Raw genomic sequence first — 56,556 nt, 5'->3', positions numbered from 1 at the left:
CCGCGACCACCACCCCGCCGCCTCCGCCTCGCCGTCGGGCGTGAGGCGGAAGCGCTCGACCGGGACGTCCTCGGCCGGACCGGTCTCCCCCTGCGGGACCGGTACGACGAGGCCGTCACGGACGAGGCGCTGGACGGTCGTGTAGACCTGCCCGATGTTGAGCGGCCAGGTGCCGCCCGTGCGCCGCTCGAACTCCTGCTTGAGCTGGTAGCCGTGCATCGGCTGCTCGGCGAGCAGCGCGAGCAGGCTGTTCCGCACTGTCACGAACGCCCCCTGTCTGCGGGGGGCGCGTCGGCCTGATGCCGCGCATGCGCGCCCCTGAGCAGGAAGGTTACCGAGTAAGCACGCGCTGTCAACGGCCTCGCGGCGCGTCGCGGCGCGGCATCACCCGGACGGCGGCGCGCTGGTCACAGGCCGTCGGCGACGGCGGCGGTCACGCGCAGCCACGCCTCGCGGCTCTCCCGCGAGAGGGCGTCGTAGTCGATCGGCCCGCCCGCCACGAGCGCCGGGTCGTAGGGCACGTCCAGCACCGTGCGGGTCAACCGGCCGAAGTGCTCGTGCAACCGTGCGGCCAGGGCCTCGTCGCGCCGAGGGGCGGGTGAGGACAGCACCGTGACGGCCCGCTCGACGGCGTCCGCGTGCCCGGTCGCGCGCATCGCGTCGACGGCCCACGCCGCGGACTGCGACGTGTCCTCACGCACCGTCGAGACGATCACCACCTGGTCCGCGGCCTCGAGCGCCGCCTGCCAGTTCGACGCACGCATGTTGTTGCCCGTGTCGATCACCATCACGCGGTAGAACCGCGCGAGCGTGCGGTGCAGCGAACGGAACGCGTACGCGTCGATGGACGCGGCCGACGCGGCGTCCTCGTCCGAGGCCAGCACGTCGAACTGCGCGGAGCCCTGGGCCCGCACGTAGCTGTCGAGGTCACCGACGCGTGCGCGGTCCTCGTCGAAGCGGCCGAGGTCCTGGAGCAGGTCGACGGCGGTGCTGTGGTGGGGCGCGGGGTGCGAGCGCCAGCCGAGCGTGCCGCGCGTCTCGTTGTTGTCCCACGCGAGCGTGTAGCCGCCGCGGTGCATGCCGAAGGTCGCCGCGATGAGCAGCGTCGCCGTGGTCTTCTGCGCCCCGCCCTTGGGGTTGATCACGACGACGGTGCGCGGCCCGTCGAGGGTGCGCTGCACCGAGGCGACGTCGTCGCGGTGGCGCCGCTCGGCGGGGCCCGGTCGCGGCGACACCAGACCGCCCGTGAGCCTGCGCACGGTCGCCTGCCAGCCCATCTCCGCCGGGCCCGTCGCCGGCGCGGGACGTCCGGCGAGCAGGTCGTCGAGCGTGGGCAGGCCTTCCTCGTCCGCGTCGTCGCGCGGCTCCGCGTGCGGGACCTCGGTGACGGGTGGGACGGGCACCGCGGCGCCGTCGCCGATCCCGTGGTCCCAGCCCACGGGGACCGGGCCCTCGGGCTCGTCGTCCGTCTCCTCGCTGACCGGCGGGGTCGAGCCGGACGCGAGGTCTGCGGGCGCAGGCGTCGACGGCTCCTCCACGTCGTCCTCCTTCGGCTCCGGCGGTGCGGCGACGACGGGTGGCGGCGCGGGCGGGGGCGGCGGCCCTTGCGCGAGCTCGCTGAGCGGTGGCGCGGGCCAGCGCGAGGCGGCCGGAGGCACGTGACCCACGGGCGGGAAGGGGCCCTCCCACCGCACGTCGTCGGCGTCCGCGTCGTCCTCGGTGAGTACCCGCGGGATCTGGGCGGTCACGTCCACCGGGACACCTTCGAGCTCGTCCGGCCCGACGGCGTCGGCGTCGGGCGCCCCGGCCTCGGGGCCGACGGCGCCAGGAGGTGCGTCGGACGGGGCTGAGTCGGACGGGGCGGGCTGCTCCTCCGCCTCGCGGCGGCGGGCCTCCTCGAGCGCACGCAGCTCGCGGCGCGTCAGTGGACGTGCGTCGTCGGGCGCAGCACCCGGGGCCGTCGCGGCCCCGTCGCCCGGCTCGTCGCGCTCGTCCACGGCCACCCTCCTCCACCGCGGAGGCCGCGGTGCGCTCGACCACGCCCTCGCGACGTCGTCGGGACCGAACCTAGTGCGCCGTACGGGTGAACGCACGGTACGGCGCCGCAGGTCGCGGCCCGGATCAGCGGGAGGAGGCCGGCACGATCCGACCGGGCGCGCGTGCCGGGCGCCCGGCGGCGCGGCGCACGGCACGCCGGTGCAGCAGGGCCATGCGTCGCAGCTCGCGGTCGAGGCGGTCGACAGGACGTTCGGCGGCGAGCGCTGCCGCGGCGCCGTCGGGCGTCAGGGCCGCGTCCGACGCCGGCGTCCGGGCCGGCCCGCGTGCCTCGGTCGCCATGGTCACCGCCCGCCGCTCAGGTCGAGGTGCTGCTCGTCGAGCGCGAGGACCCGCCACGTGGACCCCGCGGCGTCCGCGAGCTCGTACGTGGGCAGCAGGGCCGCGGCGCCGTCGCTGCCGTGGTGCACCGCGAGCACCAGACGCGCGCCGACCAGCTCGACGGTGGTGACGGGCCACGGCACGGCGGCACCGGGTGCGAGCGGGGTGGGTGGCTCGCCCGACGGCCGCTCGGGCAGCACGAGCCCCGTGGGCGCGTCGGGCTCGATCGACGGCGCGACCGCGTCCGCCTCGGCGCCCCGTGCCGCCGCGTAGGGGATCGCCATGCCGCCGTCGGCACCGAACCGCGGGTCGCTCAGGCGCTCGACGGCCTCGGCCGGGCTCACGACGTCGTACTCGCCGAGCTCGGTGAGCGGGGCGAGGGGGCCGTAGAGCGACTGGAGGCCCCCGCCGGTCCAGGTGGCCGACCACTGCAGCCCGCTCGGCCGGCCGTCCACCTGGATCTCGGCGGTCACGTGCACCCAGACGCCGTCGGGCGACTCGGAGGTCACCGCGAGGTCCGCGGCCGTCAGACCGATCGCCGTCAGCAGCTCGACGGTGTCGGCCTCCGCCTGTGCGGGCGCGGGGGCGGGGCCCAGGTCGCGTTCGGCGCACGCGCCGTCGTCGGTGAGCTCGTCGGCGCCGCACGCCCACGGGTCGGTCGCGGGGTCGTAGAAGCTGGTGCTCGTGAGGCCGTCGGGCTGCACGTCGAGCACGGGCCCCTGCCCGGGCTCGCCGCCGGCGCGCCACACGCCGTCCTCGAGGCGCACGTCCTCGAGCCCGAGGGCCGTGGCCACCTGGGTCACGCGGTCCTCGGTGAAGGCCGCGGGCGCGTCGAGCGCCCAGGCCGTCGCGCTCGCGGTGGCGTTCCCGAGCGACGCGCCCGTGAAGACGGTGCGGCCGCCGGGTGCCCAGAGGGCCGCGTCGCCCGCGGCACCCGCGGTACCCGCGCGAGGACCTTCGATCATGCCCTCAGGGCCCGCGCCGCCCTCGGCCGCGCCCGACGCCGACTCCTCCGAGGCTCCGGCATCGGCCGCGTCGGCGACCGAGTAGTAGTCGGATCCGCCGCCCGCGGCACCGAGCGCGTAGCCGCCCCCGACGCCCACCACCAGGGCGGCCGCAGCGGCGACGGCGACGCGCGCGGGCCACTGCAGACGACGTGCGCGTGCCCGTGCGAGCTCGTCGGTCCCGCCCGAGGCTCCGGCACTGCCCGACGACGTCCCGTCGGGCGCGCTCTCTGCTGCGGCACCGCCAGGCGTGGCGCCGTCGGGCGCGGCGCGGCGGGCGTCGACGGCCGCGCGCAGTGCGGCGAGGTCCACCTCGGTGCCGGCGGCAGGGTCGGCCGCGCGCAGGCGTGCGAGGTCCGCGTCCGGCGGGACGGGAGAGCTGCTGCTCACGGCGACCTCCTGGGGCTGCGGTGGTTCACGTCACCGAGCCTGTGTCGTGGGCGGGGTCGCGCTTGCACCCGTGCCCGGACGACCCGCCGGGCCGTCGTCGGCCGCAGCGTCGTCGGCGTCGTCGTCCGCCCAGGCCGCACGCAACCGGGCCCGGGCGCGGGACAGGGCCGCGTCGGCGCCACCCCGGCTGATGCCGAGCACCTCGGCGAGCTGCTGCCCGTCGAGGCCCTCCCAGGCGTTGAGGAGCAGCACCTGCCGGTCGCGGGCCGAGAGCCGTGCGAGCGCGCGCCGCACCTCGTCGTCGGCCACGGCGAGGTCGGCCGGGTCGGTGTCGTCGGCGACGTCGGGCAGGTGCTCGACAGGCGTGGGCCGTCCCTTGCGCCGGTGGTTGGCGAGCACGAACCCCGCGGTCCGGTAGAGCCACGGCAGCTCGGCGCCGTCGGGCACGTCGTCGCGCCGGCGCCAGGCGGTGGCGAGCACGTCGGCCGCGAGGTCCTGCACGTCGGCGGCGGGGGCGCGGCGCGCGAAGTAGCGGTGCACGGCGGTCGCGTGCAGGCGGAACAGCTCGTCGAACCACGCGTCGTCACGCAAAGCTCGGCTCCCCCGCCTCGTTCGGCCACCTACCGGCACTGTGTCGTGCCCCGCCCGCTTCTTGCACGCGACGCGCGCAGACGTCGCCGGGTGATCTCGTGCGGGTGCGCCGGGCGCGTCGTCGTCCTAGCGTCGGAGGCGTCGCGACCATCCCCGCGACCCCGGACGAGAGGCACCGTGATGAGCGAGACCACCCCGCCCCCGGACGAGCCCGACGCCGTGACGGACGAGTCCGTCGACGAGGTGCGCGAGGCCGAGCAGGAGGAGCCGGGCGGCGAGGCCGACCCGTACCAGCTGCGCTCGATGCCAGCCGAGCCGAACCCGACGGACGACGACCCGGGCAGCTACCTCAACCCCTGAGCCCCGCTCGTCCGCCTGCGACGTGGATCACCACGCCGTACCCTCACTCACGGGTGCGGGCGGACGATGAGGAGAAGAGCACGGTCGGGATCCCCCACCCGGGCGTGCCTCGACGGGGGCACGGAAGGAGCCGCGCGTGGACCTCGGCGACGCTGCGGCGGAGCGGGGTGCGTTCCTCGACGAGACCCTCGACCTGCTGACCGAGTGGGTGGTGCGGTTCCGTGCCGACGACCTGACGGTGCTCTACTGCAACCGCGCCTGGGCCGGGCAGCACGGTCGCGCGGCTGCGGAGCTCGTGGGCCAGTCCCTGAGCGATCTGTTGCTCCCCGAGGAGATGGTGTGGGCGCGCCGCCAGGTCGAGCGCCTGGGACCGGCGACACCCCAGCTCTACGACCCGACGGCCCGCCCCTCCCTGCGGGTCCCCGACGTGTGGCTCGAGTGGACGGACCGGTACCTCGAGGGCCCCGACGGGCGTGGCCAGGTGCTGTCCGTGGGGCGGGACGTGAGCGAGCGGCACACGACGGAGCGGCTGCTGGCCCAGAGCGAGGCCCGGTTCCGGGCGCTCGCCGACCACTCGGCGGACCTCGTCTGGCACGTCCAGCGCGCCCCTCGGGCTGAGCTGACGTACCTCAGCCCGTCGGTCGAGACCCTCACGGGCTGGCCGGCCGAGCGGTTCCTGGGTCACCTGGGCCCCCTGCTCGCCCTGACCGACGAGGACGGTCGCGCCCTGCTGCGTGAAGCGCTCGACGGCGGCGAGGTACCGGACCGCTTCGACCTGCGCGTGCGCAGGCCCGACGGCGACTGGGTGGTGCTCGAGATGCGGCTCGCGCAGCTCGAGGACGGCCTGCAGGGCGTGGGCCGCGACGTCACGGAGATGCGCGCGCTCCAGGCGGAGATGGCCGAGCTCGCGCTGCACGACCCGCTCACGGGGCTCGCGAACCGCCGGATGCTCGAGGTGCTGCTGGGCGCGGCGCTCGCGCGGGTGCGCCGCTCGGGCGAGCCGCTGGTGGTCGCCTACCTGGACCTGGACCACTTCAAGCCGGTCAACGACACGCACGGGCACGCGTTCGGCGACCTGGTGCTGGTGGAGGTGGCGGAGCGGCTGCGGGCGAGCCTGCGCGACGCCGACGTCGTGGCGCGGCTGGGTGGCGACGAGTTCGTGGTGGCGCTCGAGACGCCGGCCGACGACGCCTCGACGGTCGCGTCACGCATCGAGGACGCGCTGGGCGAGCCGATGCTCGTCGAGGGCGTGCGGGTGACGTGCGGCGCGAGCGTGGGCTGGGTGCTGGCCGACGGCGACGAGGACGTCGCGGCCGTGGTCGCGCGGGCGGACGCGGCGATGTACCGGGTCAAGCGGCGCCGTCGGGCACAGCGCGGCAGCTGACGCCCGCCCCCCTCTCCCGGCCCGGGACGCACGAACGCCCCGGTCACGAGGACCGGGGCGTTCGGTGAGTCAGTCGGCGAGCGGTGCTCGCGGGCGACCGAGGATCAGAGAGGCGTGATGTTCGCGGCCTGCGGGCCCTTGGGGCCCTGGTTGACCTCGAACTCGACCTTCTGGTTCTCCTCGAGCGAGCGGTAGCCGCTCGAGTTGATCGCCGAGTAGTGGGCGAAGACGTCGGCGCCGCCGTCGTCGGGGGCGATGAAGCCGAAGCCCTTCTCGGCGTTGAACCACTTCACGGTGCCAGTAGCCATGGCGGTCTCCTTCAGGAGTCGGACGGCCCCGCTTGTCGGGACCGCAGTCAATCGCGGTGTTCGTCGTCCGCTTCCTGATAAGGAAAAGTGCGCCTGGCCAGCGGCCGGGGCGCACTCGAGACGTGCAAGCACAGCAACTTCGTTCGTCACACTACGGCACACGCGCGTCCGCACGCTAGCCCTCGGTGCGAACGAGGCTCGACGGCGGGCTAAGGTCACGCCGTGAAGCCGTTCCTGCTGCTGGCGACGCGGTCCGACGACGCCGCGGCGCAGGGCGAGTTCGACGCGATCCGCCGCTTCGCCGGGCTCGAGGAGCACGAGCTCCACCGCATCCGCCTCGAGGCCGGCCCCATGCCGGCCGTGGACCTCGACGACTACTCCGGGATCATCGTCGGCGGCAGCCCGTTCAACACGAGCGATCCGGACCACGAGAAGAGCGCGGTGCAGCACCGCGTGGAACGTGAGCTCGCGAGCCTGCTCGACGACGTCGTCGCGCGGGACTTCCCCTTCCTCGGCGCGTGCTACGGCGTCGGCACGCTGGGCGTGCGCACCGGTGGCGTCGTGGACCGCACCTACGGCGAACCCGTGGGCGCCGTCCCGATCACGCTGAGCGACGAGGGCCGCGCCGACCCGCTGTTCGACGGCCTGCCGTCGACCTTCGACGCGTTCGTGGGCCACAAGGAGGCGATCCGCACCCCGCCCGACGGCGCCGTCGTGCTCGCCTCCTCCCCCGCGTGCCCGGTCCAGGCGTTCCGGGTGGGCCGCAACCTCTACGCGACCCAGTTCCACCCCGAGCTCGACGTGCCCGGCATCGTCGCGCGCGTCGAGATCTACCGGCACGCGGGCTACTTCCCGCCGCACGAGCTGGGCCGCGTGATCGACGAGGTCAGCGGCGCGGTGGTGGACCAGCCGCCCCGCATCCTCGCCAACTTCGTCCGCATCTACGCGCGCTGACGGTGGACGCGGATCGCGTGCGGCTGCGACCGGCCGAGCCGGGCGACCGCGAGGACGTGTGGCACCTGCTCGGGCAGCTCGCGATCTCCCACGTCCCTGAACGTGCGGCGTTCGACCCGTCCTTCCACGCCCTGCTCGCGGACGGCTCGTCATTCGTACTGATCGCGGACGACGGTGGTACACCGGCGGGCTACCTCATCGCGTCGCTCCGCCCGACCCTCATCGCCAACGGTCCCGAGGTGTGGGTCGGTGAGCTGGTCGTCGACGAGTCGGCGCGCGGGCGCGGCATCGGAACGGCACTGATGCACGCTGCCGAGGAGTGTGGGCCGCGCGCCGAGGCGCCCGGCAGGTCACCCTCGCCACGAGCCGCGCGCAACCCTTCTACGAGACCCTCGGCTACCGGCCGAGGGCCAACTACCTGAAGAAGCCGCTCAAAGGCTGAGTACGGCAATGGTGTGCGATGCCCCAGGACCGCCCTACTCGAGCCCTCGTCTAGCGCGATGCACTCCCGTCGAGCCACTCCCAACTCGCGAGCATGCGGTCGGCTGTCGCTAGGACCGCGTCGCCGTCGTCCGGGTCGTGGAACCTGCCGATCGTGAAGGCCCAGCCTCCGTGGTCGAAGAGCCAGTCGGTCACCCGGACGACACCCACGACCACGGTGTACGCGACGGCGGACTCACCTGCGATCCGCGTGTCCTCGGGGATCTGGATGCAGGTCGCCCCGTGGTGCTGCCCGGTGACGTGCTGGACAGCTCGGGCGGCACGCGCCTGCAGGCCGAGGGCGTCGGATCTCCCCCAGCAGGTCCCGACCAGATGACCGCGAGCGGAGTACTTCAGCAGGAAGTCGCTCGTCGACTGCCCGGTGGAGGGCTCACGAAGGCCGCTCGATGGCGCGGTCGCACGGATTCGGTACCCCGGGCGCCCGTCCCTCCCGGTCGGCACGACGACCGTGTGGTCGAGCTCCGATCCGAGGGCCGGCAGGCCGCGCGCGACGGCGCTTCGGAGGTACCACCGGTTCTCGAGTCGCTGACCGAGAGAAGAGCGAAGGCCCATGGCGGGCCCATCGACACCTTCGCGCCCCACCTTGACGACGCGACCTTCCTGGACGCGAGATCGGGGACGCCCCGCGTCGCCATGTGGGACGAATCGCCCCCGTTCCGCAGCGCAGACACGTGCCACGCCCGGGCTCGGCGCCAGCTCAGCGGTAGAAGCCCTCGCGGAGGTTGATGCCGTGCTCGACCCATGCCTTGAGGGCGCTGAGCATGCTCGTCCAGCCCTCGCAGTTGCCGAATGCGGCGCGGGCGCCTTCGATGGTGGGCTGCCACGCGGTCTCGGTGATGGTCACGAGGGTGCGAGTGTCGTCGTCGATCGGCTCGAGCTCGAAGACGACGCGCGTGTACCCGCTCCCCGTGGCGGTGTGCTCGCTGTCCCACTCGATGACGATGCGGCGGGGCGGCTCAGCCTCGAGCACGGCGACTGGGAACGGACCTGGGAAGTCGGCGAACTCCCAGGTGACCTCGGTGCCGCCCTCGAGGCGACCCCGGGCCCCGCCGGTCGTGAAGTAGCGGGAGAGCTGCTCGGGATCGGCGATGGCCTCGTAGACCTGGGCGCAGGGGCGCGCGACGCGCCCGGAGACGGTGAAGGACAGCTCGGTGAGTGCTTCGCTGGTTGACATGTTGTATTCTTACAACATGTCAGAGGCAGGCGACAAGAGCACAGAGGACGACGACCTCGTCTTCAAGGCTCTCGCCTCCCCCGTGCGGCGGCGCATGCTGGACCAGCTCAAGGAGTCGACGCAGACCACGGGCTCGTTGTGCGCTGCCCTGCCGGACCTCGACCGCACCACCGTGCTCCAGCACCTGCGCGTGCTCGAGCGTGCGGGCCTGGTCACCGGCCGCAAGGTGGGCCGCGAGCGCCACCTCTCCCTCGCGCCCATGCCGATCCAGCGCATCTACGAGCGCTGGATCAGCGACTACATGCGCGCCGCGGTCGACCTGCTCGGTCGCCTCGACGCCACCTGATCACCCCCGAGACGCCCCACCCGGGGCAACGCGCCCTGCGCCAGACTTCCCCCGTGATCGTGACCGTCGGCGGTGAGCCCGTGGGCCTGGGCGCGCTGGTACGGCGCGGCCCGATGAACTTCGGCGACGACGTGCCCGGCTGGGCGGTGCTGCCGTACCGCCTGCACATACCCGTCGACCACCTGGTCGCGGCCTTCGAGCCGACCTACGAGCAGTTCGCGCGTGAAGCCCTCGACGACGCGCGCCGGTTTCCCGAGGACTGGCCCGAGCTCGCTCCCGCCATCGCCGCCGGCATGCCACCACTCGCCGCCCTGCCCTCCACGCTGCCGGCCTACCTGGCCGCGCGTCACGGGGTGGACTGGACCGCGTCTGAGCCGTCGGCGACGCGCTTCGTCGGACTCGACGTCAGGCCGTTCGGCTGGACATTGCTCGGGGCGTGAGCACCCTCCGCGACCCTGCCCAGCCCATACGGCCGGCGCCAACCACCATCGGTGCTCACGGATGCCGCCCGCAGCAAGTCCCAAGCGACCGATGCCTGCAAGACTGCGAGGCTGACCGTCTCGACCCGCCGGCTCTCGAGCGAGCGATCGCGACTACTTCCGACCCGAGAGGAGCGCGGAAGCCTCCTTCCCCAATGCCGGGTCGCCCCGCAGCCCCTCCAGTACCTGCCGCCCTCGATCGCCCCCTAGAGCGAGGATCGGACGAACGAAGTAGACGCGCGACGCTCCGCGTTCCTCCATCGACAAGAACGCGATCAAGTCGCCGATCTGAGCATCGGTGGCGCTCGCGGCCAGCGCTACGGCGGCGCCTTCCTGCTCACCCGCGCTCCTCGGCGCCAGGTAGAGCGCCTTCAGCCGGTCCCAAAGTGTGACCGTCGGCTTCACGGCCAGCGCCCGCCCCATGCTCTCCATGACGCGGTCCGGATAGCCACCTCGCTCAAGATGCCGCAACAGCACTGGGAGGGCGGCCGGGTAAGGCTCCGAGGTGTTCACCAGATCCCACACGGATTCGACGTCGATTCCGGCAGCCCGTAGGTCAGCGACGATCGGCTGTTCCGCCACCCGAAGCACCTCGGTTCGCTCTCGGAGCTCCGCTTCGAAGACAGCCCTCTTCTCCTGGTACCCCTCGTCCTTGCCTAGTTCGTCCATAAGCTCGGTGGCACTGATCGGCCCCGAACGCTTTCTGACTCTGCCCATGGGATCAACTCCAGACTGAATCGCCTCTCCCCGCCAGGATGACCGAAGCGCACGCCTATCGAGCAGGCAGGACGTCTTGGTCGCCCTCGAAGTGCGGGGTGATCCCTTGGGCGGTGAGCCAGTCGACGAGACGGGCGCGGCTTGCGGCGCTGTACTTGACGAAGCTCACGATGTGAAGGGTCGTCGAGCCTTGGGCGAGGTACAAGCGCTGGACGCCGTAGCTGTAGACCGGTAGTGCGGGCGGGTCGGCGACCAGTCGAACGGCGAGGTCCCCAGGCTCAAGCGTGACGCATTGCCGCGGGTGGCCCAGGAGACCCCAGGGACTGGCCAGCACGACCTGCCCGCCCGGGTCTCGCCGTCCGTAGAGGCTCGCGAGCAGGCCGAGACCGACTGCAATCTGGACCCCGGCGAAGGTCAGGAACGCAAGAGCGCACAGCGCTCCCACGACCACGAAGACCGCCTTGGCACTTGGGTCGGCATACGCGCGCGCCTGATCAGGATTCTGGAGAACCCACGGCACTGCGCCGAGGAACGTGACAAGGATGACGCCGACGAAGGCAGGGAAGAGGAGCGTCACAGCAGCCCCCGACCGGGCGCTCACGAGCCTGGAGTAGCGCACGCTTCTCCTTCTCAGCTTCTCGCTCTCAGCCTTCTCGGTCCAGCTTCTCGCCAGCCGCGCGGCGGTCGTCGCGCCGTTGATCATATGAGGCGCCCACTCCGAGCTCGGCTCCCTGGCTGCCTGCATCCGCAACGACCCGTGTCACGGAACCCGGGGCGCCGGGCACGACCTCAGCCCAGCAGGGCCTCGCGCACCAGCACGAGGGCCTGCTCGGCGCCGAGCCCCAGCTCACGCGCGCGTCGCGCGAAGGCCACCGCCGCGACCCGGCCCTCACGCTCGACGTCGGCGCCGCGCATCGCGACGAACGTGCCGTGCCGGCCGCGGGTCTCGACCACGCCGGCCTGCTCGAGCTCGCGGTAGGCGCGCGCGACGGTGTTGACCGCGAGCCCCAGGTCGTCCGCGAGGCGGCGCACCGTGGGCAGCCGGTGGCCGGGCTCGAGCTCGCCGCGCTCGCACAGAGCCTCGATCTGGGCGCGCACCTGCTCGAACGGAGGCACGTGCGACGCCGGGTCCACCTGGAGCAGCATCATCGGGCCACCTGCTCGACCGGCCGCGGCCACAGGCGCGTGCGGAAGTGCCGCTGCGGCGTCAGGGCCATGCTGATCGCCCCCATCAGGCACGCGCCGCCGAGGACGCCGAGGAACACCCCGGACGTGATGCCGACCATCGGGTTCGCGGGCCAACCACCCTCGCTCGCGTCGGCGATCACGCCGGTCAGCACGAGGGGCAGGTAGAGGCCGAGCACGAGGGGCACCGTCACCATGTCGCGCAGCGTGCGCGCACGCATCGCGTCGTCCCAGGCGAGCTCGAGCGTGGTCGAGGCCACCTGACGACGGTCGAGCAGGCGGCGGGCCAGCGCCTCGTCGAGCCCGATCGCGAGCCACGGCAGCACGGCGGTCGCGACGACGAGGGGCCAGGGCATCTCGGGAACCCCGAGCACCAGGTCCAGCACCACGAAGCCGGCCGCCACGAGGGTCGCGACGCCGGCCGCGGCCCAGGCGCCCCAACGCTCGTGGCGCGCGACGTAGTCACCGTGCCCCGGGCTCGACGCCCGAGCGATGCGCGGGCCCGCGGCCGCGGGACGGCGGCTCTCGTCCCACGCGACCACCCCGTACCCGACGGCGTGACCCAGCAGGTAGCCGACCGCGACGAGCAGCGGCGCGAACGCGGCCTCCAGCACGTCCGTGGTCGCGGCGAGCAGGCCCACGGTCCCCCACATGGTCACGAGGCCACCGACGCCGCCCATCACCTCGCGCCGCGAGAGCCGGGCGGCGACGGACCGCTCGACATCCGGGTCGAGGCCCAGGTCGACCGTACGCGCGACATGGTGCGCGGCCCGGGTGCGCCCGGCGGGACGGCTGTACCAGCCGATCACGCCGACGGCGAGGAGGCTGATCGCCGCCGAGGCGATGAGGACGAACGTCACGAGAAGCTCCCGACTCGAAGTTTGTGCCTTGCTTGTCTCAACGTAGCAGCACAGTCTTGCGACAAACAATCGGAGGCGGAATCCGGGCGACGACGTCGGGGTTGGTCTGGGAGTCTGCGCACGACCCCAGGAGCACGATGACCACCGCACCCGACCTCGCCCCACCCGCCGGCGGGGCGAGCACGTCGCCCTTCGTCGCGCGCTACCGCGCCACGACCCTCGGCATGGTCGCCCTCATCGCGCTCAGCGCGTTCGAGTCGCTCGCCGTGACCACCACCATGCCCACCGTGGTCAACGCGCTCGGCGGCATCTCGCTCTACGCGATGGCCTTCGCCGGCCCCATGGCCTCGAGCATCGTCGGCATGGTGGGCGCGGGCTCGTGGGCGGACCGCCGCGGCCCCGCGAGACCCCTGCTCACGGGCGTCGGCCTGTTCGTGCTGGGCCTGCTGGTCGCGGGGGCCGCGCCGCAGATGGGCGTGCTCGTCGCGGGCCGCGTGGTGCAGGGCCTCGGCAGCGGCATGCTCATCGTCGCCCTCTACGTGGTGGTCGCCCGCGTGTACCCGGTGCGGGTGCGGCCGCGCGTGTTCGCCGCGTTCGCCGCCGCGTGGGTGCTGCCGGCCGTCGTGGGCCCCGCGATCGCAGGCCTCGTCGCGCAGCACCTCGGCTGGCGCTGGGTGTTCCTGTCCGTCCCCGTGCTCACGCTCCCCGCGCTGCTCGCGGTGCGGCACGCGCTGCGCGGCGCGACCGGCCCGGCCGACGACGGCGTGCTGCGCGTCCCGGACCGCCCCCGCCTGGTACGCGCCGTCGGCGCGGGCACCGGTGCGCTGCTGCTGCACTGGGCCGGGCAGGAGACCGGGGTGACCGCGGCGGGCGCCGTCGTCGTAGGCCTCGGGCTGCTCGCCGTGAGCGTGCCCGGGCTGCTCCCCCGCGGGACCTTCCGCGCCGCGCGCGGGCTCCCCGCCGTGATCGTGGTGCGCGGCCTGATCGGCGCGGCCTTCTTCGGAGCCGAGGTCTACCTGCCGCTGCTGCTCACCACCGAGCGCGGGCTGAGCCCCGCCCAGGCCGGCCTCGCGCTCACGGGCGCGGCCGTGCTCTGGTCCACGGGCTCGTGGCTGCGCGGCCGCAGCGACGACCGCTGGGACGACGCGACGGTGCTACGCCTCGGTGCGCTCGCCGTGACGGTGGGCATCGCAGCGATCGCCGTCGCCCTGGTGCCGGCGATCCCGGTGGCCGTGAGCCTCGTGGGCTGGGGTGCCGCGGGGCTCGGCATGGGCCTGGCCTACCCGACGCTGTCGCTGCTCACGCTCTCGCTCGCCCCACCGGCCGAGCACGGCACGGCGTCGTCGGCGCTCCAGGTCAACGAGGCGCTCTCGATCGCGCTCGTCCTCGCCGTGAGCGGGCCGCTGTTCGCGGCGCTGCTCACGGTCGCGGTGCCGCTCGCCTACCTCGCGACCCTCGGCGTCGCGACCGCGTCCGCCCTGGTCGCGGCCGTGGTCGCGGGGCGCGTCACCGTGCGCGCGTGAGGCTCAGGCGCGCAGCGGGCCCTCGAGGCCCGGGAGCTCGACCGCGGCGTCGAACGCCGGGGCCTGGATGAGCGTCATCGTGGCCCACCCCGCGGCGAGCAGGCCCGCGTCGGACTCCTCGTCCTGTGTCGGGTCGATCTCGGAGTACGTGACCGTGTAGCGGCCCGAGTCCTCCTCGACCTGGGCCTGCACCGCACCGAAGTCCGCGAGCGGCGCCTGGCGCACGCCGCGCACCTCGTGCGGAGGCAGGTCCGGCACGTTGATGTTGAGCACGCCGTCCGTCGCCGGACGTCCGGTGAGCCAGCGCAGGCCGTGCGCCGCGACCAGCGCGGCGGCGTCCCAGTGCTGCGGGTCGGACGAGACGTTCGAGACCGCGAGGCCGTGCACGCCGTGGGTCATCGCCGAGAGCGCGGCGCCCACCGTGCCCGAGTGGATCACCGCGTGCCCCGTGTTCGGCCCGCGGTTGACGCCCGAGAGGACGACGTCGGGCCGGGGGCCGAACGCGTCGTGCACCGCGAGGAACGAGATGAGGCCCGGCGAGGCCTGGACCGCGAGCGAGCGCACGCCGTCGGGCAGGTCGGGGGCGCGCTGCTCCTCGACCACCAGGCGGCCGTCGCGCTCGACCCCCAGCAGCGACGCGCTCGCACCCGAGTACTCCTGCCACGGCGCCGCGACCGTCACCTCGTAGCCCGCCTCGAGCGCGACGCGCGCGAGCACCGCGAGACCGCGCGACTCGATGCCGTCGTCGTTGGTGATCAGTGCGTGCACGTCCCCTCCTCGGGAGTCCGGTGGTCAGTCCAGGTGCTCGAGCTCGACCTCGGCCGCGAGGCGCTCGACCTGCTCGGGCCGGCCCGAGCCGAGGCCGCGGCGCGTCACGTTGAGCGCGCCCGCGGCTGTGCCGAGCCGCACCGCCTCGGCGACGTCGAGCCCGCGCGCGAGCCCGACGGCGGTCCCGGCCGTGAGCGAGTCCCCCGCGCCGCGGTGGTCCACGGTGGTGACGGCGGGCGCCCGCACCAGCAGCGCACGGTCGGCCGTCACGACCAGGGTCGGGTCCTCCGCCCGCGAGACGACGACGGCGTCCACCGGGCCCAGCAGGCGCTCGGCGCCGCGGCGCAGCGCGGCGACCCCGGCCCCGCGCGCGATCCCGGTCTCGAGCATCTCCTCGTGGCTCATCTTGAGCACCGTGAGGCCGGCCTCGGCGACGGCGCGCGCCGCGTCGCCCGAGAGGTCGGCGACCACCGTGCGGCCCTGGGCGCGCAGGTCGGTCGCGAGGCGGCCGAAGAGGTCGGGCGGCACCACCGACGGCGGCTCGGCACCCGTGATGACGGTGACGTCCGCGTCGAGCGCCGCGACCAGCACCGAGCCGTACAGGTCGTCGAGCTCATGCCGACCGAAGGCCCGTGTGGCCATCCGCGCGAGCTCGGTCCGCTCCCCCGGGCGCCGATCGTGGACGTACGCACCGGTCGCGCCCGCGACGCCGATGCTGCGCAGGTCGAAGCCCTCGCGACCCGCGAGGTGCGCCACGAGCTCGCCCGTCTCACCGCCGAAGGGTGCGCACACCGTGACCTGCGCGCCGAGCGACTCGGCCATGCGCGCGACCCACAGACCCTGCCCGCCCACGTGGACGTGGATCTCGTCGTCGCTGCGCGACGGCTCGTCCTCGGGCTCGTCGGCCCCGGGCACGTCGTCCTCGCTCGGCACCTCCACGGGCGGCTCGATCGTGACGGTGAGCTGCGGCGTCACCGCGAGCACGCAGACCGTGGGGACCTCGGCAGCGCCGTCGTCGTGGGTCGCGTTCTCGGGTCGTGCTCGCGTCACGGGCTCCTCCTCGGGTCACCCCGAGTCTCCCGAGCGAGTGCCGGGCCCGCACCTCGAACGGCGGGCCCGGCCCGGTGGTGCGGCGACTGTTCCGCGGCACGCGGGGGCGGTGCTCCGCACCTCCTCCCGTGAGGGATCAGGCCGCCGGGGTCCAGGTGCTGGGCACGCGCTCGTTCGGCATGAGCACCCACAGGATCGGGTAGACGAGCAGCTGGCTGCCCGGGATCAGCATGAGGCCGAGCACGAAGATCAGGCGTGCGGCCCACGGGTCGAGGCCGAACCTGCGGCCGAGGCCCGCGCACACCCCGGCGAGCACACGCCCGTCGCGGGGCCGCACCAGGCCTTGTCGTTCCATGCTCTCGTTGACGCCCACGGTTCCTCCTCCGGTCACGGGCGCCGGTGCGCCCCTCTGGTCCCAGCCTGCGCCCTCGCCGGGCCGCGCGGGATCCGGTGAACCCCTGATCCGGCCCTGGTCCGGCCCTGAGCGGCCACGAGTCACACATGTTCGTCACTTTTTCGACCCAGGGGCTTCACCGGGCAAGTTACCGGCGCGTACTGTGCGAGCCGAGCCGTTCGTCGCCGTGGGGACCAGGGGGACCGCATGCACGCACCGCGCGCAGCGCGTCGTCGTCGTCCGGCGTCCGTGGGCTCGTCCTGCTGCCCACCTGGGAGAGAACCATGAGTCGACGCCGACCTGTCCTCGCCGCGGTCACCAGCCTCGCGCTGGCCGTACCGCTGAGCATCGCGGCCGCGGGTGCCGCGGGAGCGGCCCCACCCGACGACGCCGCGGGCCTCCCGGTCGAGGACGGCGAGGGCCTCGAGCGTCCCGGCGGCCTCGAGGGCCGCGTCGAGGAGCGCTGGGGCGGCGAGGCCGGCAAGGTCTCCCCCGCGCTCATGGAGGCCGAGGGCCACGTGACCGCGTTCGTCGAGCTCGAGGCGCCGTCGGGCGTCGAGACCGCCGAGGCGGGCGGCGACGCCGCCGACGTGGAGCAGGCGGCCGCCGAGGTCGAGGAGCTCGCCGAGCAGGTGGTGCCCGACACCTCGAACCAGCGCACCGCGCAGGCGACGCCCCAGCGGCTGTCGGTCACGACGAACCTGGTGGCCGGCATGGTCGTGAGCGGTGACGCGACCCGCCTGCGGGCCCTCGCGGGCGAGGACGACGTGAAGGCCGTCCACCTCGTGGTGCCCAAGAAGCCCGCCAACAAGGGGACCGACGTGTTCACGCGGGCCCTCGAGGCGTGGCAGGCCACGGGCCGCACCGGCGACGGCGTGACCATCGGCGTGATCGACACGGGCGTCGACTACACGCACGCCGACTTCGGCGGGCCCGGCACGGCCGAGGCCTACGCCGAGGCGTACGGCGAGAACGGCACCGGCCCGGTGCCCGAGGACCTGCTCGACCCCGAGAAGTACCTGGGCGGCTACGACTTCGCGGGCCCCGACTACAACGCGGCCGTCGCGGGCTCGGTGCCCACCCCGGACGCCAACCCGATCGACGCACCCGACACCAGCGCCAACGGCGGCCACGGCACGCACGTGGCCGGGAGCGCCGCGGGCTACGGCGTGCTCGAGGACGGCACCACGTTCGACGGCGACTACGCGAGCCTCACCGACATCTCCGACTGGAAGATCGGCCCCGGCACCGCGCCCCTCGCGGGCGTCTACGCGCTCAAGGTGTTCGGCGACGTCGGCGGCAGCACCGGTCTGGTGATCGACGCGCTCGAGTGGGCGGCCGACCCGAACGGCGACTTCGACTTCAACGACCGCCTCGACATCGTGAACCTGTCGCTGGGCTCGGACCACAGCCCGGCCGACGACCCGGAGAACCTGTTCATCGACCGGCTCAGCGCGCTCGGCGTGCTGTCGGTGATCGCCTCGGGCAACGCGGGCGACGTCACGGACATCGGCGGGAGCCCCGGCAACGCGCGCTCGGCGCTGACCGTCGCGAATTCCGTCGCCGACACCCAGACCTACGACGCTGTCGAGGTCACGGCCGCGCCCGACGACGCCCTGCTCGGCCTGCACCCCGCGCAGAACAGCGTCAACTACACGGGCACCGACGACGTCACGGCCCCCGTCGTCTACCTGGGCGACGGGATCGACGGCTGCACCTCGCTCGAGGAGCACGCCGACGTGATCGACGGGAACATCGTCTGGCTGTACTGGGACGACAACGACTCGACGCGTGCGTGCGGCAGCACCGTCCGGTGGAACAACGCCGAGGCCGCGGGCGCGGTCGGCGTGCTCATCGGCACCGAGGAGCCCGTGTTCCCCGCAGGCATCGCGGGCAACGCGAACGTCCCGGGCGCGCAGCTCACCGCCGACGCCACGGACACCCTGCTCCCCGCGATCCAGGCGGGCGGCGTCGAGGTGCACCTGGGCCCGTCACTCGCGAACGCGGCGTTCGTGAGCAACCCGGAGCTGGGCGACACGCTCAACGACGGCTCGTCGCGCGGCGTCCACGGCTCGCTGGGCATCGTGAAGCCCGACGTCGCGGCGCCCGGCACGCTGATCTCGTCGTCCGCCTCGGGCACCGGGGACGGCGCGTCGACCAAGACCGGCACCTCGATGGCCACCCCGCACGTCGCGGGCATCGCTGCCCTGGTGGCCGAGGCCAACCCGGGCTGGAACCCGGCGCAGGTCAAGGCCGCCGTCATGAACACCGCGACGCACGACGTGTTCAGCGAGCTCGGCCAGACGGGCCCCGTGTACGGGCCCGAACGGGTGGGCTCGGGGCGCGTCGACGCGCTCCAGGCCGCGGAGACCGAGGTGCTCGCCTGGGCGACGGACGACACCGACCTCGTGTCCGTCGCGTTCGGCGTGGTCGAGGTGGGGGCCGAGACCGTCGTCGAGCGGCGCACGGTCACCGTCACCAACACCGGCAACCGGAGCAAGCGGTTCGACACCTCGTTCGCGCAGGCCACCTCGGCCGGTGGGGCGACAGTCACCACCACGCCCGCGAGCCTGACCGTGCCGGCCGGCGACAGCCGCACCGTGACCCTCACGCTCACGGTCGACCCGGCCACGCTCGAGCGCGAGCTCGACCCGACGTCCGAGCCGACGTACGACCTGGGCATCCCGGTGCCCCGCGACTACGTGGCCACGATCTCCGGACGCCTCGTGCTCACGCCGTCGGGCGGAGACGACCCCGCGCTGCGGGTCCCGGTGCACGCCGCACCGCGTCCCGTGAGCGAGCTCTCGGCCGAGCCGGTCACGTTCCCGGCCGAGGCACAGGAGGCCCCGCTCACGCTGACCGGCCGCGGGGTCGACGGCGGCGGCTGGACCTCGTTGGTCGCGCCGTTCACGCTCATGGCCTCGAGCCCGCAGCTCGAGGACGTCCCGGACACCGGCACCTCGGAGTCCTCGATCCGTGCCGCGGACCTGCGGCACATCGGCTTCGCGTCGACCGCACCGCAGCTCGCGGCGGCCGGCGACCCCGAGGCCGGCAGCGGCACCATCGGCATCGGCATCGCGACCGAGGGCGAGTGGGCGTCGCTGGGCACCAACGTGGTGCCGATCATCGACACGGACGTCGACGGCGACGGGATCTGGGACCTCGAGACCTACGTGTGGAAGTACGGGCCCGAGCTCGACTTCACCACGGTCGAGACCTACGCCCTCGAGCACGACGCCGAGACCGGTGCCTACGAGCTGGGCGACCTGCTCGACCTCGCGCCCGTCAACGGTCTGTGGGCGGACCTCGACACCACGGTGTTCGACAACGACGTGGTCGTGGCGCCGATCAACATCGACGCCGTGGGCATCGAGGCCGGGGACACCCCGCGCTTCACGGTCGCGACGTACTCGCCGTACGCACCCGACGCCAGCGGGATCGTCGACGAGGCCGAGCCGTTCACGGCCGACCCGTTCGCACCGCCCTACTGGTTCGACGGCGGCGAGGGCACCGAGGACTCGCTGTGGTTCCTCGGGGCACCGGGTGAGGCGTTCACCGTGCACCGCACGGCCGAGGCCACGCAGGACCTGCTGCTGCTCCACACGCGGAACGTGGACGGCGAGCGGGCCCAGGTGGTCGACGTGACCGTCACCGAGCCGGAGCCCGAGCCTGAGCTCGACGCGTCGCACCTCGCGGTGGTCGCGCCGACGTCGTTCCCGCGCGGGCTGCCCGTGCCGGTCGCCGTCGTCGTGCGGTCCGAGGGCGGCGAGCCCACCGGGACCGTCGAGGTGAGCGAGGGCGGCGAGGTGATCGCCTCGGCGAAGGTGCACACCTACCGGCGCCTCGGGTTCGCGACGGTCCTGCTGCCGCGGGACCTCGCCACGGGGGCGCACGCCCTCACGATCACCTACACGGGCAACGACGTGGTCGCGCCGTCCTCGGCCGAGCACACGCTGACCATCACGAAGGGCCTCTTCAGGCGCTGAGCACGACGACGACGGCCCGGGTCACGTGCCCGGGCCGTCGTCGTGCGTGGGGGGGTGCGTGCGTAGGTGTCGTGCGTGCGGGCGCGCGGGTCCGGCGCGGGTACGGAGAGGGGGCGGCGGCGGCCGCCACCCGCAGACGTGGGCGGCTCAGAAGTCGTCGAGGTCGAGCTCGTACCAGACGGTCTTGCCGCCGTCCTCGTGCGTCTCGATGCCCCACCGGCTCGACATCGCCTCGACGATCGCCATGCCCCGGCCGTTGGCCGAGTCGAGCTCGTTGTGCATCACGACGGGGCTGCGCTGGTTGCCGTCGCTGACCGAGACGCGCACCGCGATCTCGGTCTGCCGCAGCTGGACGCCGATCGCGCCCTCGGCCGGGCCGTGCAGCACGGCGTTGGCCAGCAGCTCGCTCGAGAGCAGCTCGAGCACCTGGTTCGCCATGCCGGTGATCCCGCGCTCGGCGGCGGTGCGCACCACCCAGTGCCGGCCGACGGCGACGGACTGCCGCTGGCCGGGCAGCACGATGCTGATGTGGTCGTCACCCTCGCCGTGGCCCGACCCGCCACCCGGGCCGGCCGGGTCCCCCGGGCCGCGCGGGATGTCGTCGGCGCCGTCAGCCGGCCCACTCTGCTGCGGGACCAGCCGCAGGGTGCTGCCGGACGACGTGCGTCTCGCACGGTCCGTCATGACTCACCCCCAGCTCCAGGTCCACGTCAGGCTATCCGACCAGGTGAACCCTTCCAGGGTGGCGCACCCGGCGGCACTCGGCGCGTCGAGCGCCGCAGTGGGGAGAGCGCGCCGAGCGCCGCCGTGGGGAGAGCGCGCCGAGCGCCGCAACCGTCACGGAAGGTCGATCATGCGGGGGATGCCCGCGGGGGCTGCGGCGGACAGCTCGAGGTACTTGGCCTCGGCCCGGTGCAGCCGCACGTGCTCGTCGAGCGTCCACGTGGGCCCGTTGCGCAGCACCGTCCCGCACGAGCACTCGAGCCAGACCGTGCCGTCAGGGTCCGCGCGCAGCGTGCCCACCGTGTAGTGCGTGGACCGTGCCCGGGCCTTGGCGTCGCGCAGGGCGGCCGAGACGGGCTCCTCGCCGGGGGTGCTGGTGTCGCTCACGCCCCAGATCTACCACGCGTGCACGGCACGTCCTACCGTCGGAGCATGTGCCGAAGCATCCACACCCTGCACAACCTCGCACCCGCGGCGACGGAGGACGAGGTCCACGCGGCCGCGCTCCAGTACGTCCGCAAGATCGCGGGGACCACGAAGCCGTCCCAGGCGAACTCGGCCGCGTTCGAGCGTGCTGTCGCCGAGGTCGAGCACGCGACGCGGCACCTGCTCGAAGCGCTCGTGACGAAGGCCCCGCCCAAGGACCGTGAGGTCGAGGCCGCCAAGCGTCGCGCCCGCGCCGCGACCCGGTACGCGCCGGCCTCCTGAGGGCCCGCTCCGCCCACCGCGCCACCAGCCGAGGGGTGAGCGGGGGTAGCGGCGGCTGAGGTGGTCTGAGGTGCCTCAGGCGAGCCTCAGGGCCTGCCTGAGGCTCAGGATCGGTCGTCCTCCCGATCCGGTGGCGGGCGCCTCAGCAGCACTGTGGGAGTCACGCAGGCACCCGGCCTGCACCCGCAGGAGGACGAGATGAGCTTCACGAGCTGGGGACCCGCGCTCGACGCCGAGGTCGCCTACCGCACGCAGGGCCTCCACGACGCCGCCGCGCGTCGCCGGGGCCCGCAGTCCGTCGCGATCGCCCCGCGCCGTCCGTGGCGCCGCAGGGCCGAGCGCGCCGCCCTCGCGACGGCGGCGCGTCCGCGACCCGTCGTCGCCCGGTGAGAGCACCCACCCCGACATCCGCACGGGCAACCGACGCGGGCGTCCGCACCGAGGCCGCGTCCGACGCAGGCGTCGGGCCCTCCGCAGCACCACCCGCGCAGGAGCCCGGCGTCGCGGCGGACGCGGCCTTCCCCGTGTCGGACGGCGCTGCCAGGATCGGGCCCATGAGCAGGGGAACCTCGGGCGGGCCGGGGACGGCGTTCGTGGGCCGCGACGAGCAGCTGGCGGCGCTCGCCGACGCGGTCGCACGCGCCTCCGCGGGCACGCCCGGGGCCGTGCTGCTGGGAGCGGACGCGGGCGTGGGGAAGACGCGGCTGCTCACCGAGGTCCTCACCCGTGCGACGGCGACCGGCGCCCGCGCCGTGGTCACGCACTGCGTGGACCTGGGCGACGTCGGGCTGCCGTACCTGCCGTTCGCCGAGGCGCTCGGGCGTCTGCGTGACGAGCCCGGGCTCGCGCACGTGGTCGAGGAGGTGCTCGCGGAGCGTCCGGCGCTCGCTCGCCTGCTCCCGGGCGCCGGCCCCGCCCCGGCCGACGACGGCGCGGCGCGGCTGTCCCTGTTCGACGCGATCGGCGCGGTGCTCGCCGGGGCGGGCCGCCCGGGTGCCCCGCTCGTGCTCGTCGTGGAGGACCTGCACTGGGCGGACGCGTCGAGCCGCGACGTACTGCGCTTCCTCATCTCGCGACTGCGGGGTGAGCACGTGCTGCTCGTCGCGAGCTACCGCACGGACGAGCTGCACCGGACGCACCCGCTGCGACCCGTGCTGGCCGAGCTCGCACGGCACCCACGGGTCGAGCGCCTCGAGCTGCCGGCCTTCACGCTCAGCGAGATGCGCACGTTTGCCGCGGCGGTCAACGGCTCACCGCTGCCGGAGCGCGCGCTGCGCCGGGTCCACGAGCGCTCCGAGGGCAACGCCTACTTCGCGGAGGAGCTCGTCGAGGCCGGGGCCGAGTCGATGGCCCTGCCCGGCTCGCTCGGGGACGTGCTGCGCTCACGCGTCGAGCAGGCCGCACCCGAGGTGCAGGTGCTCGCACGTGCGGCGTCCGTCGCGGGCCGCCGCGTGCGCGAGCCGCTGCTGCGCGCGGTCGTGACACCACGGCTGGGCGACGCGGGAGCCGTGGACGCGGCGCTGCGGGCCGCGGTCGCGGGCAACGTGCTGCACACGGAGGACGGCCGGCTGGCCTTCCGCCACGCGCTGCTCGCCGAGGCCGTCTACGCGGACCTCCTGCCGAGCGAGCAGCTGGGCCTGCACCAGGCCTACCTCGAGGCGATCACCGCAGAGCCCGCCCTGGGCTCGGCCGCCGAGCTCGCCCACCACGCACGGAACGCCAACGCGTGGGAGGTCACCGTCCGCGCGAGCCTCGACGCCGCGACCGAGGCGGCCCGCGTGCTCGCGCCCGTCGAGGAGATGCGGCACCTCAAGACCGCCCTGCACTACTGGGACGCCCTCCCTGGCTCGGCGGACCTGGGGACGGACCGCGCGGCGGTGCTCGAGCGCACCGTCGAGGCCGCGAGCCGCGCCGGGCGGCTCGACTTCGCGGTGGGCCTGGCCCGCGAGGCCGTGGATCTGACGCAGGGCGACACGGTGCGCAACGCCTGGATGCGCCTCGTCCTGGCGCGGGCACTGCTGGGGATCGACCGCAACGGCGAGGCCGTCGACCAGGCGTCGACCGCGCTCGAGCTGCTGGGGCCGGACGGGCCGGCCCTCGAGCGCGCCTGGGCGCATGCGGTGCTCGCCCGCTCGGCCCTCATCGACGACCGCGACGCCGTGGCGCACGAGGCCGCGACCGCCGCGGTCGAGGTCGCGCGCAGCGGCGGCGTCCCCGCGGCCGAGGCCGACGCGCTCGCCACCCTCGCGGTGCTCGTGGTGGACGACCCGACCCGCGCCGCGGAGCTGCTCGAGGTGGCCCGGCAGCGTGCGCACGAGGCCGGCGACGTCCTGACCGAGCAACGCTGCGCCTACAACCTCGCGACCACCGCGTACTACGCGGGTCGCCTCGAGGCCGCCGAGCGCGCGCTGACCGAGCTGCTCGAGCGCAGCGCCGCGACCGGGCTCACCTGGAGCGAGTTCGGGTTGTCCGCGCGCTTCTTCAGCGAGCTCGTGCGGTACGCGCGGGGCGACCTCTCGGCGATGTCGCTGCCCCTCGACGAGCTGCCGCCGGTGTTCGCCGAGCTGTTCTCCGCCGTCGGCCTCTACGGCGCCACGGCCCGGGGTGACGACGCCGTCGAGCTGGGGCTGCGGCTCGCCGAGCCCGGGGGCGACGCCCAGGTGGTGCTGCTCGCGGGCGGGTGCACCATCGACGCGCTCACCTGGCAGGGCCGCCACGACGAGGCCGTCGAGCTGGGTTCACAGCTCATGGAGCACCTGGTGGCCCGGTGGGACGACTACTTCCTGGGCGGGATCTGGCTCGCCGCGCTGTCGCTCGGTGCCCTCGCCGACGCCGCCGCCGTCGAGCGCCTCTCGGGGGCGAGCACCGTCGAATGGCAGCGCCGTGGCGCCGAGCTCCTGCGCCTCGCCGAGGAGACCGCCGAACGAGGCCGCCCCCGCGGCGGTCGCCTGGGCCCCGAGGGACGCGCCTGGCTCGCGCGGGCCCGCGCCGAGGCCGCGCGGCTGCGGCAGGCGGACGACGCGACCGCGCTGTGGGCCGCCACGGTCGCGGAGTTCGACTACGGCTACCGGTACGAGGTCGCGCGCAGCAGGTGGCGCTGGGCCGAGGCCGCGCTGGCGCAGGGCGACCGCGTGACAGCGACCGAGCAGGCGGGGACGGCTCTCGCCGAGGCGGTCGCGATGGGCGCGGGGCCGCTGCGCACGGCCGTGCAGACCCTCGCGCGCCGCGCACGGCTCGACCTGCCGGGCGCGCGCACCGCGGGCGAGGTGCTCACGGCACGCGAGCAGGAGGTCCTCACCCTCGTGGCCCGCGGGCTCACGAACCGGCAGATCGGCGAGCAGCTGTTCATCAGCGGCAAGACGGTGAGCGTGCACGTGTCCAACCTGCTGGCCAAGCTCGGCGTCTCGGGCCGCGCCGAGGCCGTCGCCGCCGCGCACCGCCGCGGGCTGCTGGACCCTGCCGTGGTCACCGCGGACGCACGCGGATAGCGTGACCGGATGGCCGCCCGAGCGTCGAGTCCCGCCGTCGAGATCGAGGCGGACGGTCGCGCCGTCCGCGTGAGCAGCCCGGACCGCGTGGTCTTCCCCCAGCGGGGCCTGACCAAGCTCGACGTCGTGAAGTACTTCGTCGCGGTGGGACCCGGCATCCTCGGTGCCCTGCGTGACCGGCCCACCACGCTCGAACGCTGGCCCAAGGGTGTGTTCGAGGGTGCACGGCTGTCCACCCGCACCGACAACAGCGGCGACGCGTTCTACCAGAAGCGCCTTCCGCGCGGCGCGCCCGAGTGGGTCGAGACCGCGACCATCGCGTTCCCGAGCGGACGCACCGCCGACGAGGTGTGCCCCACCGAGCTCGCCGTCGTCGCCTGGGCCGCGAACCTCGGCACCCTGACGTTCCACCCCTGGCCCGTGCGCTCGGCCGACGTCGAGGCACCCGACCAGCTGCGCATCGACCTCGACCCCCAGCCGGGCACCGACTTCGACGACGCCGTGCGCGTGGCTCCCGAGGTGCGTGCGCTGCTGCACGAGCTCGGCATGGAGGGCTGGCCCAAGACGTCGGGCGGGCGCGGGCTGCACGTGTTCGTGCCGATCGAGCCCCGCTGGAGCTTCACGCAGGCGCGCCGCGCCACCATCGCGCTCGGACGCGAGATCGAACGCCGCATGCCCGAGCAGGTCACCATGAAGTGGTGGAAGGAGGAGCGCGGGCAGAAGATCTTCGTCGACTACAACCAGATGGCGCGCGACCGCACGATCGCCTCCGCATACTCGATCCGGGCCAACCCCCGCGCGACCGTGTCGATGCCGCTGCGCTGGGACGAGATCGGCGACGTGCACCCGGACGACTTCGACGTGCTCACCGCGCCCGCGAGGTTCGCCGAGCTCGGTGACCTCTACGAGCCGCTCAGCGCCCCCGCGGCGCCCGGAGACCAGCGGCCCGCCTACTCGCTCGAGCCGCTGCTCGAGATGGCGGACCGCGACGAGCGCGACCACGGCCACGAGGACCTGCCCTACCCGCCCGAGTACCCGAAGATGCCCGGCGAGCCCAAGCGCGTGCAGCCCAGCCGGGACCGCGACCGCAAGGCCGCCGACGACTGACTCACCAGGGCGGAGGCGCTGTGCTCACCGGAGCGCCGGAGGCGCTGTGCTCACCGGAGCGCCGGAGGCGCTGTGCTCCCGCGGACCACGAGCTCCGTCCCCAGCACCACGTCGGCCGGCTGCTCGGCCGAGCCCGCGCGGTGCAGGGCGATCGCGTCGAGCAGGGTCGCGGCGGCGCGGCGACCCTTGTCGGTGACGTCCTGGCGGATCGTCGTCAGCGGCGGCGTGGTGCGGCGCGCCCGGCCCGCGTCGTCGAAGCCGACCACGGAGACGTCGTCGGGCACGGTCAGGCCCATCTCGCGGGCTGCCTGCAGCACGCCCGCGGCCATCTCGTCCGAGAAGCAGAGCACCGCCGTCGGACGATCGACGCCGTCGAGCAGGAGCCGGCCGGCCTCGCGGCCGGCCTCGACGCTGTTGTCGCGCACCTGGGCGAGCACACCGTGGGCCCCGCCCGCCTCGAGGGTCGCGAACCAGCCCTCGACCCGACCACGCGACACCGAGTCCCCCGAGGCCTCGTGCGGCCCCGCGAGCAGCCCGTGCGGACCGTCGAACGCCTGCGTGAGCACGCCCACACGCACATGCCCCAGGTCCAGCAGGTGCTGCGCACCCTGCCGCGCGGCCTCGCGCTCGTCGAGCGTGACCGTGGCGCTCCCGGACACCGCCGGGCGGTCCACGAACACCAGCGGCAGGCGACGCCGGACCAGCCAGTCCATCGCGGGGGCGTTGTCGGGTGCCGCGTAGATGAGGGCGCCGTCGAGCGGTACGTCACGGGCCGGCACCACGTCCCGCGAGCCGTAGGAGGGCAGCAGCGTCACCGCGAGCCCCGTCGGCGCGAGCTCCTGCGCCACGGCGCTGAAGAACTCGACGGAGTGCTCACCGCTGAACACCGACGCCATCGACTGCGTGAGGAGCACCCCGATGGCGCCCGTGGTGCCACGGGCGAGGGCCCTCGCGGCGGGGTCGGGACCCACGTAGCCGAGCTCCTCGGCGCGCGCGAGGATGGTCGCGCGCAGGGTTGCCGAGAGCTGGTCCGGTCGGGAGAACGCGTTCGACACGGTCATCCGGGACACCCCGACGTCGTCCGCGATGGTCTGCAGCGTGACGCGCCGGCGTCCACGACCTGAGGGCATGCTCCCAGCGTAGGGCGGCGCACCCGCCGCGCGACCGGCCGTCACCGGCTGCCGCCGGCCACCTCGCGGCACGCGGTGGTGCCCACCACGCCCGTGGTGCGCAGCACGTCGCGCTCCTCCGACCACCTGCTCGACGGCGACCCCTCGAGCGCGTCGGCGGCGCGCGCCCGCCCCAGGTTCCAGCCGAGCGCACCGTCACGCGCCTCGGGATCGGCGGCACGGGCTGCGGCCGACCACGCCGGGGCCTCGTCGAGCAGGCACGAGCGCCAGGTCCCGTCGAGGCCTGCGGCCACCGGCACGGCGTCGGCCGACAGGCCGTGCAGGTAGGCGACGTCCACGCCCGTCTCGAGGTCGGCGTCCGCGTTGTGGCGCAGGATCATCGCGTCCGGGTTGACGGCCGCCAGCGTGAGGGCCGCGACCGCGACCACCTGCACGAGCGAACGGACCAACCACCGCCCCGACGTCAGCCCGGCCACCACCACCAGCACGACGACGACCGCCAGCACCACCTCACCGAAGGTGGCGAGCACCCGCAGCCGCGTGAGACCGAAGGCCTCGACGTACAGGTCCATGCGGCGCAGGGCGGAGGCCACCACGCCGAGCGTGCCGAGTGCGAGGGCGCCGAGCGTGACGCTCACCAGGAGGATGTCCTGCTGTGAGCCCCGCGGTGCGTACCGGACCGCGAGGGTCACGACCACCACGGTGAGCGCGGTCACCGCGACCAGCTGCCCGAAGCCCTCGCGGGCGTACTCGGCGTGCGTGAGGCCGACGGTCTCGAGCACGTGCGCGTGGCCCCCGCGCAGGGCCGCGAGCTGCACCGCGACGAACCCGAGCACCAGCACGTCGAGCGCGACCAGCGGCAGGAGCCACTCCCCGCGGCGGGCCGGTCGACCGGCCGGCGCCTGAGCCCGTGACCAGTCGGGCGGGGCGAGGGCCAGGTGGGCGAGCGTCGCGACCAGGCCCGCCACGACGACGGCGACCGCGATCCGGGCGGGCAGGAGCGGGCCGGAGAACCGCGGCAGGTAGCTCGCGAACACCGGGTCGGCGCTCGAGAGCAGCAGGCCGAAGACCACGAGCAGGCCCACCGTGACGGCGACGCTGCGCACGGCCACGAGCACCTGGTCGCGCCGCGCCCCCGCACGGGCACCGAGCCCGTGCCGCAGCCACGGCACCGCGCGCAACGCCCCGGCCGCAGCGGCGACCGGCGAGAGCAGCGCCGCGAGGCCGGTGCGGGCGCCGGTGATCGTCACCGCCGCGGCCGCGAGGGCGACGAGCACGCACACCGCGACCACCCAGTCGGCGTCGCGCACCGCGACCACCCCGATCAGCGCGACCACGAGCGCGAGGGTCACCAGGTCGACGATCGCGCGCCGACGCGCCAGCACCGGGACGGCACCCGCCCACACGCCGAGGCCCAGCAGCGCGACGCCGAGGCCTGGCCGGTGCCCGACGACGAGCACCCCGCCGAGCGCCCCCACGACGCCCGAGGTGACGAGGACCGGCGTCGGCACCGGCGCGCGCCGCGCCGACCAGAACTCGTGCACCGGGCCGCTCGGGGGGCCCGTCCTGGGGAGCGCCGTCGTCGGCCCCGGCAGGGCCGTGACCTGCACCGCAGGGGCTGAAGGGACCGGTTCAGGAGGGTGCGGGGAGCTCATGGCCCCGACAGTAGGGACGGCGGCCCACGCGTGGGGGCGACCGGCGCGGACGTCCCGTGCAGGTCCGGTGGGCAGCCGTGGAGGTCGGGTGCAGAGCCGCTCCCGAGGCGTCGCCGGCGCGACCGGCGTGGGTGGGAAGACGACGCGAGCCCGGTCCGTGGGACCGGGCTCGGCGTGGTCGGAGCCGCCTAAGGGAATCGAACCCTTGACCTTCTCATTACGAGTGAGACGCTCTGCCGACTGAGCTAAGGCGGCGTGCCGGGCGCGCTCGCGCGACGGGCGGGGACCACTGTACCGACCCCGCGCCCTCCCACCAAAGCGACCCGGGCCGGTCAGCAGGTCAGGCCGTCCTCCGGGACCGTGCCGTCGACGAGGTAGGCGTCGACGGCGTCGGTGACGCAGGCGTTCGAGCGCAGGTAGGCGGTGTGCCCCTCGCCCTCCCAGGTCACGAGCACGCCCGAGGACAGCTGCTCGGCGAGCGAGACGCTCCACGCGTACGGCGTCGCTGGGTCGCCCGTGGTGCCCACGACGACGATCGGTGCGGCGCCGTCGGCCGCGATCGGTCCGCGCTCGCCCGTCGACGGGACGGCCCACCCGTCGCAGCCCACGTCGGTCGCGAAGAAGCGACCGAGGGTGGGCGCGACCTCCTCGATCGCCGCCGTGCGCTCGGCGAGGGCGGCCGCGTCCATGCGCTCGGAGGGGTAGTCGAGGCAGTTGATCGCCGTGAAGGCGACCATCGTGTTGTCGAGGTAGTCGCCGTCCGCGGTGCGGGAGAGGTAGTCGTTCGCGAACGCGAGCAGCAGCGCGCCCGTGTCCGTGGTGAGCGCCTCCTCGAGACCCGCGGTCAGCGCGGGCCAGTCCGCGTCGTTGTAGAGCGTGCGGACGATGCCGTAGACGGCGAGCGTCGCGTTGAGCGGCACCCCGCCCTCGGTGTCGAGCGGCTGCTGGGCGGTGCGCTCGACGAGCCGCGCGATCTGCTGCATGCCCTCGTCCGTCGAGCCGCGCAGCGGGCAGCCGTTGCCCGCCTGGCAGTCCTCGACGTAGGCGCGCAGTGCGGCCTCGAACCCCTCGGCCTGACCCACCGAGAGCTGCTCGGAGCTGATCGACGGGTCGAGGGCGCCGTCGAGCAGCATGCGCCCCACGCGCTCGGGGAACAGCTCGGCGTAGGTCGCGCCCAGGAACGTGCCGTACGAGAAGCCCGCGTAGTGCAGCTGCTCGTCGCCCAGCAGCGCGCGCAGCAGGTCGAGGTCGCGCGCGGCGCTCACGGTGTCGACGTGGCCCAGCAGCGGGCCGGTCGCCGCGAGGCACCCCTCCGAGAACGCGGCGACACGTGCACGGGCCGCCTCGACGTCGGCGTCGTCCTCGAGGGGCGGCACGTCGAGGAAGAAGTCGTCGAGCACCGAGCCGTCACCGCAGTCCACGGCCGACGACGCCCCCACCCCGCGCGGGTCGAAGCCCACGAGGTCGAAGGCCTCGCGCACGGGCTCGCCGAACGCGGCCCCGGCGCCCTCGAGGAACTCGATGCCGGACGACCCGGGCCCCCCGGGGTTCAGCAGCAGCGAGCCCACACGTGCGTCGTCGGGACCGGTCGCGAGCGAGCGGCTCATCGCGAGCTCGATGCTCCCCGCCCCCGGGTCGTCCCAGTCGAGCGGGGCCTGGACGACGGCGCACTCGAGGTCACCGCACTCCTCCCACGCGACCTCCTGGCCGTAGTAGGCCTCGATCCCGCCCTCGACCGGGGCCTGGGTCTGACCGTCGGCGTCCACGGTGGGCGGTGTGGTCTGCTCCTTGGGCGCGACGCACCCCGCGAGCAGCAGGGCACCGGCGCCGACGACGGCCGCGGCACGGACGTGCGGGCGGGGACGAGGACGGCGGAGGGCGGGCACGGGAGGGGCGTCGAGCGGCACGGGCCAACGGTAGCCAACCGGAGGGACCATCCCGGCACGGCACACAGCATCTCCCCATGCCGAGGGGCGGGCTCGCGACCGGGGCCTGTGCTCGTGACCGGCCGTCAGGCCTGCGGGCGCAGCGCGACGGCCATGGCCTCCATCGCGAGCAGGGGCGCCACGTTGCCCTCGAGGCGCGTGCGGGCCTCGGCGATCGCGTCCATCCGGTGCACCGACTGCTCGGGCGTGCTGCTCTCGGCGAGCGTGCGCACAGCCTCCTCGTGGCTCGCGTTGACCAGCGCGACGTCCGCCCCGAGCTGGACCACGAGCACGTCGCGGAACAGCGAGAGAAGGTCGAGCAGCGCGCGGTCGAGCACGTCGCGCTGCGCCCTGGTCGCGCGGCGCTTCTGGTCGTCCTCGAGCTGACGCACCTGCGCACGCAGGCTCGGCGGCAGGGTCCCGCCGCCGTCGGCGCCGAGCGTGTGCAGCAGCGCGGACTTCTCGGCCGCGTCCCTGTCCGCCGTCGCGGCCTTCGCCTCCGCCTGCGCGACCTCGACCAGGTCCGCCGCCGCGAGCACCGCGTCACCCACGCCGCGGATCGACGACGCGAGGCGCAGCGTTCGGTCGCGCCGCTCGCGCGCGTCGGGGTCGCGGGCGAGGCGGCGCGCGAGGCCGATGTGGCTCTGCGCGGCCCGCGCCGCGACCTCGGCGACCTCGGGGGCCACGCCGTCGCGCTGCACGAGCAGACGCGCGACGTCCTCGACCGGCGGGACGCGCAGCGCGACCCCGCGGCACCGGGACCGGATGGTCACCACGACGTCCTGCGGGCTCGGCGCGCACAGCAGCCAGACCGTGCGCGGCGGAGGTTCCTCGATCGCCTTGAGCAGCACGTTCGACGTGCGCTCGACCATGCGGTCGGCGTCCTCGACGAGGATCACGCGCCAGCGCCCCTGCGACGGCGAGCGCTGCGCGAGGCCGATGAGGTCACGCACCTCGTCGATGCTGATCGTCACCTTCTCGGTGCGCACCACCGTCACGTCGGCGTGCGTGCCCGCGAGCGCCGTGGCGCACGCCTGGCAGTGGCCGCACCCGCCCTGCGGGCACTGGAGCGCCGCGGCGAACGCGCGCGCGGCGTTGGAGCGTCCCGACCCGGGCGGGCCCGTGAGCAGCCACGCATGCGTCATCGCCGTCTGGTCGGCCGCCGCCGCCCGCAGCACCTCGACCGCGGCGGGCTGACCCACCACGTCGTCCCAGACGCTCACGGCGACCCCACCGCCGGGACGCCCAGCTGCTCGAGCAGCACCGCGACGCGCTCACGCACCGCGGCCTGCACCTCCTCACGCGGCCGTGCGGCGTCGAGCACGAGCCAGCGCGTCCCGCCCGCGGCCGCGCGGTCCAGGTAGGCCCGCCGGGTGCGGCGGTGGAACTCGGCCCCGGCCCGCTCGAGCCGGTCCGGGGCGCCGCTGAGCCGTGTGAGGCCGACGTCCGGGTCGAGGTCGAGCAGCACCGTCAGGTCCGGCAGCAGGCCCTCGGTCGCCCACAGCGAGAGCCGCTCGACCTCCTCGGTCCCGAGTGCGCGACCGTCCCCCTGGTACGCGACCGACGAGTCGAGGTAGCGGTCCGTGAGCACCACCGCGCCGCGCTCGAGGGCGGGGCGCACGACGCTCGCGACGTGGTGCGCGCGGTCCGTCGCGTAGAGCAGCGCCTCCGTGCGCGGGCTCACGTCCTCCCCGTGCAGGACGGCGTCCCGCAGGGCCTGACCGAGCGTGGTGCCACCGGGCTCTCGCGTGCGGACGACCTCGACACCACGCTGCTCGAGCCACTCCGCGAGGAGGCTGAGCTGGGTCGACTTGCCCACGCCGTCGCCACCCTCGAACGACACGAAGACCCCGCGGTGGTCGCGACGGGGCACGGGCAGGGCGTCGGTCACGCGCTCACGCTAGTCGGCACGGCCGACACGTCACTCACCCGGGTAGCGCACGCCCACCTGGCGCCGCACCTCGTCGAGCGTGCGCATCACCGCGAGCGAGTCCTCGAGCGTGATCGACTCGCTCTCGAGCGAGCCCTCGGCCACGCAGCGCGCGACCTCGGCGGCCTGGTACTGGAAGCCACCGTCGACGGGCTGGGAGAACGTGCGTCGGCTGCCGTCGTCTCGGACCACTGTGAAGCTCGTGGGCCGGTAGAAGTCGCTCGCGACCTCGATGCGCCCCTCGGTGCCGCCGATGACCGCCGTCGTCGCGGTGCGCGACCACAGCGTCGTGTGCAGCGAGGCCTGGACGCGCTCGCCGTAGCCGAGCGCGATGCTGACCTGCCCGTCCACACCGGCGGGCGTGAGCGAGCCCGTCGCGACCACGCGGTCCGGGACGCCCAGCAGGTCGTGCGCGAACGAGACCGGGTACACGCCCAGGTCGAGCAGCGCGCCGCCGGCGAGCTCGGGGGCGTGCAGGCGGTGCGTCGCAGGCAGGTGCCCGAAGGCCTGGCCGTGGTCCGCGAGCAGCGAGACCACCTCACCGATCTCGCCGCGCTCGAGCACGCCGCGCAGCGCGACCACGTGCGGCAGGAACCGCGTCCACATGGCCTCCATCGCGAAGACCCGCTCCTCGTGCGCGGCCGTCACGACCTCCTGCGCCTCGGCGACGTTGCGCGTGAAGGCCTTCTCGACCAGCACGTGCTTGCCCGCGCGGATCGCGAGCAGCGCGTGCTCGTGGTGCCCCGAGTGCGGGGACGCGACGTACACGGCGTCCACCTGCGGGTCCGCGACCAGCTGCTCGTAGCTCGCGTACGCCGTCGGGATCCCGTACTGGTCCGCGAACGCCTGCGCACGCTCGGCGCTGCGCGATCCGACCGCGACGATGCGGCCGCGGGTGTGGTCGCGCACGGCGCGCGCGAACGTGTGGGCGATGCCGCCGGGCCCGAGCACCCCCCAGCGGATCGGAGGGGCGGTGCGGGGGTCGGGCGCGATCGTCATGGCGCTCACGCTAGCGGCTCACGCGCGTCCCGGCCGTAGGCTCTCACCCATGCCCGAGCGACAGGCCACGCGTCGGCACGTGGTGTGCTGCGGGCTCACGACGCTCGACGTCGTGCAGCACGTGGACCACGTGCCGGGGCCCGACGAGAAGGTCGTCGCGCGCGACCTGTGGGTCGCCGCCGGCGGTCCGGCCGCGAACGCCGCCGTCACCGCCGCCGCGCTCGGGGCCCGGGCCACCCTGGTGACCCGGATCGGCGACGGGCCGGTCGCCGACCTGGTCCGGGCGGACCTGCGGGCGCACGGCGTCGAGGTGCACGACCTCGCGGGGCCCGGCGCGACCCCCGCGGTCTCGACCGTGCTCGTGACCACCTCGACCGGCGAGCGCGCCGTCGTCTCGGTCAACGCGACGGGCCGGCCCGACGTCACCGCCGACGGCGGGGTCGCGACCACCGACCTGCCCGACGGCGTCGCGCGCACCCTCGCGGCCTGCGACGCCCTCCTGGTGGACGGCCACCACCTGGACCTCGCACTCGCCGCCGCGCGCCGTGCCCGCGACGCCGGTGCACCCGTGCTGCTCGACGGCGGCTCGTGGAAGCCCGGGCTCGAGCGCCTGCTGGCCGTGGTGGACGTCGCGGTGCTCTCGGCGGCGTTCCGCGCACCGGCCGCGTTGCCTGCGCCCGGGGGGCCCGACGACGACGCGGCGCCCAGCCGGCAGGCACGTGACCCGGACGGCGCGGGACTGCTCAGGGCCGTGCGCCGCGCGGGGCCCCGCCTGGTCGCGCGCTCCCAGGGCGGCGGACCGATCCAGGTGCTGGCCGACGACGACCCGGTCGACGGTCGGCTGCTCGAGGTGCGGGTGCCCGAGGTCCCGGTGCGCGACACGCTCGGCGCCGGTGACGTGCTGCACGGGGCCGCCCTCGCGTGGCTCGCGCAGCGTCCGGCGACCCGCCCGCTCGACGCTCCCGCGCTCGCCGACGGGCTCGCACGTGCGGCCGAGGTCGCGTCGTGGTCGTGCCGCACCGACGGCGCGCGCGGGTGGCTGGCCGACCACGACGCCGTCGGGCGCCTCGCGGCCCACGTGCGGGGCTGACCCCACGGTCTCCGACGTCCGGGGCGGGCGCGACCTCCCGGTCAGGCCGCGGCGGGCAGTGGCTGCCGCAGCGCGCTGCGGCCCTTCTCCCACGCCTCGATCACCTGCGCACCCACCAGCGCGTCGAGCGCCAGGCAGCACGCCGCACCCCACAGCACGTCGTCGAGCAGGTGCGGCTCGGCCTCGACCAGCCCGCCCGCGAGGTCGCGCGCCGCGATCTGCTCGTGCACCGCGTCGGCCTCGACGTGCTCGTCGAAGTAGAAGGTCGCGTCTTCGCCGTAGCCGAGGCGACGGAACCCGTTGCCGTACTTGCGGCACGGGATCGACGACGTCATCTCGAACGCCGCGAGATGCCCCACGATCGCTCCGCGCAGCCGCCGGTGGAGGCCGAACAGGCTCATCACGTTGACCGACGCGAGGGTCGCGGCGGTCGCGCGGTCCACGTAGGCCCCGTAGGTGTCGTCGAGGCCGAGCGCGCGCATGGTGCCCGCGAACAGCTCGCTGTGGATGTGCCCGGGGCGCCCGCCGCCGTACTCGTCGGCCTGCACCTCGACGAGCGCCGACTTGGCACGTCCGCTGAGCCGCGGCAGCGCCCAGCTGTGCGGGTCGGCCTCTTTGAGGTGGTAGATCGAGCGCTGGACCACGAACTCGTGCAGCTGCTCGTCCGTCGCGCGCTTCGCGACGTAGGTCGCGACGCTCGGCCCGTCGTCGGCGGCGGCGAGCTCGAACAGCCGGCGTGCGACCCCCTCGGCGTCGTCCCCCGCGCCGTCGGGCACCGGGACGTGTGAGCGGATCGCGGCCTCGAGGGCCCTCTCGAGCACGGCCCGCACGGCGAGCAGGCCGGGCGACCACTCCCACGACTCATCGACGCCGTCCACACCCCGGTAGTGCAGCTCGTACAGCGTGAAGAGCGTGACCTGGACGTCGTCGTCGGTGAGCACGTCGGGCGAGACGTCGACAGCGCGACGCGCGGCCTGCTCGAGCGCCGTCACGTCGGCGGGAGGTCCCGCGAGGGCCTCGAGCACCGCCGTGCTCAGCGGTCCGCGTGGCTCGGGTCGCTGCATCGTCGTTGACCTCCGACGTCGTCCCGGCGCACCGGGGCCGCGGCACCCGCCGCGACCTCCCGAGGTTCGCACCGGGCTGCGACCTCCGCACGCCGGGCGGGTCCGGCGCCACCCGTCGCAGGGCCCCGCGCCCGACGGCGTCCGTTCGCCGTGCGGTACCTGGAGGGCCGGGGTTGACTGCCGGTGTGACGATCCACGACCTCGCGGGGCGCGCCGCCGCGTCCCGCCCCACGGGCGGACGCACCGATCCGCCGACGACGACCACGCGTGTCCCCGCGACCGGGGCGACCGTCGAGGTGACCCCCGATGGCTGGGTCGACCTGACCGCGTGCCCGGACGGCCCCCTGCTGGTGCGCGGCGACGCCGAGATCCGCCTCGCCGACGGGTCCCCTGCGCCACGACGGCGCGCGACCGTCGCCCTGTGCCGCTGCGGCGCCACGGGGATCGCGCCGTTCTGCGACGGCAGCCACAAGGTGGTCGGCTTCCGCAGCGACCCCGCCGAGGACCACGCGATGTCGTCCGCGTGCGGCGGGTGCGACGCGCTGTGCCGGCGAGCGGGCGACGAGTCACCCGGGAAGCGGGACGCCTCGGTCGCCTGAGCCCGCGGCCGGTCGACGCCCGGTCGCGCGCTCCACCGTGCCGTCGGACCGGGCGTGCTGTCGGACCCCCGTGCCGGCGCGCCCGGCGGTCAGCTCTTCTTGGTCGCGGCCTTGCGTGCGGGTGCCTTGCGCGTGGTCGCGCGCTTCTTCTTCACCGGGCCGCGGGCACGCTTCTCGGCCAGCAGCTCGGCGGCGCGCTCGAGCGTCACGCTCTCGACCGCGTCCTCCTTGCGGAGGGTCGCGTTGGTCTCGCCGTCGGTCACGTACGGGCCGAACCGGCCGTCCTTGACCACCACGGGCTTCTTGCTCGCCGGGTCCTCGCCGAGCTCGCGCAGCGGGGCGGCCGCCGAGGCACCGCGCCCGCGCTTGGGCTGGGCGTAGATCGCGAGCGCCTCCTCGAGGGTGATCTCGAAGATCGCGTCCTCGCTCGGCAGGGTGCGCGAGTCCGTGCCCTTCTTGAGGTAGGGCCCGTACCGACCGTTCTGTGCGGTGATCTCGTCACCGCTCTCGGGGTCCACACCCACCACGCGCGGCAGCGAGAGCAGGCGCAGGGCCTCGTCGAGCGTCACGGTCTCGAGCTGCATCGACGACAGCAGCGACGCGGTGCGGGGCTTGGGGCGCGCGGCGAGCGCCTTCTTGCGTGCCGCCGCGCTCAGACCCTCGTCGAGCTCGGGCTCGGGCAGCAGCTCCGTGACGTAGGGGCCGAAGCGGCCCTTCTTGGCGACGATCGTCGTCCCGGTCGACGGGTCCTCGCCCAGCACGATGTCGCCCTCGGGCTGGGTGTCGAGCAGCTCGCGCGCCTTCTCGACCGTGAGCTCGTCGGGGGCGAGGTCGTCGGGCACCGAGGCGCGCTTGGCCTCGCCGCTCGCCGTCGTCGCCGACGCGTCCTCGAGGTAGGGCCCGTAGCGACCCACGCGCAACGTGATGCCGTCGCCGATCTCGATCGAGTTGACCTCGCGCGCGTCGATCTCGCCCAGGTTGGCGACGAGGTCCCGCAGGCCCTCGGCATCGGCGCCGCGCGCGGCGTCACCGAAGTAGAACTGGGTGAGCCACGCGACGCGCTCCTTGCTGCCGGCCGCGATCTGGTCGAGGTCCTCCTCCATGCCGGCCGTGAAGTCGTAGTCCACGAGCCGGTCGAAGTTCTCCTCGAGCAGCCGGGTCACGGCGAACGCGAGCCAGCTCGGCACGAGCGCCTGGCCCCGGTTGGTGACGTAGCCGCGGTCCTGGATCACCGAGATGGTGGCGGCGTAGGTCGACGGCCGGCCGATCCCGCGCTCCTCGAGCGCCTTGATGAGGCTCGCCTCGGTGAACCGCGGCGGTGGCGACGTGCGGTGACCGTCGGCGTCGAGCTCGTCCGCGGTCAGGGCGTCGCCCTCGGCCATCTGCGGCAGGCGCACCTCGCCGCCGCCCTTGCCGCCGCGCCCGCCCTGCTCGCCGTCGGCTGCGTCGTCGGCGCCCGCCTCGGCCTTCGCCCCGCCGCGTCGTCCACGCGCGGCGACCGCGGCGTCGTCGTCGGCGTAGCGGTCGACGTCGCGCCCCTCCTCGTACGCGGCCATGAACCCGCGGAAGGTGATCACGGTGCCCGACGCCGAGAAGACGGCCTGCTGGGGCGCGCCCTCGAGCTCGACGTCGGCCCCCAGGCGCACCGAGGCGGTCGACCCGCGCGCGTCGGCCATCTGCGAGGCGACCGTGCGCTTCCAGATGAGCTCGTAGAGGCGGAACTGGTCACCCGAGAGGTCGCGCGCCACCTGGGCGGGTGTGCGGAAGTGGTCACCCGCGGGGCGGATGGCCTCGTGCGCCTCCTGCGCGCCCTTGTTCTTCGAGGCGTAGACGCGCGCCTTGTCGGGCACGAACTCGGGACCGTAGAGCTCGGCGGCCTGACGGCGTGCGGCGTCCACCGCCTGCGTCGACAACGCCGGCGAGTCCGTACGCATGTACGTGATGTAGCCGTTCTCATACAGCGACTGCGCGGTGCGCATCGTCTGCCGCGAGCCCATGCGCAGCTTGCGGCTCGCCTCCTGCTGGAGGGTCGACGTGGTGAACGGCGCTGCCGGACGGCGCGTGTACGGCTTGGTCTCGAGGCTCAGCACCGTGAAGGCGGCCTCGGCCAGGCCGGTCGCGACTGCGGTGGCGCGGGCCTCGTCGAGGGCGACCGCCTCGGAGGAGCCCTTGAGCTCGCCGCGGTCGTCGAAGTCGCGGCCGCTCGCGACACGGCGCCCGCCCAGCTGGGTCAGCCGCGCCGGGAACGCGCCCTGCTCGGCCTCGCTGGACGCCGTCGTGCGCGCGAAGGTGCCCGTCACGTCCCAGTACTCGGCGGCGCGGAAGGCCATGCGCTCGCGCTCGCGCTCGACGACGAGCCGGGTCGCGACCGACTGGACGCGGCCGGCCGACAGGCCCTGGCGGACCTTGCGCCACAGCACGGGCGAGACCTCGTAGCCGTAGAGCCGGTCGAGGATGCGGCGGGTCTCCTGCGCGTCGACCAGACGCGTGTCGAGCTCGCGCGTGGACTCGAGCGCCCGGGCGATCGCCTCGCGGGTGATCTCGTGGAACACCATGCGCTTGACCGGGACCTTGGGCTTGAGCTCGGCGAGCAGGTGCCACGCGATGGCCTCGCCCTCGCGGTCCTCATCAGTCGCGAGGTAGAGCTCGTCGGACTCCTTGAGCGCGCGCTTGAGCTCGGCGACCTTCTTCTTCTTGTCCGCGTCGACCACGTAGTACGGCTCGAACCCGTTCTCGACGTCGACGGCGAACTTGCCGAACGGGCCCTTCTTCATGTCGGCAGGCAGCTCGGACGGCTGCGGCAGGTCCCGGATGTGCCCGACGGAGGCCTCAACGGTGTACCCGTCGCCGAGGTAGCCGGCGATCGTGCGCGCCTTGGCGGGCGACTCGACGATCACGAGCTTGCGACCTGCGGGCATGCGGACCTCATTCCTGGGCGTCGACGGGGGCCGTCGTTGCGGCACTCTACGGCCTCGCGTCAACCGGGTTGTGCGGGGATCCACCCGGTCCGCCCGCCCCGAGGGCCTCGCCCGGGTGGTCCACAGGGTGGTCGGCGAGCCTGCGCAGCAGCAGGAGCAGGCCGAACGCCAGGCACGTCACGGCGAGCACGCCGAGCGCCCCGCCCACGTACGCGGTCACGAGCTGGTCGGGCTGCTCGAGCGTCCCCGCCTCGACCGCCGTGAGGCCGCGACGCAGCGCGATCGCGGCACCCGCACCGGCACCCGCGCCCACCATCAGCAGCCCGACGACGACGGCGGTCACACCGTGCGCAGGGTCCTGACCCGGGGACACCCAGCCGCGACGTCCCAGCATGCTCGCGACGCCCGCCCACGCGAGCACCACGAGCACCGCCGCCACCGCGTCGCTCGGCCGGTGCCACCGCCCCACCAGCGTCGAGACGCCCGTCGCGACCGTGTAGAGGACGCCCACCACGGCCGCCGTCGGGCGCACGCGCCGCGGCACCACGAAGAGCAGCGCCGCCGCGACCGACGCGGCAGCGGTGGTGTGCCCGCTCGGCAGCGCGTTGTCGAGCGGGTCCCCCACGCCCAGGTCGGGACGCTCGAGGACCATGTGCTTGAGCACCTGGGTGGTGAGGTTCGCGCCGCCCACCAGCACGGCGACCTGCACCGCGAGCAGCACCCGCCGGCGCAGGACGGCCAGCAGCATCGCCGAGAGCAGCACGATCGTGATGAACGGCACCGAGATCACCGACAGCACCGGCTCGGCGACCAGCAGCAGGCGGCTCTGGCCACGCTCGGCCCCCACGAACGCGGCGTCGTCGAGCTGCTGGCCCGTCCTGTTGAGCACGAAGACGCGCCACACCACCACGATGCCCACGACGGAGGCGACCGTGAGCGCGAACGCCCACCGGCGCGTGCGCGCCGAGCGCACCCGCACCGCGCCGGATGCGCGCCTCACCGTCGGCTCTGCGGGGTCGCGTCGACCACCCGCGAGCGGCGGGACCGTGGGCGGCTGGGGCACGCGACCACCGTAGGCGAGCGGTCCCGCGCGACGCGACGCGAGGGCCCCGCTCCCCCATCCCGACACCGACCCCTCACAAGCACGCCCCCGTCGCGCCGCTCGTCGGCCGCTCTCGAACCGTCACCGCTACCCCCGGTCCGCCCAGGCGGTGCTCGTGACCCGTGGGGACTCCGTGACCTGTGGGACGCCACAGCGACTCCGCCCGTCACACCCGGCACAAGCACCGCACCGACGGACCGAGCAGGGACGCGGAGGCCGGGACGGGAGCCGGGGCGAGCCGGGCGGGTCAGGCGTGCGGTGCCAGCAGGAGGCCGTCGCGGACGAGGTCGCGGACCTGGGGCAGCACCTCCGCGGCGAGCTCGTCGGCACGCACGTCGAGCAGCGCCGCGATCCCGCCGACCAGCTGCCCCACGGTGAGCTCCCCGTCGCACGCCCCCACGAGCCCCGCGAGCGCGGTGCCCGCCTGCACGGTGCGGCCGAGCCCGTCACCCTGCCGCAGGAGGACCAGCGTCGGGTCGCTCGCCCCGGGGCGCAGGTGACGCTCCTCGGTCACGTCCGCCGCGACCGTGAGGCGCAGGCCCGCGAGCGCGTCGTCGTCGAGCGTGCGCAGCAGGTCGTGCGCCGTGAGCACCCGACCGAGGTGCGTGCCGAGCGGCTGGCGCACCTGACCCGTGTGTCGCTCGAGCCTGCGCATCGTGACCACCCCGTCGACGGGCCTGCGCAGCACGAGCAGCCCGAAGCCCACGGCCTCGACGTCGCGCGAGGCGAGGTCGTCGAGCCACGCCTCGTACCCGCGCGCCCACGCGGCCGGGTCGCGGTCGGCAGTGGTGCCGCCGTCGCGCAGCCAGGTCTCGGCGTACTCGGCGGGGTCGAGCACCTCGCGCTCGACCACCCAGCCGTCGAGCCCCGAGGCGTCGAGCCACGACCCCACGCGCTCGTCCCACGCCTCGCCCCGCCGGTGCTCCCAGTTGCCGAGCAGCTGGGCGACCCCGCCGGGGGCAAGCACGTCGCCCAGCCCGGTGACGAGGTCCCGCACCAGGTCGTCGCCGGACCGTCCGCCGTCGCGGTACTCGTAGAGCGGGACGTCGTCGCGGCGAGGGGTGATCACGAACGGCGGGTTCGACACCACCAGGTCGAACCGCTCCCCCACGACGGGCTCGAGCATCGAACCCTCGCGCAGCGCGACCCGGTCACCGACCCCGGCGAGCTCGAGGTTCGTGGCGGCGAAGTGCAGCGCACGCCGCGACACGTCGGTCGCGACCACGGCGTCGCTGTGACGCGAGGCGTGCAGGGCCTGCACGCCGCACCCGGTCCCCAGGTCGAGGGTGCGGCGACGCGGCGCACGGATCGTCGCGCCCGCGAGCGTGACCGAGGCGCCACCCACCCCGAGCACGTGATCGGGGCGTAGCGCCCCGCCCGTGGCGAGCTCACCGAGGTCGGACGCGAGCCACGTGTCCGTGGTCCCGTGCGCGTCGACGGCGGCATAGGGCCGCAGGTCGACGACGGCGCGCGCGAGGTCCCCCCTGTCGGCCCCGGCCGTCGTCACGAGACCCAGCGCCTGCGCACCTCCGCTGCCCAGCGTCGGCAACGCCCCGTCGAGCTCGCCCACGGTCGTGACCGCGCCGAGCACGAAGGTGCGCAGCAGGGTCGTGAGCGCCTCGGCGCCGTCCGCGGCCGCCTCGGTGGCGCGCAGCGCCGGGACCGACTGCTCGCGGTGCAGCGCGGCGGACGCGACCGGGCCGAGCAGCTCCTCGACCTCCCCGACCGTGAAGCGTGCGGACGCGACGTCGGCCCGTAGTCGCGCGAGGAGCGCCCGTCGCTCGGTCTCGTCGAGCGGCACGCCGTCGGGCAGGGCGGGCTGCGGTGCGGACCCGCTCACGGCGCGACCACCTCGACGAGCACGGGCAGGTGGTCGCTCGCGGCGCGCGCGACGTCGTCGCGGCGGACGTGGACCGTGCGCGCCTCGACGCCTGTCCCGAGCACGACGTCGATCCGGTGCCGAGGCTCGCGGGCCGGGTACGTGGGACCCGAGGTCGCCGAGAGGTCGCGCAGGTGCCGCGTGAGCGCGAGCCATGCCGCGCCGCCCGGTCGCTCGTTGAGGTCCCCCGCGACGACGAGCGGCACGTCGGTGCGCAGCGCGCGCTGGAGCCTGTCCACGTGCCGGAGCCGTTCGGCGGCGTCGAGGCCCAGGTGCACGGAGGCGACCCGCAGCCCGCGCACGTCGACCACGGCGACCCCACGCCGTGTGCGACCGAGGCGGGAGCGCAGGCGCACACCGTGCGCCCGGACCACCGGGAGCCCCGGGCGGACGAGCACGCCCGTGGTGCGCCCGCCCGGCGTCGGGACGTGCACCAGGCCCGCGTCGGCCGCGAGCCGGGCCATGCGACGGCGCCCCGTGAGGCCGCGCGTGACCTCCTGGACCGCGACGACGTCGGGCCGCGCGTCGTGCAGCACCCGCACGACGGCGTCCCGCGAGTCCCGCAGGCGACGCAGGTTCAGGCTCAGCACGCGCAGCGCGGCCGTGCCGGCAGCGGGGCCGTGGGGTGCGGGAGCCTCGGTCGCTGGACCGGACGCCGCGGGTGTGGGGGCGGGTGGCACGGCCCCATTCCACCGCGACCGGGGCCGCGCGCGCGACACGACCGCGCGAGCGCGGCCCAGAGGCCCTCCGCCGTCACGTGTTCCGACGACGCACGTCACGTGCGAGCATGACGACGTCCCGGCCCGACCGGCCCCGCACCCTTCTGGAGATGTCATGCGACTGCGCACGCACCGCGCCCTCGTCCTGCCGGCCGTGGGCAGCCTGCTGCTCCTCGGCGCCTGCTCGGCGGGCGAGACCCTCGAGCCCGACGACGAGGCGACGCCGTCGGCCGAGGCGACCGAGGAGGCGCCCGAGGCCGACGAGGACGGCGACGGCGGGACGACCGAGGCCTCGGGCGGCGCGGCGTGCCTCGAGGGCGACTGGTCCGTCGACCTCGACTCCCTGCTCGAGGCCACGCTCTCGGCCCCCGGCCTCGAGGCGCTCGAGCCCGAGATCGAGGTGACCGGGGACTCGACCGTGACGTTCGCCGACGGCACGTTCACCGCCGCGTACGACGACCAGGTCACGTCGATGAGCTGGGCGATGGAGGGCCAGGAGTTCAGCACGGTCTCGGGCTTCGACGGCGAGCTCACGGGCACCTACGAGGCGACGGACGCCGAGGTCACGCTCAGCGACCTCGACGCGTCCGGCGTCACGCTCACGAACACGACGTCCATCAACGGCGAGGAGGTCGACCTGGGCACCGACCAGGCGGTCACGGACGCGTTCTCGATGGGCGGCACGTCGACGTACGAGTGCACGGACGACGAGCTGCGGCTCACCCCGGTGGTCGAGGGCGCGGAGACGAGCGGCTTCGTGACGGTGCTGCACCGACGCTGACCCGCCCCGCGCAGGCCACGGCCCGCACAGCGGAACGGCCCGGCCCCTCGGGGGACCGGGCCGTTCGCGTGTGCGGGTCAGCCGACGAGCGAGGCCTCGTGCTCGAGCTTGCCCTCGCGGTCCACCTTGGCCGCGCGCAGCCGCGAGGCGATGACGGCGCCGAACGCGATGAGCGCGGCGACGGTCGCGATCGCGAGGCGCAGCCCGTGGTTCGCACCCTCGCCCACGCTGATCGCGACGACGGCGGGCGCGATGAGCAGGGCCACGAGGTTCATGACCTTGATCAGCGGGTTGATGGCGGGGCCCGCGGTGTCCTTGAACGGGTCGCCCACGGTGTCCCCGATGACGACGGCGGCGTGCGCCTCGGAGTTCTTGCCGCCGTAGTTGCCGTCCTCGACGATCTTCTTCGCGTTGTCCCACGTGCCACCGGCGTTCGCGAGGAACACGGCCATGAGCACGCCCGCACCGATCGATCCCGCGAGGAACCCGGCGAGCGGGCCCACACCCAGGCCGAAGCCCACGGCGATCGGCGCGAACGCGGCGAGCAGGCCCGGCGTCGCGAGCTCCCGCAGCGAGTCCCTCGTGCAGATGTCCACGACCTTCCCGTACTCGGGGCGCTCGGTGCCGTCCATGATCCCGGGGTGCTCGCGGAACTGGCGGCGCACCTCGAACACGATCGCCCCGGCCGCCCGCGTCACCGCGTCGATCGCCAGGCCCGAGAAGAGGAACACGGTGGCCCCGCCGAGGATCACGCCCACCAGCGTGATCGGCGAGATGATCTCGTAGCTCATCATCGCGGCGTCGATCCCCGAGATGGTGGCCGCCCCGACCTCCGCGAAGGCCGAGCCCACCGCGTCCGCGTAGGAGCCGAACAGCGCGGTCGCGGCGAGCACCGCGGTCGCGATCGCGATGCCCTTGGTGATGGCCTTCGTGGTGTTCCCGACGGCGTCCAGGTCCGTGAGGATCTGCGCGCCCTCCTCGGTCACGTCGCCCGACATCTCGGCGATGCCCTGCGCGTTGTCGCTCACCGGTCCGAACGTGTCCATCGCGACGATCACGCCGACCGTGGTGAGCAGGCCGCAGCCCGCGAGCGCGACCAGGAACAGCGCGAGCCAGACCGAGCCGCCCGAGATCAGGAAGACCCCGCAGATCGCCGCGGCGATGATGCCCGCGGTGTAGACGGCTGACTCGAAGCCCACCCCGATGCCCGAGAGCACGACGGTCGCGGCGCCCGTGAGCGAGGTGCGTGCCACGTGCAGCGTCGGCTTGGACGTGGTTCCGGTGAAGTAGCCGGTGACCCACAGGATCACGCCGGCGAGCACGACGCCGATCGCGACCGCGAGCGCCGCGAGCAGGCGCGGGTCGCCCGGGTGGTCGGCGATGCCGTCGGCGAAGCCGCCCTCGAGGGCCGTGAGCTCGCCGAACGTCGCCGGGAGGTAGACGAACGCGGCGACGGCCGCGAGGAGCGCCCCGACCACGGCCGAGGTGTAGAAGCCGCGGTTGATCGCCGCGAGCCCGCTCTCGGAGCCCCGCACCCGGGTGATGACCACGCCGAGGCCGGCGACGAGCGCACCGATCGCGGTGACGATGAGCGGGAAGACCATGCCCTGCTCGCCGAACGCGGCCTTGCCCAGGATGAGCGCCGCGACGAGCGTCACGGCGTAGCTCTCGAACAGGTCGGCCGCCATGCCGGCGCAGTCGCCGACGTTGTCGCCCACGTTGTCCGCGATCGTCGCCGCGTTGCGCGGGTCGTCCTCGGGGATGTTCTGCTCGACCTTGCCCACCAGGTCGGCGCCGACGTCGGCCGCCTTGGTGAAGATGCCTCCGCCCACGCGCATGAACATCGCGAGCAGGGCCGCACCGAAGCCGAAGCCCTCGAGCACGGCGGGCGCCTCGCCGCCGTAGATGAGCACCACCGACGCGGCGCCCAGCAGGCCGAGGCCGACGACGGACATGCCGACCACGCCGCCGGTGCGGAACGCGATGCGCGCGCCCGCGACGCGGCCGTCGGCCTGCGAGGCGGCGGCCGCGACGCGCAGGTTGGCGCGCGTGGCGAGCCACATGCCCAGGTAGCCGATGGCGGCCGAGAAGCCCGCCCCCAGCAGGAAGAAGATCGACCGGCCCAGCTTGACCCCGGCGTCGCCGGGCAGCAGGAACAGCAGCGCGAACACGATCACCGCGAAGAGCACCAGCGTGCGGAACATCCGGCTGAGGTACGCCTGCGCACCCTCCTGGACGGCCTGGGCGATCTCCTGCATGCGCGTCGTGCCCTCACCCGCGGCCAGCACCTGGCGGCGCAGCACGAAGGCGAAGAACAGCGAGACCACCGCGATGGCGGCGATCACGGCGACGATGGTGAGGCTCGACGTGGCGAGCGAAGGCATCCGTCCTCCTTGATGCGTAAGGCCGCAGCGGCGTCGTTGCCGTGCGGCTGCGCGACCCCCCTGATCGCGGACGGGCGCAGTCTACGTGCACGTCCCGCGCGCCCGGCCAGCCCTCTCGCGGACGTTCCCATCGCCTCCCACGCCCCCACAGCGACGCCGTCGGGCCGCATGTGACGCACGCCACACCCGACCCGACCCCAACGGTCGCCCCCGCCTCGTCGTCATCATGGTCAGGAGGGTCGACGGGACGACGTCGGCCGGGCACGGGTCTGGAGAGCCGATGGCGGCATGGGAGGAGTCCCTCGACGCGCTGGTCCGCACGCGCGGCACGGCGCTCGTGGGCTACGCCTACCTGCTGTGCGGGGACCGGCGCGAGGCCGAGGACCTGGTGCAGGACGCCCTGGTCAAGACCTATGCGCGCGGCCGCACCACCCCGCCCGAGAACGTCGAGGGCTACGTGCGCCGCGCCGTGCTCACCACCTACCTCGACGGCTTCCGCCGACGGCGGCGCTGGGCGGCCGTCCGCCATCTCGTCGCCGTCGAGGACGCGCACCCCGGCGCGGAGCCAGCGAGCGACGCCCGCGTGGACGTGCGCGCCGCACTCGGCAGCCTCTCGCCGCGCGAGCGCGCGTGCGTGGTCCTGCGCTTCTACGAGGACATGACCGTCCCCGCGATCGCCGACCAGCTCGCCGTGAGCCAGGGCGCGGTCAAGCGGTACCTGTCCGACGGCGTGCGGCGCATGGAGTCGCTGCTGGGCCCCATGCCCACCGCACACGCCACCGCGGCCGACGACGTCGAGCACGCGCAGGTCGTCACCGGAAGGGGTGCACGATGAGCTTCGACCTCGAGCACGAGCTCGCCCGCCTCGCGGGGACGGTCCACGACGACGCCGTCGCCGACCGGATGAGCGGCCAGGTGCGCACGATGGTGAGCCGCATCCGGCGGCGCCGCGCCGCCCGGCACACGGCCCAGGGGGCGATCGGCCTGGGCGCCGCGACCGCCGTCGTCGTGGGCGGGATGCAGCTGGGCGGCGGGCGGCTCACACCCCCCGCCGCACCGACGCCTGACTTGACGCGGCAGCCCCTCGAGTGCGGCGCTCCCCTGCCCGCACCGCCCGAGCAGGAGTGGGGCGTGCAGACCGAGGCCACCCTGCGCGAGGTGGTCGTCACCGACGACGGGGCGGCGGTCACGGGTGACCTGACGTTCTCGGGGTTGCCCGAGGGCGCCGAGCTGGTCGGTGTGCCGACGCTCGTCGTCACGCGGGACGGCACCGTCGTCGGGGCGTCCGGTGAGGTCGGCTCCTTCGCGGGCGCGACGACGTTCACGTTCCGGCAGATGTTGGTGTCGTGCGAGGACGGCGCGCCGCTGCCCGCGGGCGAGTACGAGCTCGAGGCGCGTCAGCTGGTCCGTGGCCCGGACGGTGAGGTGACCGAGGTGCGGCCGGGCCCGTGGGCCGTGCAGGCGCCCCGGATGGACGTGCCCGACGATGGCGCAGAGGCCGACCTCGGCGAGGCGGGCAGCGGGCGCACGGCCGAGGAGCAGGAGGCGCTCCTGACCCGCAACGAGATGCTCTCGTTCCCGCAGGAGAACCCGGACGGCCTGATGCCGCTGTGCGGCGCACCGGCGGAGCTCGGTGACGGCACCGCACCGCTCGTGCTCGACCCGCCGGACCTCGACCTGGGCGAGGCGGGCCAGACGGCGACCGGGACCGCCGTGGTCCGCACGCGCGGCGACGCGTCTGTGATCGCGAACGCGTCCGGCGCCGGCGCACGCCTGGTGCTGATGAAGGACGGGATCGTGGTGGGCTACCAGTTCCTCGACGCCGAGGACACCACCCTGCTCGACCTCGGCCCCGGCGAGGAGCGTGAGGTGCCGCTGCACCTCACGCGGCAGCTGTGCGGGACGGGTGAGGGCGGCACCGGAGCGGCGCTCCCGCTGCCGCGCGACACCTACGAGGCCGTGGTCGCGCTCGACGTGATCCTCAAGGAGGTCACCGAGCCCGGAGCCGAGCCCGACGGCTCGACGCGTCCGCTGACCGTGGTGAGCGAGCCCGTGGAGATCACGATCCGGTAGTCGGGCGCGTGCGCGCGCGGCCCGGCCCGCCGCGACCTACGCTCCCGACGTGCGCAGAGTCGAGCCGGGCCCCGGCCAGGAGTCGGTGTGGGACTACCCGCGCCCACCGCGGGTCGAGGAGAGCACCGAGCTCGTCGAGGTGGTGCTCGGCGGCACGGTCGTGGCCCGCACGACGACGTCCTGGCGCGTGCTCGAGACGAGCCACCCGCCCACGTACTACCTGCCGCGCGCGGCCTTCGTGCCCGGCGCGCTGCGGCCGGTCGAGGGCAGCACGTGATGCGAGTGGAAGGGCACCGCCGCGTACTGCGACCTCGTGGCGGGCGATGTCGTCGCGCCCCGTGCCGCCTGGACCTACCCCTCGCCCTCCCCCGGGTACGAGGTGCTCGCGGACGCGTACGCCGTCATGCCCGGAGCGGTCGACAGGTGCACGGTCGACGGCGAGATCGTCACGCCCCAGGAGGGCGGGTTCTACGGCGGCTGGATCACCCGGCGCGTCGTCGGGCCCTTCAAGGGCGGCCCCGGCACCCGCGGCTGGTAGGACGTCCGGCTCGACGCGCGCCGCCGCCGGTCTCGGGTTAGGACTGTCGGGTGACCCCGGACCAGACGCCCCCGCCCGACGCGCCCAGCACGGACCCCGGCGCGGTGCTCTTCGACATCGACGGCACGCTGGTCGACTCGAACTACCTGCACGTGCACGCATGGGTCCAGGCGTTCCACGCGGCCGGGCGACCCGTGGACGCCTGGCGGGTCCATCGCGCCATCGGGATGGGTTCGGGCCTGCTGCTCGAGGAGCTGCTCGGCGCCGACGACGCCGACCACATCGGCGCGGAGGTCAAGGAGGCGCACTCGGCGCGGTACGCCGAGCTCGGCGACCTGCAGCGCGTGCTCCCCGGGGCCAGGGAGCTGGTCGCCGCGGTGGCCGAGCGCGGGGCCCGGGCCGTCCTCGCCACGTCTGCCGGACCGGCCGAGGTCGAGCACCTGCGCGCGGCGCTCGACCTCGACGACGTGCTCACCGGGATCACCTCGGCCAGCGACGTCGAGGCCGCCAAGCCGGCACCCGACCTGGTCCGCAACGCCCTCGAGGTCGCCGACGTGCCCGCCTCGCGCGCGGTGATGGTGGGCGACACCGCGTGGGACGTCGCCGCGGCCGCGCGCGCGGGCGTCCGCTGCGTCGCCGTGCTGACGGGCGGGACGAGCGAGCACGAGCTCCTCGAGGCCGGCGCGGTCGCCGTCTACCGGGACGTCGCGGCCCTCCTCGACGGCCTCGACGACAGCCCGCTGGCCGGCACCTGGACCAGCCCCTGACCTCGCGGCCGACGCCGAGCCGCCCGAGACCACCCCAGACGAGGAGACGACCATGACCGACCAGACGACCCCGCAGGACCCGACCAGCCAGCACGGCACGCCCGAGAGCGACAACATCCCGCACCCGGGCCTCACGTCGCAGATGGACGAGAAGCCCGACCACGGCGAGGAGACCTACGAGGGCTCGGGTCGCCTCGAGGGCAAGAAGGCGATCATCACCGGCGGCGACTCCGGGATCGGTCGCGCGGTCGCGATCGCGTTCTCGCGCGAGGGCGCCGACGTGCTGATCTCGTACCTTCCCGAGGAGGAGGAGGACGCGCAGATCACCGCGGGCCACGTGCGCGACGCGGGGCGCACCGCCGTCCTCGTGCCGGGTGACATCCGCGTCGAGGCGCACTGCCAGGACATCGTCGACACCGCGGTGCGTGAGCTCGGCGGCGTCGACGTGCTCGTCAACAACGCCGCGTACCAGATGGCCCAGCCCGGCGGGATCTTCGACATCACCACCGAGCAGCTCGACCGCGTGATGAAGACCAACATCTACGCGCTCTTCTGGCTGACCAAGGCGGCGCTGGCCCACATGAAGGAGGGCGGCTCGATCATCAACGTGTCGTCCATCCAGGGCTACCAGCCGAGCCCGCAGCTGCTCGACTACGCGACCTCGAAGGCCGGGATCATCAACTTCACGCGCGGCCTCGCGCAGCAGCTCGGCGAGCGCGGCATCCGGGTCAACACCGTGGCACCCGGGCCGATCTGGACCCCGCTCATCCCGGCCACGATGCCCGAGGGCAAGGTCGAGCAGTTCGGCGAGGACACGCCGGAGGGCCGTCCGGGCCAGCCCGCCGAGCTCGCCCCGGCGTTCGTGTTCTTCGCGAGCCAGGAGTCGAGCTACACCACCGGCCAGCGCCTCGGCGTGGCCGGCGGGAAGATGATGCCCTGACCCCACGCTCACGCTCGCACGCGGTCGGCCGGGCCCCGGACACAACGTTTCCGGGCGCCCGGCCGTTTGTGTGAGTGAGGGCCGCACCACCCGGGTGCCCGCCCCGGACAGGGGGACCGATGGACGCGCGGGTGCGGCGGCGCCGGGCCGACGAGGCCATGACCACGCTGGCTCGCGAGCGCGGCAAGGCGCTCACCGGGTACGCGTACCTGCTCACGGGGGACCTGCTCGACGCCGAGGACCTGGTCCAGGACGCCCTCGTGAAGGTCTTCGTGCGGCCGCGCACCTTCGAGGCGGGCGCCGCCGAGGCGTACGTGCGCCGCGCGATCCTCACGCTCTACATCGACGGCTACCGCCGACGGCGGCACTGGCTCGAGCTGCGGCACCTGCTCGCCCGGGCGGACCGGCACGACGGCCACGAGGACGGCGCCACGCGGCGCGTGGACGTGCAGGTGGCGCTCGCGTCGCTGCCGCCCCAGCAGCGCGCGTGCGTGGTGCTGCGGTTCTACGACGACCTCACCGTGCCCGAGATCGCCGAGCGGCTGGGGCTCGCGGACGGCACCGTCAAGCGCTACCTCAACGTCGCCGTGCACCGCATGGAGGCACTGCTGGGTCCCGTGACCCCCATGACCCCGACCGAGGTCGTCACCGTCGAAGGAGCTCGTCCATGAGGATCGACCTGGAGCGCGCGCTCGAGGACATCGCCGGCGCGGCCGGCCGCGAGGCCGACGCCGTCCCGGTGGAGCGCGTGCTGACGCGTCTGCACCGCCGTCGTGCCGCGCGCACCACCATGACCTCGGCCGTCGGGGTCGCCGCCGCGGGGTCGGTGGCCGTGGGCGCGAACGCGCTGCTCACAGCCCCCACGCCGCCCGCGGGACCGGCGACGGCGCCTGCGCCCACCGCGTCGCCCGCACCGTCGGCCGACGCCCTGCCGGCCCCCGCGACCGACCTCGTGCCGGGCTGGGTCCCGGGCGAGGCACCGTGCGGTGAGCCCTTCGCCCTCACACCCACCGACGGACCACGGGTCGAGCTCACCGGCCAGGTGCTGCACGGGGGCCCGGATGCCAACGACCTGTTCACGCCCGGGCTCGGCGAGTCGTGGGCACTGATCGACGTCACGGCCGTGCCCGAGGTGCCCGGCCAGGCGCTCGACACCGAGGGCGCGCCGACGACCGGTCAGCACACGTTCCTCGTGGACGACGCGGGCACGGTGGCGCTGTGGGACGAGCCGACCGACGAGCCGCCGATCCCGCTCAAGGACGGCACGGGCACCAACCTCGCGGGCGTGCGCGACGCCGTCGACTGCCGCACCGGGCAGCCGCTCGCGGGCGAGTACCGGGTCTTCGCGGTGCACGGGCCGGGCGAGCAGCCGTGGGTGGCCGGCGACCCGGGTGCCGACGCCGAGGTGACCGAGCTCGCGCCGGTGGTGCTGGGCGTGGGGGCCGAGCAGCACGACCCGTGGGCGGTCCCGGCCGGCGCGCCGGTCTGCGGCGAGAAGCTGGACGACGTGCTCGCGCGGATCGGTGAGCCGGCGCTGCGGGCCGAGCTGGACCCGGCCGCGGTCGCGAGCACGAGCGAGGCCGGGGTGGCCGCGCCGGTCACGCTCACGGCCACCGGCGACCGGGTGGTCGCCTCCGCGCCCCAGCACCTGCGCGCCTTCCTCGTGGACGACGACGGGGCGGTGGTGACCGGTGTGGCACGCCAGGGCTACGCGTCCCCCGAGACGATCGACACCGCGCAGGGCCCGTTCCCGGCCGAGGTGTGGCAGTGGTGGGACGGCTGCCAACGGTTCGACGGCGGGGCCCGGACGGTCGACGGCGTCCCCATCACCGTGGGGAGCACGTACGACCTCTACGTCTGGGACGTCGTCGACGTGCGCACGGACGACGGCGGGACGCGCCCCGGCACGGTGCTGGGCGGCCCCTGGGCCACCACGATCGCCCCCTGGTGACCCCTCGCGGCTGAGCAGCCCCGCCCCCGCAGGGGGAGGGCGGGGGTGCACGGCCTGGCCCCATGGGGGCCGCGCGGCCTACTCGTGCGCGAGGGCCTCGTCGAGCGTGGTGTGGATCGTGAACACCTGCGTGAGTGCGGTGATGCGGAAGACCTTGAGGATCTTCTCCTGGTCGATCACGAGGCGGAGGTCGCCACCGAGGGTGCGCACCTTCTTGAGCGCGCCCACGAGCACGCCGAGGCCGGTCGAGTCCATGAAGCTCACGGCCGTGAGGTCCACCACCAGGTCGGTGTTCTCGTTGTCGATGAGCGAGGTCAGCTCCTCGCGCAGCGCGGGCGCGGTGTAGACGTCGATCTCGCCCGTGACGTCGACCACCGTTCGGTCGCCGCTCGCACGGCTCGTGACGGACACGTCCACACCGGCCTCCTCTAGCCACCTGCTCGGAACCCTCATTGAACCAAAGACCGCGGACATCGGCGGCGCGAACCGCCCGGGCACGGCACCCCGAATGCTGCCACGGGTCCCGCCCCGGGCCGTCGTCCGTCCACGGTGCGAGGATCGGGGGCGTGGACGGGACGGGTGCGGCACTGCTCGACGTGCTGCTCGCCGGAGGGCGCCGCGCCGACCGGCTGACGCACGTCGAGCACCTCCCCGCCCGCCCCGGGCGAGCCGCGCCGTGGCCCGCGTGGGCCGACGCCGACGTGGTCGCCGGGTACCGGGCGCGCGGCGTGGCCGAGCCGTGGGTGCACCAGGTCGAGGCCGCCGAGGCCATCCGCGCGGGCAGGCACACCGTCCTCGCGACCTCGACGGGATCGGGCAAGTCCCTCGCGTTCTGGCTCCCGGCGTTGACCGCGGTGCGTGCGGGAGCCCCCCAGGGGGACGACGCGCCCGCGATCGCCGCCGTCCGGCGGCCGTCCGTGCTGTACCTCAGCCCGACGAAGGCGCTCGCGGCCGACCAGCTCGCGGGGCTCGAGCGTCTCCTCGCGGACGCAGGCGTCCGCGACGTGCGCCCGGCCACGTGCGACGGGGACACGAGCACGACCGAGCGCGGATGGATCCAGGACCACGCCGACGTCGTTCTCACCAACCCGGACTTCCTGCACTTCTCGCTCCTGCCCGGTCACCACCGATGGGCTCGCCTGCTGCGCTCCCTGCACCTCGTGGTGCTCGACGAGTCCCACGCGTTCCGGGGGGTCTTCGGTGCGCACGTGGCCGCCGTGCTCCGCCGCCTCCGTCGGGTCGCGACCCACCACGGGGCCGCACCGACGTTCGTCCTGGCGTCCGCGACCACGGCCCAGCCCGCGACGTCGGCGGCCCGCCTGCTCGGCGTGCCCGAGGACGACGTCGTCGCGGTGACCGAGGACGGCTCGCCGCAGGGCCGCAAGGCCTTCGCGCTGTGGCAGCCCCCCGAGCTGGCGGGGGCGACACCGCCGGCGCCCGACGACGACCCGCACGCCGAGACGACCGACGGCCCCGAGGCACCGACAGCCCCGGCGCACCGCACCGCGACGGCCGAGGTGGCCGACCTGCTCGCCGACCTCGTGGTCGCGGGGGCCCGGACGCTGGCCTTCACGCGCTCGCGGCGCGGAGCCGAGTCCGTCGCCGACCAGGTGCGGCGCCACCTCGAGCAGGTGCGACCCGGCCTCGGCGCACACGTGGCCGCCTACCGCGGCGGCTACCTGCCCGAGGAGCGTCGGGCGCTCGAGCAGGGCATCCGCACCGGCGAGCTGCGTGCGCTCGCGACGACCAACGCGCTCGAGCTGGGCGTCGACATCTCCGGTCTCGACGCGGTGCTCGTCGCCGGATGGCCGGGCACGCGCGTCTCGCTGTGGCAGCAGGCGGGCCGGGCCGGGCGCGCGGGCGCCGACGGCCTGGTGGTGCTCGTCGGGCGTGAGGACCCGCTCGACACCTACCTGGTCCACCATCCGGAGGCGATCTTCGCGACGCCGGTCGAGGCGACCGTCTTCGACCCCTCGAACCCCTACGTGCTGGGCCCGCACCTGTGCGCGGCCGCGCAGGAGGTCCCGCTGCGCACGCAGGACCTCGAGCTCTTCGGCCCCGGCACCGAGGACCTGCTCGGCACGCTCGTGGACCGCGGCGCCCTGCGGCGCCGCAGCTCGGGCTGGTACTGGACGCACGACCAGCCCGCGACCCGTCTGACGGACCTGCGTGGAGCCGGCGGCGACCCTGTGCGCGTGGTCGAGCGCACCACGGGACGCCTGCTGGGCACGGTCGACGCCGGTGCCGCGGACTCGACCGTGCACCCGGGGGCGGTCTACGTGCACCAGGGCGCGACCTTCGTGGTCGCCGACCTCGACCTCGAGGGCTCGGTCGCGCTCGTCGACCCGCGGCCCGTCGACTACGGCACGTGGTCGCGCTGGGTCACCTCGATCGACGTGCTCGGCGTGCGCGCCGAGCGCCGCACCGGGCCCGTCACGTGGGGGTTCGGTCCCGTCGAGGTGACCCATCAGACGGTGGGCTACCAGCGACGCCGGCTCCCCGAGATGACCGTCGTGGGCGCCGAGGTGCTCGACCTGCCCGCGCGCTCCCTGCGGACCACCGCGGTGTGGTGGACCGCTCCCGAGGACCTGCTCGCCGAGGCCGGTCTCGCCGACGGCGACGTCCCCGGCTCGCTGCACGCGGCAGAGCACGCCGCGATCGGGCTCCTCCCCCTGCTCGCGACGTGCGACCGGTGGGACCTGGGCGGTGTCTCGACCGCGCTGCACCACGACACCGGGACGGCGACGGTCTTCGTCCACGACGCCTACCCCGGCGGCGCCGGGTTCGCCGAGCGCGGCTTCGACCTGGGTGCACGGTGGCTGCGCGCGACGCGCGACGCCATCGAGGGTTGCGGCTGCGGCTCGGGCTGTCCGGCGTGCGTCCAGTCGCCCAAGTGCGGCAACGGCAACTCCCCGCTCGACAAGGACGGCGCCCTGCGCCTGCTCGACGCGGTGCTCGCGCACGAGGGCTGAGGGTGGCGCGGCCCGGTCGCGCGCCGATGCCGGCCCCGCGCGGGCACGCGCCCGGGCGGGGCCGAGGGCGCTGCGACGTGCCGTCGTGACGGTGACGACGGCCCCGTCCACCGCACAGCCCACCGGCTCGGCCCCGTTGCGGCGCACGACCTCCTCGGCCAGCACGCACGCCTCGGTCGCGGCACCGGAACCGTCGGCGGCCCGCAGCCCGGGCGGGAGCGCGAGCGTCTGCGCGCCCGCGAGCGCGCCCAGGTCGGCGGCGGCCTGCGCGACGCCGCGCGCATGCTGGGCCCCGGCGAGCGCACCGATCCCCAGCGCGAGCACGACGACCACCGCCACCAGGCCGAGCACCAGCACCGTGCCGGCGCCCCGGTCGCGCGGATCGGGGCCGGTGCTCACGGTTCGCGCCAGGCGGTCGCTCGGCCCCTGGCCTCGAGAGCACCCGCGAACCACGACCCGACCACGGGTGCCGAGACCTCGACCACCACCCAGGCGCCGTCGGGCCGGACGGCGACGGCCGCATCGTCGCCTCCCACGCGCCGGGCGGCCGCCACGATCTCGTCAGGTGCCTCGCCTGCCGCCGCGGCGCGTGCCCCGGCGCGAGCGGCGTCCGCGCAGCGAAGGTGCGCGACCGCCGCCTGGGCGGTCGCGAGCAGGGCCGCCAGCACGAGCACGACGGCGGGCAGGGCCCCCACCATCTCGCCGAGCGGCTCACCGGCCGCCGTCCGCCCCCGCGCCCGCAGGACGTCCAGGTCCTCCGCCGC

53 protein-coding genes, 1 tRNA gene and 1 pseudogene (1 of these 55 only partly in view) are annotated in these 56,556 nt (G+C 74.8%); 23 read left to right on the top strand and 32 right to left on the bottom strand.

The genetic code is table 11. The features are described 5' to 3' along the window. The 5 genes from GXB85_RS14745 to GXB85_RS14725 all read right to left on the bottom strand — a co-directional run. Window positions 1-264: the start of a PadR family transcriptional regulator gene (locus tag GXB85_RS14745; protein WP_161918416.1), read on the bottom strand. 429 nt of this gene lie to the left of the window's left edge; the window shows 264 of its 693 coding nt (coding positions 1-264); the start codon lies at window positions 262-264; its stop codon lies beyond the left edge, outside the window. 143 nt (window positions 265-407) lie between these two features. Next, window positions 408-1,997 (bottom strand): chromosome partitioning protein, encoded by a 1,590-nt coding sequence (locus GXB85_RS17910; RefSeq protein WP_202628014.1) that lies wholly within the window; start codon window positions 1,995-1,997, stop codon window positions 408-410. Between the two features lie 124 nt (window positions 1,998-2,121). After that, a complete protein-coding gene (locus GXB85_RS14735) occupies window positions 2,122-2,337 on the bottom strand; it encodes a hypothetical protein (protein WP_161918415.1) in 216 nt (71 codons plus the stop codon). Window positions 2,338-2,339: 2 nt separating this feature from the next. Next, window positions 2,340-3,770, bottom strand: coding sequence for a hypothetical protein (locus GXB85_RS14730; protein WP_161918414.1), 1,431 nt, complete (start codon window positions 3,768-3,770; stop codon window positions 2,340-2,342). A 30-nt stretch (window positions 3,771-3,800) separates the two neighbouring features. Then, window positions 3,801-4,361 carry an RNA polymerase sigma factor gene (locus GXB85_RS14725; RefSeq protein ID WP_161918413.1) on the bottom strand — a complete coding sequence of 187 codons (561 nt, stop codon included), beginning with the start codon at window positions 4,359-4,361 and terminating at the stop codon, window positions 3,801-3,803. A 180-nt stretch (window positions 4,362-4,541) separates the two neighbouring features. Here GXB85_RS14725 and GXB85_RS14720 point away from each other — a divergent pair, with 180 nt between their 5' ends. Continuing rightward, window positions 4,542-4,721 carry a hypothetical protein gene (locus tag GXB85_RS14720; protein ID WP_161918412.1) on the top strand — a complete coding sequence of 60 codons (180 nt, stop codon included), beginning with the start codon at window positions 4,542-4,544 and terminating at the stop codon, window positions 4,719-4,721. Between the two features lie 136 nt (window positions 4,722-4,857). Further along, window positions 4,858-6,105: a sensor domain-containing diguanylate cyclase gene (locus GXB85_RS14715; RefSeq protein WP_161918411.1), complete on the top strand. Its 1,248-nt coding sequence runs from the start codon at window positions 4,858-4,860 to the stop codon at window positions 6,103-6,105. 104 nt (window positions 6,106-6,209) lie between these two features. On the opposite strand, the gene GXB85_RS14710 is transcribed toward GXB85_RS14715, so the two are convergent. Next, window positions 6,210-6,413 (bottom strand): cold-shock protein, encoded by a 204-nt coding sequence (locus GXB85_RS14710; RefSeq protein WP_035059255.1) that lies wholly within the window; start codon window positions 6,411-6,413, stop codon window positions 6,210-6,212. Window positions 6,414-6,635: 222 nt separating this feature from the next. Between GXB85_RS14710 and GXB85_RS14705 the strand changes: the two genes are divergently transcribed. Further along, window positions 6,636-7,367, top strand: a complete 732-nt coding sequence (locus GXB85_RS14705) for a glutamine amidotransferase (RefSeq protein WP_161918410.1) — start codon at window positions 6,636-6,638, stop codon at window positions 7,365-7,367. Between the two features lie 17 nt (window positions 7,368-7,384). Beyond that, the gene (locus GXB85_RS14700; protein WP_161918409.1) at window positions 7,385-7,789 is read left to right on the top strand and encodes a GNAT family N-acetyltransferase; all 405 of its coding nucleotides are present in this window, start codon (window positions 7,385-7,387) and stop codon (window positions 7,787-7,789) included. Window positions 7,790-7,859: 70 nt separating this feature from the next. On the opposite strand, the gene GXB85_RS14695 is transcribed toward GXB85_RS14700, so the two are convergent. Beyond that, the gene (locus GXB85_RS14695) at window positions 7,860-8,420 is read right to left on the bottom strand and encodes a hypothetical protein (RefSeq protein ID WP_161918408.1); all 561 of its coding nucleotides are present in this window, start codon (window positions 8,418-8,420) and stop codon (window positions 7,860-7,862) included. Between the two features lie 145 nt (window positions 8,421-8,565). Beyond that, complete coding sequence (locus GXB85_RS14690; RefSeq protein ID WP_161918407.1) at window positions 8,566-9,042, bottom strand: SRPBCC domain-containing protein; 477 nt, start codon at window positions 9,040-9,042, stop codon at window positions 8,566-8,568. Window positions 9,043-9,058: 16 nt separating this feature from the next. Here GXB85_RS14690 and GXB85_RS14685 point away from each other — a divergent pair, with 16 nt between their 5' ends. Further along, window positions 9,059-9,388: a helix-turn-helix transcriptional regulator gene (locus tag GXB85_RS14685; RefSeq protein ID WP_202628013.1), complete on the top strand. Its 330-nt coding sequence runs from the start codon at window positions 9,059-9,061 to the stop codon at window positions 9,386-9,388. Between the two features lie 53 nt (window positions 9,389-9,441). After that, complete coding sequence (locus GXB85_RS14680) at window positions 9,442-9,828, top strand: hypothetical protein (protein WP_161918405.1); 387 nt, start codon at window positions 9,442-9,444, stop codon at window positions 9,826-9,828. A gap of 153 nt (window positions 9,829-9,981) precedes the next feature. Here the strand turns inward: GXB85_RS14680 and GXB85_RS14675 are convergent, their stop codons facing one another. The 4 genes from GXB85_RS14675 to GXB85_RS14660 are packed head-to-tail and all read right to left on the bottom strand — an operon-like array spanning window position 9,982 to window position 12,629. Then, window positions 9,982-10,584 (bottom strand): hypothetical protein, encoded by a 603-nt coding sequence (locus tag GXB85_RS14675; RefSeq protein WP_161918404.1) that lies wholly within the window; start codon window positions 10,582-10,584, stop codon window positions 9,982-9,984. A gap of 55 nt (window positions 10,585-10,639) precedes the next feature. Continuing rightward, window positions 10,640-11,329: a hypothetical protein gene (locus GXB85_RS14670; protein WP_161918403.1), complete on the bottom strand. Its 690-nt coding sequence runs from the start codon at window positions 11,327-11,329 to the stop codon at window positions 10,640-10,642. Between the two features lie 44 nt (window positions 11,330-11,373). After that, window positions 11,374-11,733 (bottom strand): GntR family transcriptional regulator, encoded by a 360-nt coding sequence (locus GXB85_RS14665; RefSeq protein ID WP_237728288.1) that lies wholly within the window; start codon window positions 11,731-11,733, stop codon window positions 11,374-11,376. Then, window positions 11,730-12,629 carry a hypothetical protein gene (locus tag GXB85_RS14660; protein ID WP_161918402.1) on the bottom strand — a complete coding sequence of 300 codons (900 nt, stop codon included), beginning with the start codon at window positions 12,627-12,629 and terminating at the stop codon, window positions 11,730-11,732. The genes GXB85_RS14665 and GXB85_RS14660 overlap by 4 nt, the downstream gene beginning before the upstream one ends. Window positions 12,630-12,766: 137 nt before the next feature. On the opposite strand from GXB85_RS14660, the gene GXB85_RS14655 reads away from it, so the two are divergent. After that, window positions 12,767-14,152, top strand: coding sequence for an MFS transporter (locus GXB85_RS14655; RefSeq protein WP_161918401.1), 1,386 nt, complete (start codon window positions 12,767-12,769; stop codon window positions 14,150-14,152). A gap of 3 nt (window positions 14,153-14,155) precedes the next feature. On the opposite strand, the gene surE is transcribed toward GXB85_RS14655, so the two are convergent. From surE to GXB85_RS14640, 3 genes are all read right to left on the bottom strand, one after another. After that, a complete protein-coding gene (surE, locus tag GXB85_RS14650; RefSeq protein ID WP_161918400.1) occupies window positions 14,156-14,920 on the bottom strand; it encodes a 5'/3'-nucleotidase SurE in 765 nt (254 codons plus the stop codon). A 24-nt stretch (window positions 14,921-14,944) separates the two neighbouring features. Then, entirely contained in the window at window positions 14,945-15,970 is a 1,026-nt protein-coding gene (locus GXB85_RS14645) for a PfkB family carbohydrate kinase (protein WP_161918399.1), read from the bottom strand. A 136-nt stretch (window positions 15,971-16,106) separates the two neighbouring features. Further along, window positions 16,107-16,343 (bottom strand): PspC domain-containing protein, encoded by a 237-nt coding sequence (locus tag GXB85_RS14640; RefSeq protein WP_370524266.1) that lies wholly within the window; start codon window positions 16,341-16,343, stop codon window positions 16,107-16,109. 305 nt (window positions 16,344-16,648) lie between these two features. Between GXB85_RS14640 and GXB85_RS14635 the strand changes: the two genes are divergently transcribed. After that, the gene (locus GXB85_RS14635; RefSeq protein WP_161918398.1) at window positions 16,649-20,350 is read left to right on the top strand and encodes a S8 family serine peptidase; all 3,702 of its coding nucleotides are present in this window, start codon (window positions 16,649-16,651) and stop codon (window positions 20,348-20,350) included. Window positions 20,351-20,497: 147 nt separating this feature from the next. On the opposite strand, the gene GXB85_RS14630 is transcribed toward GXB85_RS14635, so the two are convergent. After that, on the bottom strand, window positions 20,498-21,034 hold the full coding sequence (locus GXB85_RS14630) for an ATP-binding protein (RefSeq protein ID WP_237728287.1): 537 nt from the start codon (window positions 21,032-21,034) through the stop codon (window positions 20,498-20,500). A 153-nt stretch (window positions 21,035-21,187) separates the two neighbouring features. After that, window positions 21,188-21,460, bottom strand: coding sequence for a hypothetical protein (locus GXB85_RS14625; RefSeq protein WP_161918397.1), 273 nt, complete (start codon window positions 21,458-21,460; stop codon window positions 21,188-21,190). A 45-nt stretch (window positions 21,461-21,505) separates the two neighbouring features. Between GXB85_RS14625 and GXB85_RS14620 the strand changes: the two genes are divergently transcribed. From GXB85_RS14620 to ligD, 4 genes are all read left to right on the top strand, one after another. Further along, window positions 21,506-21,781, top strand: coding sequence for a DUF2277 domain-containing protein (locus GXB85_RS14620; RefSeq protein WP_161918396.1), 276 nt, complete (start codon window positions 21,506-21,508; stop codon window positions 21,779-21,781). 153 nt (window positions 21,782-21,934) lie between these two features. Beyond that, window positions 21,935-22,171 (top strand): hypothetical protein, encoded by a 237-nt coding sequence (locus GXB85_RS14615; protein ID WP_161918395.1) that lies wholly within the window; start codon window positions 21,935-21,937, stop codon window positions 22,169-22,171. Window positions 22,172-22,335: 164 nt separating this feature from the next. Next, window positions 22,336-25,269: a helix-turn-helix transcriptional regulator gene (locus GXB85_RS18675; protein WP_161918394.1), complete on the top strand. Its 2,934-nt coding sequence runs from the start codon at window positions 22,336-22,338 to the stop codon at window positions 25,267-25,269. A gap of 9 nt (window positions 25,270-25,278) precedes the next feature. Beyond that, window positions 25,279-26,376 (top strand): non-homologous end-joining DNA ligase, encoded by a 1,098-nt coding sequence (gene ligD / locus GXB85_RS14605; protein WP_161918393.1) that lies wholly within the window; start codon window positions 25,279-25,281, stop codon window positions 26,374-26,376. A 50-nt stretch (window positions 26,377-26,426) separates the two neighbouring features. Here the strand turns inward: ligD and GXB85_RS14600 are convergent, their stop codons facing one another. From GXB85_RS14600 to GXB85_RS14570, 7 genes are all read right to left on the bottom strand, one after another. Then, window positions 26,427-27,506: a LacI family DNA-binding transcriptional regulator gene (locus GXB85_RS14600; protein ID WP_161918392.1), complete on the bottom strand. Its 1,080-nt coding sequence runs from the start codon at window positions 27,504-27,506 to the stop codon at window positions 26,427-26,429. Between the two features lie 41 nt (window positions 27,507-27,547). Then, window positions 27,548-29,161, bottom strand: coding sequence for a DUF4153 domain-containing protein (locus GXB85_RS14595; RefSeq protein WP_237728286.1), 1,614 nt, complete (start codon window positions 29,159-29,161; stop codon window positions 27,548-27,550). A gap of 182 nt (window positions 29,162-29,343) precedes the next feature. Next, window positions 29,344-29,416 (bottom strand) — tRNA-Thr (locus GXB85_RS14590). A 77-nt stretch (window positions 29,417-29,493) separates the two neighbouring features. After that, window positions 29,494-31,068, bottom strand: a complete 1,575-nt coding sequence (locus GXB85_RS14585) for an alpha/beta hydrolase (RefSeq protein ID WP_370524265.1) — start codon at window positions 31,066-31,068, stop codon at window positions 29,494-29,496. A 104-nt stretch (window positions 31,069-31,172) separates the two neighbouring features. Then, window positions 31,173-32,309, bottom strand: a complete 1,137-nt coding sequence (locus GXB85_RS14580) for a DNA polymerase III subunit delta' (protein WP_161918390.1) — start codon at window positions 32,307-32,309, stop codon at window positions 31,173-31,175. After that, on the bottom strand, window positions 32,306-32,977 hold the full coding sequence (gene tmk, locus GXB85_RS14575) for a dTMP kinase (RefSeq protein WP_370524264.1): 672 nt from the start codon (window positions 32,975-32,977) through the stop codon (window positions 32,306-32,308). Before tmk ends, GXB85_RS14580 begins: the two co-directional genes overlap by 4 nt. Window positions 32,978-33,007: 30 nt before the next feature. Beyond that, window positions 33,008-34,015, bottom strand: coding sequence for a Gfo/Idh/MocA family protein (locus GXB85_RS14570; RefSeq protein WP_161918389.1), 1,008 nt, complete (start codon window positions 34,013-34,015; stop codon window positions 33,008-33,010). 49 nt (window positions 34,016-34,064) lie between these two features. Here GXB85_RS14570 and GXB85_RS14565 point away from each other — a divergent pair, with 49 nt between their 5' ends. Further along, window positions 34,065-35,105: a PfkB family carbohydrate kinase gene (locus GXB85_RS14565; protein WP_161918388.1), complete on the top strand. Its 1,041-nt coding sequence runs from the start codon at window positions 34,065-34,067 to the stop codon at window positions 35,103-35,105. A gap of 41 nt (window positions 35,106-35,146) precedes the next feature. Here the strand turns inward: GXB85_RS14565 and GXB85_RS14560 are convergent, their stop codons facing one another. Beyond that, window positions 35,147-36,169 carry an iron-containing redox enzyme family protein gene (locus tag GXB85_RS14560; RefSeq protein WP_161918387.1) on the bottom strand — a complete coding sequence of 341 codons (1,023 nt, stop codon included), beginning with the start codon at window positions 36,167-36,169 and terminating at the stop codon, window positions 35,147-35,149. A 185-nt stretch (window positions 36,170-36,354) separates the two neighbouring features. On the opposite strand from GXB85_RS14560, the gene GXB85_RS14555 reads away from it, so the two are divergent. After that, entirely contained in the window at window positions 36,355-36,768 is a 414-nt protein-coding gene (locus GXB85_RS14555) for a CDGSH iron-sulfur domain-containing protein (RefSeq protein ID WP_370524263.1), read from the top strand. Between the two features lie 89 nt (window positions 36,769-36,857). On the opposite strand, the gene topA is transcribed toward GXB85_RS14555, so the two are convergent. From topA to GXB85_RS14535, 4 genes are all read right to left on the bottom strand, one after another. After that, a complete protein-coding gene (gene topA, locus GXB85_RS14550; protein WP_161918386.1) occupies window positions 36,858-39,686 on the bottom strand; it encodes a type I DNA topoisomerase in 2,829 nt (942 codons plus the stop codon). A gap of 46 nt (window positions 39,687-39,732) precedes the next feature. Further along, a complete protein-coding gene (locus tag GXB85_RS18945; protein ID WP_161918385.1) occupies window positions 39,733-40,749 on the bottom strand; it encodes a phosphatase PAP2 family protein in 1,017 nt (338 codons plus the stop codon). 286 nt (window positions 40,750-41,035) lie between these two features. Further along, window positions 41,036-42,589, bottom strand: coding sequence for a methyltransferase (locus GXB85_RS14540; protein WP_161918420.1), 1,554 nt, complete (start codon window positions 42,587-42,589; stop codon window positions 41,036-41,038). 35 nt (window positions 42,590-42,624) lie between these two features. Then, a complete protein-coding gene (locus tag GXB85_RS14535) occupies window positions 42,625-43,347 on the bottom strand; it encodes an endonuclease/exonuclease/phosphatase family protein (protein ID WP_202628012.1) in 723 nt (240 codons plus the stop codon). 154 nt (window positions 43,348-43,501) lie between these two features. Here GXB85_RS14535 and GXB85_RS14530 point away from each other — a divergent pair, with 154 nt between their 5' ends. Continuing rightward, entirely contained in the window at window positions 43,502-44,167 is a 666-nt protein-coding gene (locus tag GXB85_RS14530) for a hypothetical protein (protein ID WP_161918383.1), read from the top strand. A gap of 77 nt (window positions 44,168-44,244) precedes the next feature. Here the strand turns inward: GXB85_RS14530 and GXB85_RS14525 are convergent, their stop codons facing one another. Continuing rightward, entirely contained in the window at window positions 44,245-46,551 is a 2,307-nt protein-coding gene (locus GXB85_RS14525) for a sodium-translocating pyrophosphatase (RefSeq protein ID WP_161918382.1), read from the bottom strand. Window positions 46,552-46,831: 280 nt separating this feature from the next. Between GXB85_RS14525 and GXB85_RS14520 the strand changes: the two genes are divergently transcribed. The 7 genes and pseudogenes from GXB85_RS14520 to GXB85_RS14490 all read left to right on the top strand — a co-directional run bounded on the left by GXB85_RS14520 (window position 46,832) and on the right by GXB85_RS14490 (window position 52,820). Then, window positions 46,832-47,386 (top strand): sigma-70 family RNA polymerase sigma factor, encoded by a 555-nt coding sequence (locus GXB85_RS14520; RefSeq protein ID WP_161918381.1) that lies wholly within the window; start codon window positions 46,832-46,834, stop codon window positions 47,384-47,386. Beyond that, window positions 47,383-48,624: a hypothetical protein gene (locus GXB85_RS14515; protein ID WP_161918380.1), complete on the top strand. Its 1,242-nt coding sequence runs from the start codon at window positions 47,383-47,385 to the stop codon at window positions 48,622-48,624. The genes GXB85_RS14520 and GXB85_RS14515 overlap by 4 nt, the downstream gene beginning before the upstream one ends. A 49-nt stretch (window positions 48,625-48,673) precedes the next feature. Further along, window positions 48,674-49,162: pseudogene (locus tag GXB85_RS14510) on the top strand (DUF427 domain-containing protein). A 50-nt stretch (window positions 49,163-49,212) separates the two neighbouring features. Then, on the top strand, window positions 49,213-49,929 hold the full coding sequence (locus GXB85_RS14505; RefSeq protein ID WP_161918379.1) for an HAD family hydrolase: 717 nt from the start codon (window positions 49,213-49,215) through the stop codon (window positions 49,927-49,929). A 52-nt stretch (window positions 49,930-49,981) separates the two neighbouring features. Continuing rightward, window positions 49,982-50,869 carry an SDR family oxidoreductase gene (locus tag GXB85_RS14500; RefSeq protein WP_161918378.1) on the top strand — a complete coding sequence of 296 codons (888 nt, stop codon included), beginning with the start codon at window positions 49,982-49,984 and terminating at the stop codon, window positions 50,867-50,869. A gap of 158 nt (window positions 50,870-51,027) precedes the next feature. Further along, window positions 51,028-51,540, top strand: coding sequence for a sigma-70 family RNA polymerase sigma factor (locus tag GXB85_RS14495; protein ID WP_237728284.1), 513 nt, complete (start codon window positions 51,028-51,030; stop codon window positions 51,538-51,540). Then, window positions 51,537-52,820 carry a hypothetical protein gene (locus GXB85_RS14490; protein WP_161918376.1) on the top strand — a complete coding sequence of 428 codons (1,284 nt, stop codon included), beginning with the start codon at window positions 51,537-51,539 and terminating at the stop codon, window positions 52,818-52,820. Before GXB85_RS14495 ends, GXB85_RS14490 begins: the two co-directional genes overlap by 4 nt. 78 nt (window positions 52,821-52,898) lie before the next feature. On the opposite strand, the gene GXB85_RS14485 is transcribed toward GXB85_RS14490, so the two are convergent. After that, complete coding sequence (locus GXB85_RS14485; RefSeq protein WP_161918375.1) at window positions 52,899-53,237, bottom strand: STAS domain-containing protein; 339 nt, start codon at window positions 53,235-53,237, stop codon at window positions 52,899-52,901. Between the two features lie 149 nt (window positions 53,238-53,386). Here GXB85_RS14485 and GXB85_RS14480 point away from each other — a divergent pair, with 149 nt between their 5' ends. Beyond that, window positions 53,387-55,792 carry a DEAD/DEAH box helicase gene (locus GXB85_RS14480; protein WP_370524262.1) on the top strand — a complete coding sequence of 802 codons (2,406 nt, stop codon included), beginning with the start codon at window positions 53,387-53,389 and terminating at the stop codon, window positions 55,790-55,792. A 395-nt stretch (window positions 55,793-56,187) separates the two neighbouring features. Here the strand turns inward: GXB85_RS14480 and GXB85_RS14475 are convergent. Then, window positions 56,188-56,556: TadE family type IV pilus minor pilin (locus tag GXB85_RS14475; RefSeq protein WP_370524261.1), on the bottom strand; the 369-nt coding region annotated here is incomplete at its 5' end.

Source organism: Cellulomonas sp. APG4, from assembly GCF_009996735.1.
Taxonomy (GTDB): Bacteria; Actinomycetota; Actinomycetes; order Actinomycetales; family Cellulomonadaceae; genus Actinotalea.
Note: the sequence above shows the minus strand (reverse complement) of the source record. Positions and strands in the feature narration are given on the sequence as shown.

What these genes read in the sequence shown, in the direction of transcription:
- GXB85_RS14530 (WP_161918383.1), top strand. Translation starts at nt 43,502, where the DNA reads ATGCGACTGCGCACGCACCGCGCCCTCGTCCTGCCGGCCGTGGGCAGC.
- GXB85_RS18675 (WP_161918394.1), top strand. Translation starts at nt 22,336, where the DNA reads ATGAGCAGGGGAACCTCGGGCGGGCCGGGGACGGCGTTCGTGGGCCGC.
- GXB85_RS14565 (WP_161918388.1), top strand. Translation starts at nt 34,065, where the DNA reads ATGCCCGAGCGACAGGCCACGCGTCGGCACGTGGTGTGCTGCGGGCTC.
- GXB85_RS14695 (WP_161918408.1), bottom strand. Translation starts at nt 8,420, where the DNA reads ATGGGCCTTCGCTCTTCTCTCGGTCAGCGACTCGAGAACCGGTGGTAC.
- GXB85_RS14620 (WP_161918396.1), top strand. Translation starts at nt 21,506, where the DNA reads ATGTGCCGAAGCATCCACACCCTGCACAACCTCGCACCCGCGGCGACG.
- GXB85_RS14735 (WP_161918415.1), bottom strand. Translation starts at nt 2,337, where the DNA reads ATGGCGACCGAGGCACGCGGGCCGGCCCGGACGCCGGCGTCGGACGCG.
- GXB85_RS14685 (WP_202628013.1), top strand. Translation starts at nt 9,059, where the DNA reads ATGTCAGAGGCAGGCGACAAGAGCACAGAGGACGACGACCTCGTCTTC.
- GXB85_RS14720 (WP_161918412.1), top strand. Translation starts at nt 4,542, where the DNA reads ATGAGCGAGACCACCCCGCCCCCGGACGAGCCCGACGCCGTGACGGAC.
- GXB85_RS14560 (WP_161918387.1), bottom strand. Translation starts at nt 36,169, where the DNA reads ATGCAGCGACCCGAGCCACGCGGACCGCTGAGCACGGCGGTGCTCGAG.
- GXB85_RS14570 (WP_161918389.1), bottom strand. Translation starts at nt 34,015, where the DNA reads ATGACGATCGCGCCCGACCCCCGCACCGCCCCTCCGATCCGCTGGGGG.
- GXB85_RS14665 (WP_237728288.1), bottom strand. Translation starts at nt 11,733, where the DNA reads ATGATGCTGCTCCAGGTGGACCCGGCGTCGCACGTGCCTCCGTTCGAG.
- GXB85_RS14595 (WP_237728286.1), bottom strand. Translation starts at nt 29,161, where the DNA reads ATGAGCTCCCCGCACCCTCCTGAACCGGTCCCTTCAGCCCCTGCGGTG.
- GXB85_RS14515 (WP_161918380.1), top strand. Translation starts at nt 47,383, where the DNA reads ATGAGCTTCGACCTCGAGCACGAGCTCGCCCGCCTCGCGGGGACGGTC.
- GXB85_RS14635 (WP_161918398.1), top strand. Translation starts at nt 16,649, where the DNA reads ATGAGTCGACGCCGACCTGTCCTCGCCGCGGTCACCAGCCTCGCGCTG.
- GXB85_RS14520 (WP_161918381.1), top strand. Translation starts at nt 46,832, where the DNA reads ATGGCGGCATGGGAGGAGTCCCTCGACGCGCTGGTCCGCACGCGCGGC.
- GXB85_RS14655 (WP_161918401.1), top strand. Translation starts at nt 12,767, where the DNA reads ATGACCACCGCACCCGACCTCGCCCCACCCGCCGGCGGGGCGAGCACG.
- topA (WP_161918386.1), bottom strand. Translation starts at nt 39,686, where the DNA reads ATGCCCGCAGGTCGCAAGCTCGTGATCGTCGAGTCGCCCGCCAAGGCG.
- GXB85_RS14630 (WP_237728287.1), bottom strand. Translation starts at nt 21,034, where the DNA reads ATGACGGACCGTGCGAGACGCACGTCGTCCGGCAGCACCCTGCGGCTG.
- GXB85_RS14710 (WP_035059255.1), bottom strand. Translation starts at nt 6,413, where the DNA reads ATGGCTACTGGCACCGTGAAGTGGTTCAACGCCGAGAAGGGCTTCGGC.
- GXB85_RS14500 (WP_161918378.1), top strand. Translation starts at nt 49,982, where the DNA reads ATGACCGACCAGACGACCCCGCAGGACCCGACCAGCCAGCACGGCACG.
- GXB85_RS14490 (WP_161918376.1), top strand. Translation starts at nt 51,537, where the DNA reads ATGAGGATCGACCTGGAGCGCGCGCTCGAGGACATCGCCGGCGCGGCC.
- GXB85_RS14690 (WP_161918407.1), bottom strand. Translation starts at nt 9,042, where the DNA reads ATGTCAACCAGCGAAGCACTCACCGAGCTGTCCTTCACCGTCTCCGGG.
- GXB85_RS14670 (WP_161918403.1), bottom strand. Translation starts at nt 11,329, where the DNA reads ATGCAGGCAGCCAGGGAGCCGAGCTCGGAGTGGGCGCCTCATATGATC.
- GXB85_RS14675 (WP_161918404.1), bottom strand. Translation starts at nt 10,584, where the DNA reads ATGGGCAGAGTCAGAAAGCGTTCGGGGCCGATCAGTGCCACCGAGCTT.
- ligD (WP_161918393.1), top strand. Translation starts at nt 25,279, where the DNA reads ATGGCCGCCCGAGCGTCGAGTCCCGCCGTCGAGATCGAGGCGGACGGT.
- GXB85_RS14600 (WP_161918392.1), bottom strand. Translation starts at nt 27,506, where the DNA reads ATGCCCTCAGGTCGTGGACGCCGGCGCGTCACGCTGCAGACCATCGCG.
- GXB85_RS14495 (WP_237728284.1), top strand. Translation starts at nt 51,028, where the DNA reads ATGACCACGCTGGCTCGCGAGCGCGGCAAGGCGCTCACCGGGTACGCG.
- GXB85_RS14525 (WP_161918382.1), bottom strand. Translation starts at nt 46,551, where the DNA reads ATGCCTTCGCTCGCCACGTCGAGCCTCACCATCGTCGCCGTGATCGCC.